We start from the raw sequence: 40,445 nt of genomic DNA on the forward strand, positions 1-40,445 counted from the left end.
GTTGCACTCAAGCGCGCCGTCAACGGCGCACCCTGGAACAGGTAGTCATCGCCCATGTATTCGCCGGCATCGCGCCAGTAACGCTTGTCGAACAGGTTGTCGACGCTCAGGCGAAACACCGTTTCATAGCCATCGAGTTTGGTGGTGTAGCGGCTGCCGACGTTGACGATGGCGTAGTCGCCCACTTCCACATCACCGGTGCGATTGGCGTACTTGTTGGCGCTGTATTGCACGCCGCCGAGCAGCGCCAGGCCGTCGACCCAGGGCAGGGCGTAGTCGGCGTACAGACTGGCCCGCAGTTTCGGCACGTTGATCGCTTGATGGCCTTCGTATTCCGGCGTGCCGCTGCACGTCACCCGTGCACGGATGGCCGCGACGCTGGCGGCGATCTGCAAGCGCTGGGTGGCCCAGCCGTTGGCGGACAATTCCAGGCCGGTGTTTTTCTGCTCGCCCTGTTGCACGTAGGTGTAGTCGCCGGCGTCATCCGGCCTGGCATATTGATAGGCCTGGCGAGTCTGGAAGATCGCGGCGGCAAAGCTGATGCGGCGCCAGTCGTATTTCACCCCGGCTTCGATCTGGCGGGAAACTGTCGGGGCGAGGGTTTCATCTTTATTCAGGGCAAACCACGGCGCGGTACCGCCCAGGGACAGGCCTTTGCTGTAGCTGGTGTAGAGCGACAGGTTTTCAATCGGTTTGTAGATCAGCGCCGCCTGGGGCAGGAACACATACTGCCGGGTGTGGCGCGACTCGTTGCCCTGATCATCGAAAGCCTTTTCGTCCAGGCGCACTTCGCGGCCGCCCACGATGGTCTGCCATTGCTCGTTGAAGCTGATGCGGTCGGTGACGAACAGGCCGTATTGGCGGCTGTCGAGGTTGCGATGGCTATCGTTCAGGGGCTTATCGGTGGGCGCGAAGTTTTCCGGGTCCTGATTGATATTGCCGGAGCCAATCATCTCGTTGACCGATTCGCGCTTGTCCACCACTCGCCGAAACGCACTGCTGCCAAACGTCAACTCATGCCCCAGGCCACCGGTATTGAACAACCCGGTCATCGCGGCCTGGATTTCATCATCGCGCCGGGTGTCATCAGGGCTGCGGAAGTCATAGATATCATAGTTGCCTTCCGGGCTGAAGTAGTTCGGTACCTTGGCCCCGGCACAGCTCGCGGACCCGTAGCAGCCCCACGCAAACGAACTGTAATCATCAATCACCACCTTGCTGCGCGCCGCGCTGACGCTGCCTTTCCACTGGTCACTGAAGCGATATTCAAACTTGCCGTTGAGGTTCAGCGAATCAATCCCTACCTGATTCGCACCGCTCTGATGCCCCAGCAGTTTTTTCGGCGACGCGTCGTGCGGCACCTCGGTCCCGCCCAGCAGCTGATAACCCGGCACCGAGCGCTGTTGCTTGTTCTGATACTCGGCATCCAGCTGCAATACCGCGTCGGGGCTGATGTTCCAGTCGAACGCCAGGGACAGGAAATCCCGGTGGCCATTGGCATGTTCGACATAGGAATGCAGGTCTTCATGGGCCACGTTGGCGCGCAGGCCGAACTGCTGCTCGCTGCCAAACCAGCCGCCCACGTCGGTGGCCAGGTAACCACTGCCGCGATCATCGGTGGACACCGTCACCGAGCGCACATCCTCCGGGCGCTTGGTCACGTAATTGATCACGCCGCTGGGCTCGGAAATCCCGCTTTGCATACCCGACAATCCCTTGAGCAGCTCCACGCGCTGCTTGTTCTCCAGGGCAACGTTCTGCTCGCCGGTGATGGTGCGGCCATTGATCTTGTAGCTGCTGGCGGCATTCAGCGAGAAACCGCGCACCACGAAGTTTTCGTAGTAGCCGATGGGCGCATAGCTGTCGCCCACCGAGGCGTCATTGCGCAGCACTTCGCTGAGCAAGCGCGCCTGCTGGTCCTTGATCAACGACTCGTTGAACACCGCGATCGAGGCCGGCGTGTCGAGCAACGGCGCCTCATTGAAAGCGCCCACCGACGCGGTGTCGGTGTTATAGCCGGATTCATCCTGGCCCTGGACCTTCACCTCCGGCAGCTCGATATCAGCCGCCTGGCTGCTTCCAATACCTGCGCTGAGCAACAGGCCGAGGGCAAAACGTGAAGGGGCAGCGGGGCGAAGACGCAAAACCATGGGGGAAGGCCTGAGAGCGCAGAGCGGAGGGCGCATAAGCTAGGCATAACGGCGGCGTTTTACAAGTTTTCGAGAATGGTTCGCTTTGAGACGTCCCGTCTCAGCCCGCAGATCAATCCTGCTGCTGCTCGACAGCGGCCCCTGGCAACTGCGATAGACAAGACTTCTCTCACCGTTGAAGGAGATCGTCATGAGTATCGCTGGAAAAGTTGCACTGGTGACCGGCGCCGGGCAAGGCATCGGCCGGGCCATCGCCCTGCGCCTGGCGCGGGATGGCGCCGACATAGCGTTGGTGGACATCAACAGCGCGAAGATTGAAGCGGTGGCGGCCGAGGTGGTTGCACTGGGGCGCAAGGCCTCGGTGTATGTCGCCGATGTCTCGAAGCTGGAGCAAGTGGTCGCGGCGGTGGACCATGCCCACCAGACCCTGGGCGGCTTCGACATCATCGTCAACAACGCCGGCATCGCACAGATTGACGCACTGCTGGACGTAACCCCGGAACAGGTCGACCGCACGCTGCGTATCAACGTGCAGGGCACGCTTTGGGGCATCCAGGCCGCAGGCAAGAAATTCAAGGCGCTGAAGCAGAAGGGCAAGATCATCAATGCCTGCTCGATTGCCGGCCATGAAGGCTTTGCGCTGCTGGGGGTGTACTCGGCCACCAAGTTTGCCGTGCGTGCGCTGACCCAGGCCGCGGCGAGGGAACTGGCCATTGACGGGATTACCGTCAACGCCTACTGCCCGGGTGTGGTGGGCACCGACATGTGGGTCGAGATCGACAAGCGCATGGCCGAGATTACCGGCGCCGAGGTGGGGGCGACGTACAAGAAGTATGTGGACGGGATTGCGTTGGGCCGGGCGGAAACGCCGGAGGATGTGGCGGGGCTGGTGTCGTACCTGGCGGGGCCGGATTCGGATTACATGACCGGGCAATCGCCGTTGATTGATGGCGGGATTCTGTACCGCTGAGCTGGCAGAATCACTCGGTCAAAAAATGTGGGAGCGGGCTTGCTCGCGAAGGCGGAGTGTCAGTCACCGGAAATGTTGACTGGTACACCGCCTTCGCGAGCAAGCCCGCTCCCACATTTTTGACCGTGTTGGGTCAGTGCTTGCCGGGCATGTCGATACCCAGCTGGTTAACCCGCCGATACAAGGTCGCCCTGGAAATCCCCAACGCCTGCGCCGCCGCCAGCGGCTTCCACCGATGCCGAATCAGTGCGTCCAGCACCAACTGCCGCTCAGGACTCACGCTTTCCGATGTTTCCACCGCAACAGCGTCACCACGAACTTCCACCGGCAAATCCGCCAGCTGAATCGTCCCGCCGTCGCACACCGCACACGCATACGCCAACACATGCCGCAGTTGCCGCACATTCCCCGGCCAGGCATAACCCAGCAGCGACTCCAGCGCCGCTGCCGCGATCCCGACCGCAACACCGCTGTGCCGCGCCTCCTGCTCCAGAAGCCGATTGATCAATGCCAGTTTGTCCATGCGCTCGCGCAATGGCGGCACACAGAACCGCGCACAGCCCAACCGGAAATACAAATCCTCGCGAAAGCTTCCAGCACTCACCAGCGCCGCCAAGTCCCGATGGCTGGCGCAGATCACCTGGATATCCACCGCCCGGGTTTTTGCCCCGCCCAGCGGCGCCACTTCACCTTCGGCCATTACCCGCAGCAGTCGCGTCTGCAACGCCAGCGGCATGTCGCCGATCTCGTCGAGAAACAACGTGCCGCCATCGGCCTGCAACAGCAGCCCGGTCATGCCCTTGCTGGAGGCACCGGTAAATGCCCCGGCCACGTAGCCGAACAGTTCGCTCTCGATCAGGTTTTCCGGGATCGCCGCGCAGTTCACCGCCACAAAGGGGCCGTCGCGACGGGCACTGCGTTCATGCAACTGGCGGGCAAACACTTCCTTGCCGGCGCCGGTTTCGCCCTGGACCAGCACCGGCAGGTTGCGGTCCTTGACCCGCACGGCCAGGCGCAGATGTTCTTCTACTCGCGGGTCTACCTGATGACTCGAAGACACCGTCGCACGTGCAGCCTTACGCCGCGGCGCGCTGACCCGTACCTGCAACGCCCCCGGCTCGCCGAGCCAATGCAACTGCTGCGTCGATTGATCGGTCACGGCGCGCAACGCGTCCAAGTCAAACACTTCGCCGATATGCTCCGGCAACTGCCCGAAGCGCAACCTCAGGGCCTGCCGCGCCTTGCTGTTCAAGGCTTGCAGCCGCCCATCCTGATCCCACGCCAGCAGCATGTCCGGCTGGCTGTCGACGTAACCGGGCGTGCTGTGGGCCTGCAACACCCAATGTTGCCGGGCGCTGTGCATGAAAAACGCGTTCTCGATGGCCAGCGCGCTTTGCGCCACCATCTGCCGCACCAGGTGTTGGCTGCGCCGGTCATCCGGCGATTTGAGGGCGGAGGCGTCCATCACGCCCAGCAGGTTGCCCTGGGGATCAAAGATGGGTGCGGCAGAGCAGGTCAGGCCGATAAACGCCGCACGAAAGTGGTCGCGCTTGTGCACGGTGACCGCGGCCTTGCTGGTCAGCACCGTGGCCACGCCGCAGGTGCCTTCCTCGGCTTCCGACCAGCAGGTGCCCAGGTACAGGCCGGCCTTGCGGCAGTCGTTACGAATGCCGGCGTCCACACGATGGTCGATGGTCTGGCCCTGGGCGTCGGTGAGCATCACGCAGTAATCGGCGTGGCGCACCCGGTTGTGAATCTGCCCGACTTCCTCACTGGCGATGCGCATGAACAGTTCGGCGCGTTCGCGGCATTCCTTGAGCAGGGTGCTGGTGAGGATGCGCGGCCCTTGCAGGGAACCGGGGTCGAGGTGGTGCTGCTCCATGGAGCGGCGCCAGGAATCAAAAATCAGCGACGGCACCGGCGCCTGGGACAGGCGGTCGGCGTTGCGTACCACGCGGCTGACACAGTCGACATGGTCCTTGGAGTTCACGGCGAGCATTGAAGCCTCCGGTTCTCGATCCTTGTTGTTATGCCCGCCATTAAGCGCCCATGGGCCGGGAGGAACAAGGCCGGCCTGACCAACTGCCCGAGGTGAGACGCAGCGTCTCATTGCGCCGCAGACGCTGCGGGCAGGTTGCAACGGCGCGTCTCATTGAACGGCCCACAGTGGCACGTCCACGCTTCCAGGCAACTGCTCTGGGTCAAGGCTTTCCCGGGTTTTCCAACGGATTGGCACAGGCCGTGCTGAGTGCCTTGCAGCTGGCCTGATCCAGCCTTTTGTGTGTCGAGACAACCTGGAGAACAACAAGATGTCCACTCACCTGTCCACCGATCAATTGCTCCATGCCTACACCGTGATGCGCACCATCCGTGATTTCGAAGAACGCCTGCACGTGGAATTCGCCACCGGCGAGATTCCCGGTTTCGTGCATTTGTATGCCGGCCAGGAGGCCAGCGCCGCCGGGGTCATGGCCCACCTCAACGATGAAGATTGCATCGCCTCCAACCACCGTGGCCACGGCCATTGCATCGCCAAGGGCGTGGATGTGTTCGGCATGATGGCCGAGATCTACGGCAAGAAGACCGGCGTCTGCGGCGGCAAGGGCGGCTCCATGCACATCGCCGACCAGGAGAAGGGCATGCTCGGCGCCAACGGCATTGTGGGTGCCGGGGCGCCGCTGGCAGCCGGTGCGGCGCTGGCGGCCAAGCTCAAGGGCAGCGCGGGTGTGGCGGTCGCGTTTTTCGGCGACGGCGGCTCCAACGAGGGCGCGGTGTTCGAAGCGATGAACCTGGCCTCGATCATGAACCTGCCGTGCCTGTTCGTGGCCGAGAACAACGGTTATGCCGAAGCCACCGGGTCCGGCTGGTCGGTGGCCTGCAAGGACATTGCCGAGCGCGCCGTGGGTTTTGGCATGCCGGGGGTGATTGTCGACGGCAACGACTTTTTTGCCGTGCACGCCGCCCTCGGCGTTGCGGTAGAGCGTGCCCGCAGCGGTAAAGGGCCGACGCTGGTGGAGGTCAAACTGAGCCGTTTCTACGGCCACTTCGAAGGCGATGCGCAAACCTATCGCGGCCCGGACGAAGTGAAAAACCTGCGGGAAACCGGCGACTGCCTGAGCCTGTTTCGCCAGCGCTGCACCGCCGAAGGCTGGCTCGACGCGGCTCAGTTCGAACGCATCGACACCGAAGTCGCGCAGCTGATCGAAGACGCCGTGCGCCTGGCCAAGTCCGATCCCAAACCCCAGGCCGCCGACCTGCTCAGCGATGTCTACGTCGCCTACCGCTAACCGCCACCCACTACAAAAACAATCCGTGGAGAAGTCATCATGGCTAGAAAAATCAGCTATCAGCAGGCAATCAACGAAGCCCTGGCCCAGGAAATGCGCCGCGACCAGAGCGTGTTCATCATCGGCCAGGACGTGTCCGGCGGCACCGGTTCGCCCGGTGAACAGGACGCCTGGGGTGGCGTGCTCGGCGTCACCAAGGGGCTGTATCCGGAGTTCCCCGACCGCGTGCTCGACGCGCCACTTTCCGAGGTCGGCTATGTGGGCATGGCCGTCGGCGCGGCCACCCGTGGCATGCGCCCGGTGTGCGAGTTGATGTTCGTCGACTTTATCGGCTGCTGCCTCGACCAGTTGCTCAACCAGGCGGCGAAGTTTCGCTATATGTTCGGCGGCAAGACCACCACGCCGCTGGTGGTGCGCGCCATGTACGGTGCCGGCCTGCGTGCGGCGGCCCAGCATTCGCAGATGCTCACCTCGATGTGGACGCATATTCCCGGGCTCAAGGTGGTGTGCCCGGCCACGCCCTATGACGCCAAGGGCATGCTGATCCAGGCGATCCGCGACAACGACCCGGTGATTTTCCTCGAACACAAAATGCTCTACAGCCTCCAGGGCGAAGTGCCGGAAGAGCTGTACACCGTGCCGTTCGGCGAAGCCAACTACGTGCGTGAAGGCAACGATGTAACCCTGGTGACCTACGGGCGCATGGTGCACATCGCCCTGGAAGCCGCAGCCAATCTGGCGCGCCAGGGTATCGACTGCGAAGTGTTGGACCTGCGCACCACCAGCCCGCTGGACGAAGACAGCATCCTTGAAAGCGTGGAGAAAACCGGGCGCCTGGTGGTGATCGACGAGTCCAACCCACGTTGCTCGATTGCCACGGACATCAGTGCATTGGTGGCGCAACGGGCGTTCGGCTTCCTGCGCGCGCCGATCGAAATGGTCACCGCGCCTCACACGCCGGTGCCGTTCTCCGATGCCCTGGAGGACCTGTACATCCCCAACGCGGCGAAGATCGAAGCTGCGGTGCTGAAGATTGCCGACAAGAGGAATGCCGCATGATCCATACACTGACCATGCCCAAGTGGGGGCTGTCGATGACCGAAGGCCGGGTTGATGTCTGGCTCAAGCAGCCGGGCGACCCGGTGGAGAAGGGTGAAGAGGTGCTGGATGTCGAGACCGACAAGATTTCCAGCAGTGTCGAGGCACCCTTCAGCGGGGTGCTGCGGCGGGTGTTGGCCCAGAGCGATGAGACCTTGCCCGTGGGGGCATTGCTGGCAATCGTGGTGGAAGGCGAGGCCAGCGAGGCCGAGATTGATGGGGTGATCGAGGCGTTCCAGGCGGGGTTCGTTTCCAGTGCCGCCGAGGCTGAAGCCAGCGGGCCATCGGCACAGAAGGTCGAGGTGGGCGGGCGCCTGCTGCGCTATCTGGACCTCGGGGAGGGCGGCACACCGCTGGTGCTGGTGCACGGCTTTGGTGGCGACCTGAATAACTGGCTGTTCAATCACCCGGTGCTCGCGGCTGAGCGGCGGGTGATCGCCCTGGATTTGCCGGGGCATGGCGAGTCGGGCAAGTACCTGCAAACGGGCGAGCTTGAGGAGCTGAGCCAGGCGGTATTGGCACTGCTGGATTATCTGAAGGTTGACCGGGTACACCTCGCCGGGCATTCCATGGGCGGGCTGGTTTCCCTGAACCTCGCGCGGGTGGCACCGCAGCGTGTGGCGTCGTTGACCCTGATCGCCAGCGCTGGGTTGGGTACGCAGATCAACAGTGACTACCTGCAAGGTTTTATCGACGCGAGCAATCGCAATGCACTCAAGCCGCAACTGGTGCAACTGTTCAGCGATCCGGCGCTGGTGACTCGGCAGATGCTGGAAGACATGCTCAAGTTCAAGCGCCTGGAGGGTGTGGAGCAGGCGTTGCGGCAGATCACCGGAGCGTTGTTCAGCGGTGGTCGGCAGTTGGTGGATTTGCGCAGTGTGGTGGGGCAGCAGCCGAGCCTGGTGATCTGGGGCAGTGAGGACGCAATCATCCCGGCGAGCCATGCCCAGGGGTTGGACGCTCAGGTGGAGATACTGCCGGGGCAGGGGCATATGGTGCAGCTGGAGGCGGCGGAGCGGGTGAATCAGTTGATGCTGGCGTTTCTTCGGACCTGATCGTTCCCACGCTCCGCGTGGGAACGATCTTCAAATGTGGGAGCGGGCTTGCTCGCGAAGGCGGTGTATCAGTGCCAGATTTATTGACTGACCCACCGCMTTCGCGAGCAAGCCCGCTCCCACACAAGCCCGCTCCTACATTTACCTCTGGCGCTTCAGGGTCTCGCTGGGCAACTCCTGAAACAACGCCCGATAACTGTTGGAAAACCGCCCCAAATGCCAGAACGACCAATTCATCGCCACCTCCGCCACGGTGGTGTCCACTGACGGCGGGTTCAACAACTCCCGCCGTGCACTGTTCAACCGGCGCAACCGCAACCACTGCGCCGGGCTCATCCCGGTATACGTCTTGAACCCGTGCTGCAACTGGCGCAACGGCACCCCGGCAATGCGCGCCAGCTGCAGCAGGTTGACGGTTTCATCCGGCACATCCGCCGCCCATTCGCCAATGCGCGCCATGATGATTCGCTCCTCGGTGCGTCGCTGCAATGAGCCCTTGTCGAGGCACACGCAGGCGTTGTCGAGGATGAACAGGCAGTCGTCCAGTAACTGCTGAGTCAGCGCATCACGACTCGGCAGGTCCAGCGTCGCCGACAGCCGTGTCAGCGTGCCGCTGAGCCAGCGGCTGAACAACGGGTTTTGCAGGGAGTTGAGCGGGGCCATGAACAACCCCTCCAGCTTCGCCACATCCAGACCATGGCGCTGGACAAACTGCGGCCCGAACACCACTGCCACTTCGCGGTAGTTTTCCGGGGTGATCCAGGTGTTGCGGCTTTCGCCATTGAGCACGTACAGCGCGTTGTCGCTGCCATCGAAACAGAACGCCAGGGAACCCGGCGGCGCGTTGAAGTTCTGTTCCACCCGGGTGTTCATCCGCTCTTCGTACACCTCGACACCTTGCAGGTCGAGGTAGCGGATCTGCCCGGCGAAATGCCCTGGGGACATCTGCTGGTACTGCTGCACCCAACCGGGTGTCGCACTGCATTGAGCGGCCACATCACCGGTGGTGAAGGCCTGTACGCGCAAAGCTGTTGCCTGTGTCATGGGTAACCTGGGCGCACTCTATTGGTGCGTTGTGGTTGGCGCAAAGTGGATAGATGCCGTTGGACGGCTGGCCCAAGATAGACCTCAATGCGCCGCGAGGGAAGCCCGCGGCGCAGCATCCAACCCATGACGAGGTCCTTATGAACGCCCCCTTCGATCAGCTGTCCGCCTGGCTGAAAGAACACAAGATTACCGAAGTCGAATGCGTGATCAGTGATTTGACTGGCATCGCACGCGGCAAGATTTCGCCCACCAACAAGTTCCTGCATGAGCGAGGCATGCGCCTGCCGGAAAGTGTGTTGCTGCAAACGGTAACCGGGGACTTTGTCGACGACGATATCTACTACGACCTGCTGGACCCGGCCGACATCGACATGATCTGCCGCCCGGTGTCCAACGCCACCTACGTGGTGCCATGGGCCATCGAGCCCACCGCCATCGTGATCCACGACACCTTCGACAAGCAGGGCAACCCCATCGAACTGTCGCCGCGCAACGTGCTGAAAAAGGTCCTGCAACTCTATACCGACCAGGGCTGGCAGCCGATTGTCGCGCCGGAGATGGAGTTCTACCTGACCCAGCGCTGCGAAGACCCGGACCTGCCGCTGAAGACCCCACTGGGCCGTTCCGGTCGCGCCGAAAGTGGCCGTCAGTCGTTCTCCATCGACGCTGCCAACGAGTTCGACCCGCTGTTCGAAGACGTCTACGACTGGTGCGAAGCCCAGGGCCTGGACCTCGACACGCTGATCCATGAAGACGGCCCGGCGCAGATGGAAATCAACTTCCGCCACGGCGATGCCCTGGACCTGGCCGACCAGATCACCGTGTTCAAACGCACCCTGCGCGAGGCTGCACTCAAGCACAACGTGGCGGCCACCTTCATGGCCAAACCGGTGGCCGACGAGCCCGGCAGCGCCATGCACCTGCACCAGAGCGTGGTGGAGATCGCCACCGGCAAACAGGTGTTTGTCGATGAACACGGCAACAAGAGCCAGCTGTTCCTCAACCACATCGGCGGCCTGCAGAAGTACATCCCCAAGCTGCTGCCGATGTTTGCGCCTAACGTCAACTCGTTCCGCCGCTTCCTGCCGGACACCTCGGCACCGGTCAACGTCGAGTGGGGCGAAGAAAACCGCACCGTTGGCCTGCGTGTACCGAGTTCCAGCCCCGACGCCATGCGCGTGGAAAACCGCCTGCCGGGCGCCGACGCCAACCCGTACCTGGCCATCGCCGCCAGCCTGCTGTGCGGCTACCTCGGCATGATCGAAAAGGTCGAGCCCAGCGCCCCGGTGGAAGGCCGCGCCTACGAGCGCCGCAACCTGAGGCTGCCGATCACCATCGAAGACGCCCTGGCGCGCATGGAAGAGTGCGACACCGTCAAGCAGTACCTGGGAGACAAGTTTGTGCGCGGCTACGTCGCGGTCAAGCGCGCCGAACACGAGAACTTCAAGCGGGTGATCAGCTCCTGGGAACGTGAGTTCCTGCTGCTGAGCGTCTGACGACTCGTCCGTAGCTTAGCGAGGCTGCCGTCGGGCCCACCGCAATTGTGTCCGATACATCGCTACGCAGCCTCGCCAAGGCTCGACAGCTGCTACGGGCAGAATGGCTGGATGAATACATAAAAATCAATCAAGCAAAGGGGTGTCGATATGCGTCTGGTGAAAAAGCTTCTCCCGCTGGCCTTGGCGGCATTGTTCAGCAGCGCGGGCCACGCCGCGCAGACGGTCAGTGTGTACAACTGGACCGACTACATCGGTGAGACCACCTTGGCCGACTTCCAGGCCAAGACCGGGATCAAGGTGATCTACGACGTGTTCGACTCCAACGAAACCCTGGAAGGCAAACTGCTCGCCGGCCGTACCGGCTACGATGTGGTGGTGCCGTCCAACCACTTCCTGGCGCGCCAGGTAAAGGCCGGCGCGTTCCTCAAGCTGGACCGTTCGCAGCTGCCCAACTTCAAGAACCTCGACCCCAAGCTGCTCAAACTGCTGGAGAAAAACGACCCGGGCAACGAGCATTCGGTGCCGTACCTGTGGGGCACCAACGGCATCGGCTATAACGTGGACAAGGTCAAGCAGGTGTTGGGCATCGACCATATCGATTCGTGGGCCGTGCTGTTTGAACCGGAGAACATCAAGAAGCTCCACGAGTGCGGCGTAGCATTCCTCGACTCGGCGGATGAACTGTTCCCGGCGATCCTCAACTACATGGGCAAGGACCCGCGCAGCGAGAATCCCGAAGACTACAAACAGGCCGAGGCCAAGCTGCTGACCCTGCGGCCGTACATCACTTATTTCCATTCCTCCAAGTACATCTCGGACCTGGCCAACGGTGATATCTGCGTCGCCTTCGGTTATTCCGGCGACGTGTTCCAGGCGGCCAACCGCGCCAAGGAAGCCAAGAACGGCGTGAACATCGCCTACTCGATCCCCAAGGAAGGCAGCAACCTGTGGTTCGACCTGCTGGCCATCCCGGCGGACGCCGCCAACCCGAAAGCCGCCCACGCCTTCATCAACTACTTGCTGGACCCTGAAGTGATCGCCAAGGTCAGCGCCAGCGTCGGCTACGCCAACCCGAACCCGGCGGCCAAGGCCTTCATGGCCCCCGAGCTGGTGAACAACCCCGAGATCTACCCGTCCCAGGAAGTGCTCGACAAACTCTACATTTCCACCACCCCGACGCCCGCCGTCATGCGCTTGATGACGCGGTCTTGGAGCAAAGTGAAGACCAACAAATGAACCGTTCCTCCTCCGACCACGCTCGTTCCTATTACCTGGCTTCGGCCAACGCCATGCCCCGGCGCCCAGCGCTGGGGGCTGACCTGACCGCCGATGTGTGTGTGATCGGCGGTGGGTTCACCGGGGTCAACACCGCCATCGAACTAGCCCAGCGCGGGCTGTCGGTGATCCTGCTGGAGGCCCGGCGGATTGGCTGGGGCGCCAGCGGGCGCAATGGCGGGCAGTTGATTCGCGGGATTGGGCATGACGTATCGGGCTTTGCCAGGTACGTGGGGGAGGAGGGCGTGCGTTACCTGCAGCAGGCCGGGATCGATTCGGTGGCGCTGGTGGGCGAGCGGATTCGCGAGCACGGGATTGACTGTGATTTGCGCTGGGGGTTTTGCGAGTTGGCGAATACGCCGGCGCAGTTTGCGGCGTTTCAGGGGGAGCTGGAGAGCCTTGCTGCCTTGGGGTATGCGCCTGAAACGCGGTTGGTGGCATCGCAGGATATGGCGCAGGTGGTTGGCTCAGGCTTGTATGCCGGTGGCCTGGTGGACATGGGCTCCGGGCATCTGCACCCGTTGAACCTGGTGCTGGGGGAGGCTGGAGTGGCCGAATCCCTTGGGGTGCGGATCTTTGAAGACAGCCCGGTGCTGGAGTTGATCCATGGCGACACGGTGCAGGTGCGTTGCGAGTTTGGCAGAGTGCGCGCCGGTAGCCTGGTGCTGGCGTGCAATGCGCATCTGGAGGAATTGGAGCCGAAGTTGAGCGGCAAGGTGTTGCCGGCGGGGAGCTACATCATTGCGACCGAGCCGCTGTCGGTTGGGGTGGCTGATCAGTTGATTCCGCAGAACCTGGCGTTGTGTGATCAGAAAGTGGGGTTGGATTATTACCGCCTTTCGGCGGATCGGCGGTTGTTGTTTGGGGGGGCTTGTCATTATTCGGGGCGTGATCCGGTGGATATCGCGGGGTATATGCGGCCGAAGATGCTCAAGGTTTTTCCGCAGTTGGCGAATACCGCGATTGAGTTTCAGTGGGGGGGGAAGATCGGCATCACCGCCAATCGCTTTCCCCAGGTGGGGCGCCTGAAGCAGCATCCGAATGTGTTCTATGCCCAGGGGTATTCGGGGCATGGCCTTAACGTGACGCATTGGTGTGCGCGGTTATTGGCTGAGGGGATTCAGGCTGGGCAGAGCCGGGGGTTGGATATTTTCAGCCAGGTGCCGCATATGACGTTTCCTGGGGGGAAGGTGTTGCGTTCGCCGCTGCTGGCGTTGGGGATGTTGTGGTATCGGGTGCGGGAGATGGTGGGGTGATTGATTGTGTACATATCCGTTTCTTCGGTAACGGCCACCTATGGTTTCGCTCTTACAGCGAGTCACTTTGCAAAAGCGGCAAAGTAACCAAAGCGCTCTGCCCCGCCTGTCGGCACCTCGCCTAGGCTCGGTGTTCCCTCACTCCGGCACCGCGAAGCGGGCYGCCGCGACGGGCCATCCATGGCCCGGCGCGGCKAAACCGGCGTCCTGCCGGTTTACCCGCTSCGCAATACCTGCGTTCGGCCTCGGGCTTATTGGGGCAGTCAGATCAAAATCAAAAGCAAGAGCACGGCGGCCTGAGAGCCGACCTGAGTGTTAAAAGCCAGATCAAAARCCAGAGCGAAAGCAGAGCTGCTTTTYTGTAGGAGCTGGCTTGCCGGCGATGCAGACACCTCGGTCTTCCAGACACACCGAGGTGATGCCATCGCAGGCAAGCCAGCTCCCACATTTGAACCGTGCCCGCTTTAGCTTTTGATTTAGCTTTTAACACTCAAGCCGGCTTTCAGGCCGCTGTGTTCTTGATCTTGCTTTTGATCTTGATCTTGGGCGCCCCGTTAAACCACGCTGGCCGAACGCAGGCTTTGGAGCGTGGGTAACCCGGCAGGACGCCGGGTTAGCCGTCCTGGGCCAAGGATGGCCCATGACGGCGGCCCACGGTCCAAAGCCGGAGTGAGGGCACTCCGAGCTACAGCGAGGAGCCGAGTGGTGGGGCAAGAGCGTTTTGCTTACTTTTGCGCTTTTCAAAAGTGAGCCGCTGTAAGAGCGGAACCAATTTAAGCCATCACCCAAATAACGGATATTCACCCCCAAAGCCTACCGCTCAATCGACCGACTCCACCGCGCATTCCACTCGGGCCGTGCCTGGTTCACCTGGTCCCAGTCAATCGAAATCGCCGTCTGCAAGTAACTGTTCATCGCCTCCACCCGCGCCCGGGTTTTGTCGGTAGTCGGCGTAGTAGGGTTCGAAGGAATCTGATCCCCCAGTTCCAAAGCCGGCGCCTGCGCCTCTGCGGTCAACAAGAACTGCGCCAGTTTCTGCGCCAACTCCGGCTGGTCATTCCGCGCAATCACACACTCCGCTACGTTCAACACCACCGCGCCTTCCTTCGGCTGCGCATACTCCATCGGCACACCCAACAACTGTTGCGTGGTCACCTGCGTCGGCGTCAGCGGAAAGATCGCCGCCTCATCCGTCTGCACCATCTCGGAAATCTTCGCCGAGCTGGCGATATATTCCAGCACGTTGGGCCCGACGGTTTTCGGCCAGGCCTTGAACCCCGGCTCCACGTTGGTCTCGCTACCCCCCTGAATCCGGTTGAACATGAGGAACCCGTGCAACCCAAATGTGGACGAGGCCAACGACTGGAACACCACCTTGTCCTTGAAGCGCGGGTCGGCCAGGTCCATCCACGACGTCGGCGGCGCCCAGCCCTTTTCCTTGAACATCTTGGCGTTGTAACCCAACCCGGTCACCCCGAGCGTCACCGCAACCGCTTCTTCCTTGATCTTCGCCTTGGCCGGAATCTGATCCAGGGTCGGATTGGGCGTGAGCTTCTCGCACAACCCCATGGAAATCGCGCGGTACATGATGCCGTCGTCGAGGAACATCACGTGCATCTGCGGGTTGTCCTTGTTGGCCTGCACCTTGGCCAGGATGTCCGACGAGGTGCCCGGCACGATCACCACCTTGACGTTGTTGGCCTTTTCGAACGCGGGCAGCACCTTGTCGGCGTAGACCCGCTCCATGGTGCCGCCGTTCATGCCCAGGTACAGCGTCGGTGCGGCGTGGGCCGCCGTGCTCAACAGGGCGAGGGACAGGCAAGACAGCGCAGTACGTTTGATCATGTGCATGAATCTTCCTCTCAGGCTTGGAAACGACGGATGGAAAATGCTTCGATGGGCTGCCGGCTGGCCCCCGTGCAGACGATCTCTGCCAGGGCTTCACCGACCGCAGGGCCGAGCTGGAACCCGGCGCCGGCAAAGCCGAAACCGTGGAGCAGGCCGGGTTGGGTGCTGCTGTCGCCGATCACCGGTTCGTGGTCGGGCAGATAACCTTCGGTGCCGCTCCAGGTACGGATCGCCTGGGCACCCTTGAGGAACGGGTACAACTCGCCGGCATTGCGCAGAATCTCCAGCACCGCCGCCTGGCCCGGGCGGGCTTGTTGCGGGCCCAGGGCAAAGCCGCGCCCGCCACCGAGGATGCAATTTCCCCGGGCGACTTGCCGCGCATAAATCCCGCCGCCTTCCACCCCGGTGCTCACGTCCATCACCACCGGCAACGGCTCGGTCACCAGCATCGCCGGGTGCGCCGAGGTCATCGGCACCGGCTCGCCAAAGTGCGCGGCCACGGTGCCGGCCCAGGCGCCGGCGCAGTTCAGCAGCCAGGGGGCTTGCAACTGCAGCCCATTGGCACAGCGCAACTGAAACCGCTGGCCGTCATGTTCAAGATGGGTGACTTCGGTTTGCTCCATCACCCTCGCACCGTGGCGTTGCGCTGCGCGGGCAAAGGCGGGGGAGACCAGGCGCGGATTGGCGTGGCCGTCTTCGGGGCATAACGACGCGCCGACTGCCACATCACCCACCCACGGGAACCGGGCGCGCAGTTGAGCGTGGTCGAGCATTTGCAGGCCCAGGCCAAAGCCACGTGTAGCGTCGGCGTAAGCCTGCAGAGCCGCCAGATCGTCATGACTGCGGGCCAGTTTCAAATGCCCGGAGCGCACGTATTCGCCGTCAATGCCAATCAGCCCCGGCAAGTCGGACCATAGCTCATGGGCACGTTGCGATAGCGGCAGTTGGTGCAATGGCCGCCCCTGGCGCCGCACGCCGCCATAGTTCACACCACTGGAGTGCGAGCCACAAAAGTCCCGCTCCAGCAGCACCACGCGCCGACCTTTTTGCGCCAGCATCAAAGCCGCCGAGGCCCCGACAATCCCGCCACCCAACACGATCACTTCACTGCCGATCATGGCTGCACCTCCACGCCAAACGGCAAGGGTTTGATCGGTGCCTGGCCACGCAGGCGGCCAACGTTTTCAATCTCGCGGCCACTGCGCTGGGCAACGATTTCCGCCGCCGCCAGCCCGCACATCCGGCCCTGGCAGCGGCCCATGCCAACCCGGCAATGGGCCTTGACCCGGTTCACTTCCCAGTGGCCTTCGTCCACCACCGCGCGCACTTCGCCGACGCTGACTTCTTCACAGCGGCACAGGATCAGTTCGTCCGGAGCTTCAGCGGCCCAGTTTTCCGGGAAGGGGAAGGCGGTTTCCAGGCCGTGGCGAAAGCGCTGGATACCTGCCAGTTGTTGTTCCAGCACGGGCCCGCGACGGTGGTCGATGGCAACACCGCTGTCTTCGAGCAAGGCCAATGCCGCTCGCTCGCCGGCCATTTGCGCCGCATCGGCGCCCATGATTCCGGCACCGTCGCCAGCCAGATACACGCCCGCGACACTGCTACGCCCGGCCGCATCTCGCTGGGGCAACCAGGCGCGGTTCAATGCATTCCAGGCAAATTCACACCCAAGTAAATCCGCCAGTTGGGTCTCGCTGCGCAGGGCATGGGCGAAGGCCACGGCATCACAGGCGATTTCCTGCTGGTCCCAGTGGATGCCCGTCACTCGTTGCTCGCCGTTGATGTGCGACAACGTTGCCCCTTGATGCACCGGGATGCCGTGGGCCGTTAGCCAGGCGCGGTAGTACAAACCCTTGGCCAGGGTCGCCGGCTGGCCGAGCAATGCCGGCAGGGCGCGGCATTGGGCGCTGAACGGCGCGCTGTCGAGCACCGCCACCACCTTGGCCCCGGCCTTGGCGTACTGATACGCCACCAGGTACAGCAACGGCCCGCTGCCGCAAAACGCGACGCGCTCACCGATGGCGCAGCCTTGATACTTCAGCGCGATTTGCGCCGCGCCCAGGCTGTACACACCGGGCAGCGTCCAGCCCGGCACGGGCAGGATGCGGTCGGTGGCGCCCGTGGCGACGATGATCTGCGCGTATTCGATGCTTTCGGCGTGGCCGTTGTTGAGCATGTCCAGGCGGCCATTTTCCGCATTCCACACCAGGGTTTCCGGCCGGTAGTCGATCCGGGTGGCCAGCTCATCCATGGTGCGATGCAGCGCTGTCGCCTTGCCCGCTTCAAACCCATACAGCTGCTTGGCCGAGCGCTGGAAGTTCGCCGGCTGGCGCCGATAGATCTGGCCGCCACCGCGCAGGCTCTCGTCCACCAACACCGGGGTTACGCCATGGTCCAGCAAGGTCCGGGCTGCGGTAATGCCCGCCGGGCCTGCGCCCACTATCACCACGCTCTTCATGCCTGGCGCCCCGGGTCACGGCGAATCGCCTGGCCGTCTTCCAGCAAGGTCGAACAGGCGCGCACTCGCCGACCATCCTCCAGCCGTACCCAGCAATCCTGGCAAGCTCCCATCAGGCAGAAACCGGCGCGGCGTTCGGCGCTGAAATCACTGCCCCGCAGGTGCTCGGCGCAGGTCAGTACGGCAGTCAGCAAGGTGTCCCCGAGCAGGCCCGTGGCAGGCTGCCCATCGAGGGTGAACGCCAGGCTGGGCCGCTCGGTCTCGGCCAGTCGTTTGAACAGTGCCATCAATGTTTCCCTACCAACACGCGATCCAGGCCGTAGACCCGGTCCAGCAGAATCATTGCCGCCGCCGTCAACCCGATCACCAGCGCCGACACGGCCGCCATCATCGGGTCGATGGATTCGGTGGCGTACACGTACATGCGCACCGGCAAGGTCTGGGTGGCCGGCGAGCTGACAAAGATCGACAGGGTCACTTCATCGAAACTGTTGATGAACGCCAGCAACCAGCCGCCGGCCACGCCGGGCAGAATCATCGGCAAGGTGATCTGGCGAAACAGGGTGAAGCGGCTGGCGCCGAGGGATTCGGCAGCCTGCTCGGCGCTGCGGTCAATGCCGATGGCGGCCGCCAATACCAGGCGCAATACGTAAGGCGTGATGATCACCACGTGGGCCAGCATCAACCAGGTGAAGCTGCCGTTGACGCCCATCATTGCGAACAGCCGCAGCATCGCCACCCCCAGCACCAGGTGCGGGATGATGATCGGCGAGAGGAACAGCGCACTGAAGAAGTTACGGCCGGGGAACTGGTAGCGACTGATTGCCAGCGCCGCCGGCACCGCGATCAACGTCGCCAGGGTGGCGGCAACGAACGCCAGGACCAGGCTGTTGTAGAACGCCTGGATAAAGTCCGCGCGCTCGAACACCGCATGAAACCAGCGCAGGGAGAAGCCCGAAGTGGGCAGGCTCAAGGTATTTTCCGGGGTGAAGGCCACCAGGCACACCACCACCAGCGGCGCCATCATGAACAGCACCACCAGGCCGTGAAAGCCCAGGGCCAAAGGACCGTTTCTGGACATCGTCTTATACTCCCAGGGACTTTTTGTAGCGGCCTTCGACCATGCGGTTCCAGCTCAGCATGATCAGCAAGTTGACCAACAGAAGCACCACCGCGATGGTCGCGCCCATGGGCCAGTTGAGTTCCGAGAGGTATTGGTCGTAGACCACCGTGGCGACCATCTTCAGGCGGCGTCCGCCCAGCAGGCCGGGGATCGCGAAGGAGCTGGCAGCCAGGCCGAACACGATCAGGGTGCCGGACAGCACGCCGGGCATCACCTGCGGCAACACGATCTTGCGCATCACCGTGGCCTGGCTGGCACCCAGGGACAGCGCCGCCTGTTCCGCCGACGGGTCGAGCTTCTGCAGGGAGGTCCACACCGGGATGATCATGAACGGCAGCATCACGTGCACCAGTGCGATGATCACGGCGAACGAGGTGTACAGCAGCTTCACCGGCTTGCCGCCCAGGGCCTGGATCACCTGGTTCACCAGGCCATCGGCACCCAGCAGCAGGCTCCAGCCGAAGGCCCGCACCACCACCGAAATCAGCAGCGGGGTGAGGATCAGGATCAGGAAGATCGAGCGCCATGGCGTGCCCATGCGGCTGAGGATGTAGGCCTCGGGCACGCCGATCACCACACACAGCAAGGTCACCAGGGCACTGATCCAGAAGGTGCGCCAGAAGATTTCGTAGAAGTACGAATCGCTGAACAGCGACAGGTAGTGGGCGAAGGTCCACTCATCGGCCTTCACCCCAACCTGATAGTCGAACACGTTGAACGACAGCACCAGTGTCAGGCCCAGGGGCAGGATCAGCAGCCCGAAAAACAACACCAGCGCCGGCAACGACAACAGGTAGCCACGGCTCATGCGCGCACCTCATCCGCGGCCAGCACCCGCAACAGGTTCGACTCCCAGTCCAGGCCCACTGCAGCGCCGCAAGCCAATGGCGCGCTGCCGTCATTGCGGCGGACCACGGTCAGCTCGCCGATCTCGGTCTTGATGCGGTACAGCCATTGGCTGCCGAAGAAGTAGCTGTCGAGGATCCTGCCTTGCAGCCGGCCGTTGCCGGCCGCCACCAGGTCGATCTTTTCCGGGCGCAGGCTCAGGGTCAGTTCGCCTTTGCCGGGCTCGAAGCGCACTTGCGGCGCGCCGAGTTGATCGAAGTCGCCCGCCAGCAGGTTGGCCTTGCCGACAAAATCCGAGATAAAGCGTGTGCGCGGGTGTTCATAGAGTTTGTACGGCGCGTCGATCTGCGTCACGCGCCCGGCCTGCATCACTACTACCCGGTCGCTGATGGACAGCGCCTCGGCCTGGTCGTGGGTGACCATCAGGGTGGTGATCCCGACTTCGCACTGGATGCGACGGATCTCGAACTGCATCTCTTCGCGCAGGTTGGCGTCGAGGTTGGAGAGGGGCTCGTCCAGCAGCAACACTGGCGGCTCGATCACCAGGGCGCGGGCCAGGGCCACGCGCTGGCGCTGGCCGCCGGACAGTTCCCGCGGGTAGCGCTCGGCGTGGGGCGCCAGGCGCACCAGTTCCAGCACGGTCTTGACTCTGCTTGCGATCTCCGTGGCAGGCACCTTGCGCATCTTCAGGCCGAAGGCGACGTTGTCGCGCACGCTCATGTGGGGGAACAGCGCGTAGCTCTGGAACACCACGCCCAGGCCGCGGCTGGCGGGTTTGGCATGGGTGATGTCGCGACCGTCGAGGACGATCTGGCCACCGGTGACGTCGACGAAGCCGGCGATCATTTGCAAGGTGGTGGTCTTGCCGCAGCCCGAGGGGCCGAGCAGGGACACGAATTCGCCTTTTTCCACCGCAAGATCAGTGGCGACCACCGCGTCGACGGCGCCGTAGCGTTTGCTCAAGGCGTTGAGTTGGAGAAAAGCCATGTCTGCGTTCCACCTTTTTGAGTCGCGTCGAAACGCGCTTTTTTGTTTTGGGCAGATGCGAAAAGGGTGTTGCGGGTGCGTTGGCGCTCGATCTTGAGTCGGCTGCCGTTAGTTGTTCATTTCGCCCCTGTGGACGCAGATTAGGGCGAAAGACTAGGATGGCGGAAGATGGAATTTCACTGGATAGAGTACTTTTTTCAGTTTCATTCACTGACCAGAATTTAGTGTGAGATATCGGCTTATGGATTCCACTGAGCGGAATGAAAGTGTCAAGGAAGTCGGCGCCGGTGGCGTCTCCCGGTTGTTTGCATTACTGCGCATCCTCGGCGCGGCGCCGGACGGTGGTGAACGGGTGACGCAACTGGCGCAGCAGGTGGGGCTGTCGCAACCCACCACCCACCGACTGCTGCGCAGCCTGATGGACGAGGGCATGGTGGAGCAGGATGCGCGCAGCAAGCGCTATCGGCTGAGCCTGGAGTTCTTCGCACTGGCGGCGAATGCGGGCAACACCGGCAACCTGCGGGACCTGGTGCGGCCGAGCATGTTGCGCCTCAGTGCGTCGTTGGGGGATTCATTGTTCCTGCTGGCGCGCAGCGGGTTTGATGCGATCTGCCTGGACCGCAGTGAAGGGCCGTATCCGATCCGTACCTTTACCGGTGATATCGGCGGCCGCGTGGCGCTGGGCGTGGGGCAGGGCAGCCTGGCGATTTTGGCGTTTTTGCCGGAGGAAGAGCGCGAGACGGTGATCCGCTACAACTTGCCGCGGCTCAAGGATTTTCACCTGTACGACGAGGTGTTTTTGCGTTCGGAGGTGGAGAGTGTGCGGCGGTTGGGGTATGCGGCGCGAAACACCGGGGTGCTGGAAGGCATGGCCGGGTTGGCGGTGCCGATCCTGGATCGCAATGGGCATGCGGTGGCGGCGTTGAGTGTGGCGACTATCAGCGACCGGCTGGGGCCGGGGCGGTTGCCGACGGTGGTGGAGTTGTTGACGCGCGAGGCGGCGGCGATCGGGCCGAAGATCAACCCGTTTGATCCGACGTTGCGCCGGCCTTCGCAGATCTTCGGTGGGTAGGTAATACCAGTAACGACACAGATCAAATGTGGGAGCGGGCTTGCTCGCGAATGCGGTGTATCAGTAAAAAATTTGGTGACTGACACACCGCATTCGCGAGCAAGCCCGCTCCCACATTTTAGACCGTGGCCATCTGTGGGATCCGGGTTGGACTCATCGCCGCCATCGCCACCGAAGTCGCCGCCGTGCGCGTCTCCACTCCCAGCTTCACATACACATGCTCCAGATGCTTGTTCACCGTCCTCGGACTCAACCCAAGAATGTCGCCAATATCCCGATTGGTCTTGCCACACGCCACCCAACGCAGCACTTCCACCTCCCGCTCCGTCAACTGAAACCGCGCCGACAATAGCTTGTGCGCCGGCTCATCCTCCAGGGTGATCACGCTCGGCTGTGTCGCCGCCCGCGCCGACAGCAAAATCCGCGACGTACGCAAATGCGCCGCCACCCGCGCCAGCACTTCATCGGTCTGGATCGGCTTGGTCACGTAATCGCTGCCGCCCACCTCGAACCCCTGCACCACATGCTTGCTGTCGGTCAGCCCGGTCATGAACACCACCGGAATATCCGCGCTGGCCGGTTGTGCCTTGAGCCGGCGGCAGGTTTCAAAGCCGTCCAGGCCGGGCATCACCGCGTCCAGCAGGATCAAATCCGGGCGTCGGCGTTGCACGCGGTTCAGCGCGCTGAGGCCGTCCAGCGCCACCAGCACCATGTAGCCGGCGTCGTCCAGGGCGTCGGAGAGCATGGCCAGGTTGTCCGGGGTGTCGTCGACAATCAGCACCACGCCGGGCTCAGCGCTGTGGGTCAAGGCATTCATCTTCGGCCTCCTTCAGGATGCGGTTGAGTTCTTCCAGGCGAAAGCTTTTCAGCAAGGCCCGGAGCTTGTTGATGAACGGTGCGGTACCTGGGCTGTCCAGCACGATGGCGTCGAGCTTTTCATGCAAACCACGCACATAGCCAATGGCGCTCAGTTCGGCGAGCACCGCGAGTTCTTCTGCGCTGGGTAGCGCGCCTTGGGTCGCGACCGGCGCGGCGAGCGGTGTGCGACGGCGCAGCCATTGCAAGTCCAGGTGCAGTTGCAGGCGTCCGAGCAGTTCAGGGGTACGCACCGGCTTGGCCAGGTAGTCGTTGCAGGCGCCGGCGATGCTGCGTTCGCGGTCGTCAGTGAAGGCGTTGGCGGAGATGATGATAATCGGCGCGGCAGACAGCGCATTACGCCGGATCATCCGGCTGGTGGCCCAGCCGTCCATGGTCGGCATCGACAGGTCCATCAGGATCAGGTCCGGCGACAGCAGCGCCACCTGGCGGATCGCCTCCTGGCCGTTGCTGGCCTGGGACACCTCGAAGCCCAGGGGCGTGAGCATGCCGCTGAGCACCTTGCGATGGTCCACGTGGTCATCCACCACCAGGATGCGCCGTCGTTCGCCGTGGTAGCCGATGATGTCGTGCTCCACATGCACCACGGCTTGCGGCACGCGGACCTGGGACAGGAACAGCCGTACCTGGAAGCAGGTGCCCTTGTCCAGCTCGCTGACCACCCGCAATTCGCCGCCCATCAGCGAGGTCAGCATGCGTGTGATGGTCAGGCCCAGACCCACGCCCTTGTCCTGGCGCATCAGGTCGCCGCGTTCAAACGGCTGGAAAATCCGCTCGATCTGTTCGGGGTCAATCCCGATGCCGGTGTCGATGATTTCGAAGTTGGCGGTCTCGCGCATGTAGCTGACCCGCAGGCGCACCTCGCCGCTGTCGGTGAAGTTGATCGCGTTGCCCAGCAGGTTGATCAGGATCTGCCGCACGCGTTTTTCATCACCACGCACCACAGCAGGGATCTTGCCCACGCAGTCCAGGCGAAAGCGCAGGCCCTTGTCTTCGGCCTGGGGGGTGAACATTTGTTCCAGGTCGTGGATCAGTTCCGGGAAGGGGATTTCGGTGAGCTCCAGGCGCAGCTTGCCGGCCTCGATCTTCGCCACGTCCAGCAGGCCGTCGATCAGCGACAGCAGGTGCGAGCCGCTGCGCAGGATGGTCGCTAGGGCGTCCTGATGCTGTTCGGGCATGGCACTGTCGCGCTGCAGAATCTGGGTGAAGCCGAGGATGCTGTTGAGCGGCGTGCGCAGCTCGTGGGACAGCCCGGTGACGTAGCGACTCTTGGCCGCGTTCGCTGCTTCCGAGGCTTCCTTGGCCTGTTGCAGGGCCTGGTCGGTGAGGCTGTGGGCGGCGATCTCCTGCATCAGCAGCGAGGTTTGCCGGTCGGATTCTTCCTGGGCCACCCGCCGGCTTTCGCGGGTGAGTACTACCCACCAGGCGAGTACGGCGGCCAGCACCGAGAGCGTGAGGAACGCCTTGAAAAACGCCTGGTACAAGGTTTGCGAATGGGGCAAACCCTGGGCCGCCTGCATGTAGATCAGCGCCAGGGCCCCGGCGAGCATCAGCACCAGCGCCATCAACAATCCGAGGTAATGCGCCAGCCGGGTATGCAGGCGCGGTACCAGCGTGGTCGGCAACAACCAGCGCAACACCCCTTCGAACTGGCTGGCCAGGCGCGCGTGGGGTTTGCAACGGTCGCCGCAACGCGCATCCAGTGAGCAACAGAGCGAGCAGATCGGCGTGCTGTAGGCCGGGCAGAACGCCATGTCGGCGGTCTCGAACGGGTTGCTGCACAGCCCGCAGATCACCAGGCCGGTGCCGGGTTGCGGGTGAATCAATTGCGCCTCGCTGCTGCGCGCAATGTAGTAGCGGCCCTTGGTCAGCCACGCCAATAGCGGCGCCATGATTAACGCGGTACCCAGCGCGACAAACGGTGGCGCAGCCTGCGCCAGGGCGCCGAACAGGCCGAAGTGGGCGAGAATCGACAGCAGCGAGGCAATCAGCATCGAGCCGACGCCCACCGGGTTGATGTCGTAGAGGTGCGCACGCTTGAATTCGATGTGTTTGGGCGACAGGCCCAGGGGCTTGTTGATTACCAGGTCCGCTACCAGCGTGCCGATCCAGGCAATCGCGATATTCGCGTAGAGCCCCAGCACCTGCTCGATCACATCGAACACGCCGAGCTCCATCAGCATCAGCGCAATGGCGACGTTGAACACCAGCCACACCACGCGGCCGGGGTGGCTGTGGGTCACGCGGGCAAAGAAGTTCGACCAGGCCAGGGAGCCGGCGTAGGCGTTGGTCAGGTTGATCTTCATCTGCGAGATGAACACGAACAGCACCATCGCCCCCAGCGCCCATTCGGGAGAGGAGAACACATAGCCGAACGCGACGAGGTACATCTGGGTTGGCTCGGCGGCGCGCTCCATGGGGATTTCATGTTGCAGGGCGAGGAACGCCAGGAACGCCCCGGCGAACATTTTCAACGCCCCCGGCACGATCCAGCCGGGCCCGGCGCATAACAGCGCGGCCCACCAGCGCTTGCGGTTGGCGCTGGTTTTTTCCGGAAGGAAGCGCAGGTAGTCCACCTGTTCGCCGATCTGCGTGACCAGCGACAGCGCCACGGTGCAGGCGGCGCAGAACGACAGCAGATTGAAGTCGCCACCGTCGCTGCTGCGGCCGACAAAGCTGGTCCAGTCGCTGAAGGCCTCGGGGTTCTTCCACAACACGAAGCCATAGGGCAGCACCAACAGCACCAGCCACAACGGTTGCGTCCACAATTGCAGGCGGCTGATCAGCGTTACGCCGTAGGCCACCAGCGGGATCACCAGCAGTGAACAGATGACATAGGCGATGGCCAGCGGGATATGGAAATACAACTCCAGGGCCAGGGCCATGATCGCCGCTTCCAGGGCGAAGAACAGGAAGGTGAAGCTGGCGTAGATCAGCGAGGTGATGGTGGAGCCGATGTAACCGAAGCCCGCGCCGCGGGTCAGCAGGTCCATGTCTACGCCATAGCGGGCGGCGTAGTAGCTGATGGGCAGGCCGGTGAGAAAGATCACCAGGCTGATGGCGAGGATCGCCCAGAAGGTGTTGGTGAAGCCGTAGCTCAAGGCCAATACGCCGCCGATGGCCTCCAGCGCCAGGAACGACACCGCGCCCAAGGCGGTGTTGGCGATGCGCAGTTCCGACCATTTGCGGAAGGACTTCGGGGTGTAGCGCAGGGCGTAGTCTTCCATGGTCTCGTCGGCGACCCAGGAGTTGTAGTCGCGGCGGATCTTGACGATGCGCTGGGTGCCGGGGAGGGGGTGCACGGTGGGGAACTCCTGCAAGGATGGGGAGATGGCAGCAATATTCGTGCCCCAGTCCTGCGGGGTGCGCTCTTCGTGGCGAGGGAGCTTGCTCCCGTTGGACTGCGAAGCAGGCCCAGCAAGACCACTTCATTTTTCCAGGCAGAACCGGGTCGCCGGTTTTGGCGCCGCTGCGCAGCCCAACGGGAGCAAGCTCCCTCGCCACAGGGGTTTCCTTTCCCAAGGCGAGCGGGATCCTGCTCGAAAATGGTGCGCAACGGCATACGTCAAATGACGTACCCCGTTACGTCAGGCTGCGTATACCCGCCGTGGCCACCTGCCGCCATGCTGAACCCCTCATTGCAGAGGAGTCGCCCCATGGAATCACGATTGATCCGCTCCAAACCGTTGTTGGCCTTATCACTGCTGGCGGCGAGTCTGTTCAGCCATGGCGTCATGGCCGACAACGAAGGCCTGGCGGTGACGCCTACCGAAGTCACCGTCGGCCAGTTGCACTCGGCCACCGGCACCATGGCGATTTCCGAAACCGGTTCGATCCAGGCCGAACGCCTGGCCATCGAGCAGATCAACGCCTCGGGCGGGATCCTCGGGCGGCAGATCAAGGTGATCCAGGAAGACGGCGCGTCCGACTGGCCGACCTTCGCCGAAAAGGCCAAGAAACTGCTGGTGAACGACAAGGTGGCTGCAGTGTTCGGCTGCTGGACCTCCGCTTCACGTAAAGCCGTATTGCCGATCCTCGAGAAAGAAAACGGCCTGCTCTACTACCCGACCTTCTATGAAGGCCTGGAACAGTCGAAAAACGTGATCTACACCGGCCAGGAAGCGACCCAGCAAATCCTTGCCAGCCTCGACTGGATCGCCAAGACCAAGGGCGCCAAAACCTTCTATCTGGTGGGCTCGGACTACATCTGGCCGCGCACCTCGATGAAGATCGCGCGCAAGCACATTGAAAACGTGCTGCACGGCACCGTGGTCGGCGAAGACTACTACCCGCTGGGCAACACCCAGTTCGGTTCGCTGATCAACAAGGTCAAGCTGAAAAAGCCTGACGTGGTGTTTGCGGCCGTGGTGGGCGGCTCCAACGTGGCCTTCTACAAACAGCTCAACGCAGCGGGCGTGAACGCGTCCAAGCAAACCCTGTTGACCCTGTCGGTGACCGAAGACGAACTGCTGGGCATCGGCGGCGAAAACATGGCTGGCTTCTATGCCTCGATGAAGTACTTCCAGAGCCTCGACAACCCGAACAACAAAGCCTTCGTGGAAGCGTTCAAGGCCAAGTACGGCAAGGATGCAGTGATCGGTGATGTGACCCAGGCGGCCTACCTCGGCCCATGGTTGTGGAAAGCGGCGGTTGAGAAGGCCGGCAGTTTCGACGTGGATAAAGTCGTCGCCGCATCGCCTGGCATCGAGCTGAAAAACGCGCCGGAAGGCTATGTGAAGATCCACGAAAACCATCACCTGTGGAGCAAGTCGCGCATTGGTGAAGTGCAGCCAAACGGGCAGTTCAAGGTGATCTACGAGTCGGATCTGATCGAGCCGAATCCGTTTCCGAAAGGCTATCAATAACCTCGGGTCTGGCGCTGATCTGAATGTGGGAACTGGTTTTGTGTGGGAGCGGGCTTGCTCGCGAAAGCGGTGAATCAGTGAGTGCATCCGGTACTGACACACCGTATTCGCGAGCAAGCCCGCTCCCACACAAGCCAGCTCCCACATAAAGCAGAAGCAGATTGCATTTCAACCTCCCGCTCAGGAGACCATCATCATGGAATGGCTATCGGAATTTGGAGCCATCGCGGCGATGCAGGGGTTCAACGGCTTGTCCGTGTTCTGCGTGCTGTTGCTGATGGCATTGGGACTGGCAATCATCTTCGGCCAGATGGGCGTGATCAACATGGCCCACGGTGAGTTCCTGACCATTGGCGCCTACACCACCTACGTCTGTTCCAGCCTTACCGCGCATTTCGCGCCAGGCTTTCAGCCGTACTACTTTTTCGTTGCCATTGCCCTCTCATTCCTCGTCGCCGGCGCCGTGGGCTGGCTGGTGGAATGGGCGATGATCAGCCGCTTGTACAAGCGGCCCCTGGACACTTTGCTCGCCACCTGGGGTTTGTCCCTGGTGATGCAGCAAACCTTCCGCTCGGTGTTCGGCGCCCGTGAAGTGAGTGCCGAACCGCCGGCCTGGCTGATGGGTTCGGTGAACCTCAGCGACGCCATCGAGATCCCGCGCAACGGCCTGTTCATGATGGGCCTGACCGTGCTGCTGACCGGGGCGATCTTCGTCATGCTCTACCGTTCGCGCTGGGGCTTGCAGGTGCGCGCCACCGTGCAGAACCGCTTGATGAGCCGGGCGGTGGGCATCAACACGCGCAAGGTCGACCGCATGACCTTCGCCCTCGGCTGCGGCGTGGCGGGCGTGGCCGGTGCGGCGTTCACCACCATCGGCTCCACCGGGCCGACCGCCGGTTCGCAGTACATCGTCGACACCTTCCTGGTGGTGGTGTTCGGCGGCGCGCAAAGCCTGTTCGGCACCATTGCCTCGGCGTTCGTGATTGCCCAGACCCAATCGCTGTCGGAGTTTTTCCTCAGTGGCTCGATGGCCAAGGTGCTGACGCTGTCGTCGGTGATCCTGATCCTGATGCTGCGCCCGCAAGGGTTGTTCTCCATCAAAGTGCGCAAGTAGAGGCGAACCGATGAAGGCTCTAGACAAACTGCTGGGCGGCCAGCAAAACCTGATCGGCATCGTGCTGTTGGCGCTGTTGATCCTCGTGGTGTTCCCGCTGACCCTGGACGCCTTCCGGCTGAACATGGTCGGCAAGTACCTGACCTACGCGTTCGTCGCGGTGGGCCTGGTGCTGTGCTGGGGCTATGGCGGGATTCTCAGCCTCGGGCAGGGGGTGTTTTTCGGCGTCGGCGGCTACTGCATGGCGATGTTCCTGAAGCTTGAGGCCTCGGACCCGATCAGCACCAAGATCCAGTCCACCCCGGGCATCCCGGACTTCATGGACTGGAACCAGATCACCGAATTGCCGTGGCTGTGGCAGCCGTTCCACAGCTTCACCTTCACCCTGTTCGCGGTGATTGCGGTGCCGGTGTTGCTGGCGTTCATCATCGGCATGGCGCTGTTCAAGCGGCGGGTGGGCGATGTGTATTTCTCCATCGTCACCCAGGCGATTGCGCTGATCCTCACGGTGCTGATCGTCGGCCAGCAAGGCCTTACCGGTGGTGTCAATGGCATTACTGACCTCAAGACCCTGCTGGGCTGGGACCTGCGCGGTGACGGCGCGAAGATGATCCTGTATTTCATCAACGCCGGGCTGTTGTTCGGCTGCATCTTCATTGGCCGTTTTATCCTCGCCTCGAAACTGGGCCGGCTGTTGATGGCCATGCGCGACAAGGAAGAGCGGGTACGGTTTTCCGGGTATGACGTGGCCAGCTTCAAGATTTTCGTGTTCTGCGTGGCGGCGGCGTTCTCGGCGATTGGCGGGGCGATGTTTGCCTTGCAGGTGGGCTTTATGTCGCCGTCGTTCGTGGGCATCGTGCCGTCCATCGAGATGGTGATCTTTGCCGCGGTGGGCGGGCGCATGTCACTGCTGGGCGCGGTGTATGGCGCGTTGCTGGTGAACTATGGCAAGACCTACTTTTCCGAATCCTTCCCTGAGCTTTGGCTGTACCTGATGGGCGGGTTGTTTATCGCCGTGGTCATGTACTTCCCCAACGGCCTGGCGGGGTTGTGGGACAGCCATGGTCGCCAGGCCCTGGCCCGAGTGTTGCGGCGCAAGCCGGTGATCAAGGCCGAACCGGCGAAGATCAAGCCCAAGGCTGAAGCCAAGATCCTGGAGACACAGCCATGACCGCCGTTGGTTTTGAAATGAAGAAACCGGTGTTGGCTATCGAAGGCCTCACCGTGTCATTCGATGGCTTCAAGGCTGTCGACAACCTCAACCTGTATATCGACCGCAATGAAGTGCGGGTGGTGATCGGGCCCAACGGCGCCGGCAAAACCACGGTGCTGGATTTGATCTGCGGCAAGACCCGCGCCACCAGTGGCAGCATCCAGTTCGACGGCCAGGAACTGACCAAAATGCGCGAATACAACATCGTGCGCGCTGGGGTAGGGCGCAAGTTCCAGAACCCATCGATCTACGAAAACCTCACGGTGTTTGAAAACCTCGAGATGTCGTATCCGGCCGGGCGCAAGGTGTGGGGCGCGCTGTTTTTCAAGCGTAATGCCCAGGTGATTGCGCGGGTCGAGGAGGTGGCGCGGGAAATCTTCCTCGGCGACTTGTTGCAGCAGCAGGCGGACCTGCTGTCTCACGGGCAAAAGCAGTGGCTGGAGATTGGCATGCTGCTGATGCAAGACCCTGAATTGCTGATGCTCGACGAGCCGGTGGCCGGGATGAGCGTCAACGAGCGGGCGCAAACGGCCGAGTTGCTCAAGCGCATCAGCCAGGGGCGCTCGGTGTTGGTGATCGAGCATGACATGGAGTTCGTCAAGAGCATTGCCCACAAGGTCACGGTGTTGCATCAGGGCAAGGTGCTGGCCGAGGGCAGCATGGAGTCGGTGCAGAGCAATCCGAAAGTCATTGAAGTGTATTTGGGCCACTGAGGAGTCGGGCATGTTCAAGATCGACAAACTGTCGTGTGGGTACGGGCAGAGCCAGATTCTTCACGACCTGGAGCTGGATGTGGCGAAGCGTGAGATCGTCGCGGTGATGGGGCGCAACGGGATGGGCAAGACCACGTTGTTCAAGAGCCTGATGGGTATTTTGCCGCAGTGGCAGGGGCAGGTCAGTGTGGATGGGCATGATGTGTCTGCGCTTGAAACCCATGAGCGGGTGGAGCGGGGGATTGCCTATGTGCCGCAGGGGCGGATGATTTTTCCCAGCATGAGTGTGTTGGAGAATATTCAGACTGGGTTGCCGGCGGCGGCCCGGGGCAGGGTGCCTGAGGATTTGTATGCGCTGTTTCCGGTGCTCTATGACATGCGTTCGCGCAAGGGTGGGAATTTGTCTGGGGGGCAGCAACAGCAGTTGGCGATTGCCCGGGCGTTGGCGACGAATCCCAAGGTGTTGTTGCTCGATGAGCCGACTGAGGGGATTCAGCCTTCGATCATCAAGGACATTGCTCGTACGCTTAAGGAGATTCGCAATTTGCGGGATTTGACGATTGTTGTTTCTGAGCAGGTGTTGTCGTTTACTTTGGAAATTGCTGATCGGTTTTTGGTGATTGAGAAGGGGAGGTTTGTGATTGAGGAAACTCGGGATCGGGTGGATGAGGCGACTATCAGTCGGTACTTGTCGGTTTGACCTGGCTGGGTACATATCCGTTATTTRGGTAACGGCGRCTTATGGTTTCGCTCTTACAGCGAGTCACTTTGCAAAAGCGGCAAAGTAACCAAAGCGCTCTGCCCCGCCTGTCGGCGCCTCGCCTAGGCTCGGCGTTCCCTCACTCCGGCATTGCTCCGCGGGCCGCCGCGATGGGCCATCCWTGGCCCAGCGCGGCTAAACCGGCGTCCTGCCGGTTTACCCGCTCCGCAATACCTGCGTTCGGCCTCGGGCTTATTGGGGCAGTCAGAGCAAGATCAAGATCAAAAGCAAGAGCACGGCGGCCTGAAAGCCGACCTGAGTGTTAAAAGCCAGATCAAAAGCCAGAGCGAAGGCAGAGCTGCTTTTCTGTAGGAGCTGGCTTGCCGGCGATGCAGACACCTCGGTACATCAGACACACCGAGGCGATGCCATCGCCGGCAAGCCAGCTCCTACAGTGCACCGTGCCCGCTTTAGCTTTTGATTTGGCTTTTAAACACTCAAGCCGGANNNGGGCACTCCTCGCCTAGGCGAGGAGCCGAGGGGTGGGGCAAGAGCGTTTTGCTTACTTTTGACTGGGCCGGCATTCCGGCTGTTCAAAAGTGAGCCGCTGTAAGAGCGGAACCGATACAAGCCATCACCCAAATAATGGATATACACACCGCCCGTCACAGCTCCAGCCGAACCTGCGCACACAACCCCCCACCGTCCCGGTTGCTCAGGGTCAACTCCCCACCAATCGCCACCGCCAGTTGCTGGGCAATCGCCAACCCCAGCCCTGTACCACCAGTGCCACGATTACGCGAACTCTCCACCCGGTAAAACGGCTGCATCACCTGCACCAGTTCATCCTCGGCAATCCCCGGCCCCCGGTCCAGCACCTTGATCGAAAGCTCACCCGCCGCCGTCGACCCCACCTCCAACTGCGCCTCCCCGGCAAATTTCAGCGCGTTGTCCACCAGGTTCACCAGCACCCGACGCAACGCATGGGGCCGCGTATCCAAAACCACCGCGCTTTTACCGGTCAAACTCACTTGCTTGTTCATATCCTGGTAATCAAACACCAGGCTGTCGAGAAACGCATCCAGGTCGATCCGGCAACTGGCCTCGGTCGACCCATGCACACTGCGAGCGTAAGCCACGCCCTCGCGCACCAGATGCTCCATTTCCCCCAGGTCACTCCAGAGCTTTTCCCGGTCCACCGAGTCCTCCATGAACTCGGCACGCAATTTCATGCGGGTGATCGGCGTCTGCAAGTCATGGGAGATCGCCGCCAGAATCTGCATGCGCTCCTTGAGGTACTCGGCAATCCGCTTCTGCATTTCGTTGAACGCCGCCGCCGCATGCGCCACCTCGGTGGGGCCGGTTTCGTCCAGCGGCGTCGGGCGGGCATTCGGGTCGAGGGTTTCCACTGCCCGTGCCAGGCGTGTCAGCGGGCGGATGGCGATGCGCACGGCGATCCAGGTGCACACCAGCAACACCACCAGTTGCAGCACCAGTACCACCGGCAGCCAGAACGCAAACGGGATCGGCTTGGGATAGACATCAATCGTGACCGGGCTGCCATCGGCCAGGGTCAGGTGCGCCTGGAAGTGTTTTTGCAGGCCCGGGATGTCGCGGAACGTCAGCGGGTAGTGCTCGCCCAACGCATCGGAAATCGACGTCGCGGCCATGGGCACGTTGTCGCTGGCCATCGGCTCGCCGGGTTCGCCGGCATTCAGCAGGTAGCGGTAGGCGTTGCGGTCGAGGCGCGGCAGCCAGCTGGCACGCTCGGCGGCGGGCAGGCGGTCGAGGATCGCGATCGACGTCGATACGTCGTTTTCCAGGTTGCCCAGCATTACGCTGCGGGCACTCATGTAGCGTTCATAGAACTGCGCACTGAACGACAGGGCGTTGGCGCACAGCAGGCTGACGATGAAAATTACCGTCAGTTGCGCCGCGAGGGTGCGCGGCCAGCGGAACGTGAGGGTCATGCCGGGTCCCCAAGGATTTCCACGGCCAGGGAGAACACATAGCCTTCGCTGCGCACGGTCTTGATGTAGGCCGGTTCGCGGGCGTCGTCCAAAAGGCGCTGGCGCAGGCGGCTGACCAGCAGGTCGATGGAGCGGTCGAACAGGTCCGCGTCCCGGCCCTGTGTCAGGTTCAGCAACTGGTCACGGTTGAGCACCCGTTGCGGATGGTCGAGGAAGACGCGCAGCAAACGGTATTCGGCACCGCTCAAGGCCACCAGGGTGTTGTCTTCGTCCAGCAGATGGCGGGCGGTGGTGTCCAGGCGCCAGCGGCCAAAGCGGATCAGCCGGCCGCTTTCGGTCACCACCAGGTTTGGCGGCAGCATCCGTGTGCGCCGCAGCACGGCGTTGATGCGGGCCAGCAGTTCACGGGCGGCGAAGGGTTTGACCAGGTAATCGTCGGCGCCCATTTCCAGGCCGATGATGCGGTCGGTTTCATCGTTGCGCGCGGTGAGCATCAGGATCGGCGTGGCCTTGTGCTTGCCCACCCGCAGTTCGCGGCACAGCTGCAAGCCGTCGTCGCCGGGCATCATGATGTCCAGCACGATCAGGTCCACGGGCGTGGTGTCGAGGAAGCTGCGCATCTGCCGGCCGTCAGCCACCACTGTGGTGCGCAGGCCGTTCTTTTTCAGGTAGTTTCCCACCAGTTCGCGGATCTCCCGATCGTCATCGACAATCAGAATGTGATCGACGTGATCCATGCTGCCTTCCTCGTTGATTAGTCATTGATGCGCAGTCTAGCCACTGGCGGCGGGCTTGCCTTGTGCCCTTTGTATTGCAGTGTATCTGGCGGTGACGAGATACACATCGACGCAAAAATCCCGGCCTGGCCGACACAATCCGGATACCTCGCAAGGTTCAAATGAGCCCATCGAGGTAATCCGCCTCGGCCCACTTGAACCCCCGGGGAACCACCCATGACCATCAAAGCTGCCTATGCCAGTTGCCTGTTTGCCTTACTCACTGGCCTGAGTGTTGCCGCCCATGCCGAAACCACCGCCAGCCAGCCGGATATCCACCAGGTGCTGTCGATCTCCGAAGAGTCCGGTGGCGCGCTGTGCGGCATCGTCAACTCGAAACTGACCTACCTCGATTCCGAGGGCCAGCGCCACGTCCTCGACTACCGCAAATTTTCCAGCAATTGCCTTGAAGGCAGCTGAGGAGACCGGCCATGACCCCACTCAACAGCTTTCTCAGCGCCCTGGCGTTTTCCCTGGCGGGTGTGGCGGCGGATGTGAATGCCGCCACCGCGAAAAAACTCACTGGCAGTGAAACCTGCTTCCAGAACACGCCGCTGGCGCAAAACGGCGCGGCTCGCAAACGCGCCGAAACACCCCCGGCCACGAGGTGACACCCATGAACTTCATCCGATACCTGCGCCGCTCAAAAGGCCTGCTGCTGTTGGCACTGGTGGTTGCCTTGGTCGGCGTGCCCAAGGCGGTGAACTACCTGATCAACAACGTCGACGCCGAAAGTTTCAGCCAGTCCGATGAGCGCATGCCGTCCCTCGACGGCGCGGTGGCCTGGCTCAACTCGCCGCCGCTGACGGCCGAGGGCCTGAAGGGCAAGGTGGTGCTGGTGGATTTCTGGACCTACGACTGCGTCAACTGCCAGCGCAGCCTGCCTTACGTCAATCAGTGGGCGAAGAAGTACGCCAGGGACGGGTTGGTGGTGATCGGTGTGCACACGCCGGAAAACGCCTATGAGAAAGTCCTGGATAACGTACGCAGCCAGGTCAAGAAGCTGGACATCCATTACCCGGTGGCCATCGACAACGACTACCGCATCTGGCGCGCCTTCGATAACCAGTACTGGCCGGCCCATTACTTCTTCGATGCCACCGGCAAAGTGCGCTACAGCCATTTCGGCGAGGGCCGCTACGACAATCAGGAGAAAGTCATCCAGGCCTTGCTGGAAGAAGCCAGGGCAGCGAACGCGCCAACCTAAGCTAATGCCAAAAAGGTATTTATTGCGGGGTTTTTAGATCGTTTAGCTTCACCACTCCACGTACCTGTTCATGGAGTGAGCACCCAATGTCGCACCCGCTGGCAATCAACACCTTGCCCCTGCTGGACCTGGCGCTGCTCGACGGCAGCCCGGCCCAGCGTGGGCAGTTTCTCGATGACCTGCGCCACGCTGCGCGGCATATCGGTTTTTTCTACCTCACCGGCCACGGCATCGACGCCGGGTTGCTCACCCAGGTGCAGCAGCAGGCGCGCCGGTTTTTCGCCTTGCCGGAGGCCGACAAGCTTGCTGTCGGCATGATCAACTCCCCGCACTTTCGCGGCTACAACCGCGCCGCGTCGGAGATCACCCGGGGGCAGCCGGATCTGCGTGAACAGTTCGACCTCGGCGCCGAGCGCGAGCCGCTGCGGCAAGGCCCGGATTCACCGGCCTGGTCGCGCCTGCAAGGCCCCAACCAGTGGCCTGCCGCGTTGCCTGAACTCAAGCCCTTGTTACTGGCCTGGCAGCAGGCGATGACGCAGATGTCCCTGCGCCTGTTGCGCGCCTTTGCCCAGGCCTTGTCGCTGCCGGAAAACGCTTTCGACCCGCTGTATGGTGACAAGCCCAACGAACACATCAAGCTGATCCGCTACCCCGGCCGCCACGCCCAGCAGAGTCGCCAGGGCGTCGGCGCCCACAAGGATTCCGGCTTTCTCAGCTTCCTCCTGCAAGACCAGCAGGCCGGCCTGCAAGTGGAAGTGGAGGAGGGCCGCTGGATCGACGCCTTGCCGCGCCCCGACACCCTGGTGGTGAACATCGGCGAGTTGCTGGAACTGGCCACCAACGGCTACCTGCGTGCCACGGTGCACCGGGTCGAATCGCCGCCCCTGGGCAGCGAGCGTTTGTCCCTGGCGTTTTTCCTCGGTGCACAACTCGACGCGGTGGTGCCGGTGTATCAGTTGCCGCCCGAGTTGCTGCGCGATGCCCACGGCCCCACCAGTGACCCGCGTAACCCGCTGCTGCGGGACGTCGGCTGGAACTACCTCAAGGGCCGCCTGCGTTCCCATCCGGATGTCGCCCAACGGTTTTACGCCGATGCCACGATTCCCCAAGCCCTGTCCGCCTGATAAGGAACATCACCATGCTCAAGAAAACAGCCCTGGCCCTGGCCGTCCTGATTGCCTCCTTCGACGCCCAGGCCGCCGAGGCCCTGCGTGTGGCGGCGGACCCGATTCCCCACGCGCAAATCCTCGAATACGTGCAGAAGCTCGACCCGCAGCTGCAGCTGAAAATCATCGAAATCCCCAACGGCGTGAACTCCAATGAACTGCTGGCCCACGGTGATGTGGACGCCAACTACTTCCAGCACTTGCCGTACCTGTACTCCCAGGAACAGGCTCTCGACCAGAAATTCACAGTGGCGGCCACCGTGCATATCGAGCCGCTGGGTATCTATTCCCATCGCCACACCAGCTTTGCCCAGGTGCCGGATAAAGGCACCGTGGCCGTGCCCAACAACGTCACCAACCTGAGCCGTGCGCTGTACCTGCTGCAAGCCAACGGCCTGATCACGCTCAAGCCCGGTTTCAACGACCCGGCCAAGGACCAGGCAACGCCCAAGGACATTGCCGAGAACCCCAGGCACCTGAAGATCCTCGAGATCGAATCACCACAGATTCCTCGTGCCCTGGATGATGTCGACCTCGCCGTGATCAATGGCAACTACGCCCTCGAGGCCGGCCTGTCACCGGCCAAGGATGCCCTTGGGCTGGAAAAAGCCCAGGGCAATCCCTACGCGAATATCCTCGTGACCACCCCGAAATTGCAGGACGACCCACGGATCAAACAGCTGGCCAAGGATCTGAATTCGCCAGAGGTGGCAAAGTTCATCACCGAGAAATATGCAGGCTCGGTGATTCCGGTAGCTGTCGAATGATCGTCGTCGAGCAGGTCAGCAAAACCTACGCCGATGGCCAGCCGCCGGCGCTGGATAACGTGTCATTGCAGATTGCCGACGGTTCGATCTTCGGGATCGTGGGGCGGAGCGGGGCGGGCAAGAGTACTTTGCTGCGCTGCCTGAACCTGCTGGAGCGCCCGACTTCCGGGCGCATCCTCATGGACGGCCAGGACCTGACGCTGCTCAGTGACAAGCAACTGCGCCAGCAACGCCAGCGTATCGGCATGATCTTCCAGGGTTTCAACCTGCTGCATTCACGCAACGTCGCCGACAATGTGGCGGTGCCCCTGGAAATCGCCGGCCAGCCCAAGGCCGAGCGCGTTGCCCGGGTCAAGGAATTGCTGGAACTGGTCGGCCTGAGTGACAAGGCGCTGGCGTTTCCGTCGCAACTGTCCGGCGGCCAGAAGCAGCGCGTCGGCATCGCCCGGGCACTGGCGCCGCGCCCGGATTATTTGCTGTCGGACGAAGCCACCAGCGCCCTCGACCCGGAAACCACCGCGTCGATCCTGGAACTGCTGCGCAGTATCAATCGGCAACTGGGGGTGACCATCGTGTTGATCACCCACGAGCTGGATGTGGTCAAGGCTATCTGCGACAGCGCGGTATCCCTGGCCAATGGGCGTGTGGTGGAAAGCGGCAGCCTGATTCAATTGCAGGCCGACCCCGCCTCAAGCCTGGGCCGCTCACTGGCCCCCAGCCTGCCAGCGGTGAGGGCAGTATGAAAACGGACTGGAACGACATCCTGCAACTGCTGCTCACGGCCACCGGCGAAACCCTGTACATGGTGCTGCTGGCGGCGGTCTTTACCTTGCTGATCGGCCTGCCCCTGGGGGTGCTGCTGTTTGTCAGTCGCCGCGGCGGGCTGTTCCCCTTGCCACGGGTGAACCGTGTGCTGGGTGCGGTGATCAACCTGGGCCGCTCATTGCCCTTTGTGGTGATGCTAATTGCCTTGATTCCACTGACCCGGTTGATCGTTGGCACCACATTGGGCAGCACCGCCGCCGTGGTGCCGATCACCATTGGCGCCTTTCCGTTCTTTGCGCGGATTGTCGAGAACGCGCTGGACGAAGTGGACAAGGGGCGCATCGAAGCCATCGTTGCCATGGGTGGAGATATTCGGCATGTGATCTTCAAGGTGCTGCTGCCGGAGGCGCTCCCTGCGTTGCTTGCGGGGTTGACCCTGACCCTGGTGATGCTGATCGGCTTTTCGTCCATGGCCGGGGTGATTGGCGGTGGCGGCCTGGGGGACCTGGCGATTCGTTATGGGTACCAGCGTTTCAATAACCAGATCATGGTGGTGACGGTGATTGTGTTGGTGGTGCTGGTCCAGGGCGTGCAAAGCCTGGGGGATCGTTGCGTGAGGTCGCTGGCGCATCGTCGATAAACGGTTATGTACTAATGAATTTTTAATATTTCTAGTTATATGCGTGACTGAGTAAAGTTCCCTTACGTACCTTCACCTCGTCGCCGGGAAATACTCTTCATGAACCGTCCCCACGGGCATCCCACGCCGATCCTGACTTTGCCCCAGGGCGAAAAAGACCCGTTGTCGATTCGCGCCAAGGCACTGGTTTTTGCCGACCCGCGTTCCCTGCAACTGCTCGAATATTTGCAACGTGTTGGCCCCAGTGAAGCGCCGGTGTTGATCAATGGCGAGACCGGCACCGGCAAGGAGCTGGTGGCGCGCTATATCCACAGCGCCAGCGGCCGCACCGGTGCGTTTGTGCCGGTGAACTGTGGGGCCATCAGCGAGAACCTTGCGGAAAGCGAATTTTTTGGGCATGAGGCCGGCTCGTTTTCCGGGGCCTCGGGGCGGCGGATCGGCTGGTTTGAAGAAGCCGATGGCGGCACCCTGTTCCTCGATGAGATCGGTGACTTGCCGCTGCCGTTGCAGGTGAAGCTGCTGCGGGTATTGCAGGAGCAGGAAGTGGTGCGAGTGGGGTCGCGCAAGCCGATCAAGATCAATATCCGGCTGGTGACGGCCACCAACATCGACCTGGAGCAGGCGGTGGAGGCGGGCAACTTTCGTCTTGACCTGTTCTATCGCATCAACGTGGCGCAGGTGCAGGTGTTGCCGTTGCGTGAGCGGCCGCTGGATATCCTGCCGTTGGTTGAGCATTTTCGGCGGCTCTACAGTGCCAGGCTGAAAATCGCTGAGCCGATGTTGTCGGAGTCGGCGACCCAGGCGTTGCTGGATTATCCGTGGCCGGGGAATATTCGTGAGCTGGAGAATGTGGTGCACCTGGCGCTTTTGGTGGCTGGGGACAGGCCGATCATGCCGTCGCACTTGAAGTTTTCTGCGGGGCTGAGTGCGATGCATGCCAGCGTTAACAGCGGGGCGCCGAGGATTCCGCAGGAGGTGGTGCGGGAGCAGTTGCTGCGGTTGTTCGAGGTGCCGGGGGATTCGTTGTTGCACGATATCGAGGATTTGATCGTGCGGGAGGCGTTTGCGTTTTGTGGGTTTAATCAGTTGCGTACGGCGGAGTTGTTGGGGGTGACGCGCAATGCCATGCGGACGCTTTTGGTGAATCATGGGATGCTCAAGGGGCGGGTGAAACCCTGATTTTTTGGTGTACATATCCGTTNTTTRGGTAACGGCNGCTTATGGTTTCGCTCTTACAGCGAGTCACTTTGCAAAAGCGGCAAAGTAACCAAAGCGCTCTGCCCCGYCTGTCGGCGCCTCGCTGTGGCTCGGCGTTCCCTCACTCCGGCASCRCGAAGCGGGCCGCCGCGACGGGCCATCCATGGCCCGGMGCGGSTAAACCGGCGTCCTGCCGGTTTACCCGCTSCGCAATACCTGCGTTCGGCCTCGGGCTTATTGGGGCAGTCAGATCAAAAGCAAAAGCAAAAGCACAGCGGCCTCCCGGCCGGCTTGAGTGTTAAAAGCATAAGCAAAGACCAGAGCGAAAACAGATCTGCTTTTCTGTGGGAGCGGGCTTGCTCGCGAAAAACCTGAGGTCGCCGCGTTCATCCAGAATGCCCGCGTCATCGTTAACGACCTTCGCGAGCAAGCCCGCTCCCACATTTTGGACCGTGCCCGCTTTAGCTTTTGATTTTGCTTTTAACACTCAAGCCGGCCGGTAGCC

General features: G+C 62.2%; 34 protein-coding genes and 1 pseudogene. 21 read left to right on the plus strand and 14 right to left on the minus strand.

The genetic code is table 11. The features are described from left to right. Positions 1-2,150, minus strand: a 2,150-nt coding sequence (locus JV201_RS10745; protein WP_219407154.1) for a TonB-dependent siderophore receptor, incomplete at its 3' end; no start/stop codon positions are given. A 190-nt stretch (positions 2,151-2,340) separates the two neighbouring features. On the opposite strand from JV201_RS10745, the gene JV201_RS10750 reads away from it, so the two are divergent. Next, positions 2,341-3,120, plus strand: coding sequence for an acetoin reductase (locus tag JV201_RS10750; RefSeq protein ID WP_177022918.1), 780 nt, complete (start codon positions 2,341-2,343; stop codon positions 3,118-3,120). A gap of 133 nt (positions 3,121-3,253) precedes the next feature. Here the strand turns inward: JV201_RS10750 and JV201_RS10755 are convergent, their stop codons facing one another. After that, positions 3,254-5,119: a sigma-54-dependent Fis family transcriptional regulator gene (locus tag JV201_RS10755; RefSeq protein WP_219406879.1), complete on the minus strand. Its 1,866-nt coding sequence runs from the start codon at positions 5,117-5,119 to the stop codon at positions 3,254-3,256. A gap of 310 nt (positions 5,120-5,429) precedes the next feature. On the opposite strand from JV201_RS10755, the gene JV201_RS10760 reads away from it, so the two are divergent. Genes JV201_RS10760 through JV201_RS10770 form a run of 3 tightly spaced genes read left to right on the plus strand, consistent with a single transcriptional unit; the run spans position 5,430 to position 8,560 of the window. After that, positions 5,430-6,407 carry a thiamine pyrophosphate-dependent dehydrogenase E1 component subunit alpha gene (locus JV201_RS10760; RefSeq protein WP_003219159.1) on the plus strand — a complete coding sequence of 326 codons (978 nt, stop codon included), beginning with the start codon at positions 5,430-5,432 and terminating at the stop codon, positions 6,405-6,407. Between the two features lie 39 nt (positions 6,408-6,446). Next, positions 6,447-7,466: an alpha-ketoacid dehydrogenase subunit beta gene (locus JV201_RS10765; protein ID WP_003219158.1), complete on the plus strand. Its 1,020-nt coding sequence runs from the start codon at positions 6,447-6,449 to the stop codon at positions 7,464-7,466. Continuing rightward, entirely contained in the window at positions 7,463-8,560 is a 1,098-nt protein-coding gene (locus JV201_RS10770) for an acetoin dehydrogenase dihydrolipoyllysine-residue acetyltransferase subunit (protein WP_219406880.1), read from the plus strand. Before JV201_RS10765 ends, JV201_RS10770 begins: the two co-directional genes overlap by 4 nt. A gap of 141 nt (positions 8,561-8,701) precedes the next feature. On the opposite strand, the gene JV201_RS10775 is transcribed toward JV201_RS10770, so the two are convergent. Then, the gene (locus JV201_RS10775; RefSeq protein ID WP_102606368.1) at positions 8,702-9,604 is read right to left on the minus strand and encodes a helix-turn-helix domain-containing protein; all 903 of its coding nucleotides are present in this window, start codon (positions 9,602-9,604) and stop codon (positions 8,702-8,704) included. Positions 9,605-9,744: 140 nt separating this feature from the next. Here JV201_RS10775 and JV201_RS10780 point away from each other — a divergent pair, with 140 nt between their 5' ends. The 3 genes from JV201_RS10780 to JV201_RS10790 all read left to right on the plus strand — a co-directional run bounded on the left by JV201_RS10780 (position 9,745) and on the right by JV201_RS10790 (position 13,637). Further along, positions 9,745-11,103, plus strand: a complete 1,359-nt coding sequence (locus JV201_RS10780; protein ID WP_003219154.1) for a glutamine synthetase family protein — start codon at positions 9,745-9,747, stop codon at positions 11,101-11,103. Between the two features lie 150 nt (positions 11,104-11,253). Continuing rightward, positions 11,254-12,342, plus strand: a complete 1,089-nt coding sequence (locus JV201_RS10785) for a polyamine ABC transporter substrate-binding protein (RefSeq protein ID WP_003219153.1) — start codon at positions 11,254-11,256, stop codon at positions 12,340-12,342. After that, positions 12,339-13,637, plus strand: a complete 1,299-nt coding sequence (locus JV201_RS10790) for an FAD-binding oxidoreductase (protein WP_134326207.1) — start codon at positions 12,339-12,341, stop codon at positions 13,635-13,637. The genes JV201_RS10785 and JV201_RS10790 overlap by 4 nt, the downstream gene beginning before the upstream one ends. Before the next feature lie 813 nt (positions 13,638-14,450). On the opposite strand, the gene JV201_RS10795 is transcribed toward JV201_RS10790, so the two are convergent. The 7 genes from JV201_RS10795 to JV201_RS10825 are packed head-to-tail and all read right to left on the minus strand — an operon-like array spanning position 14,451 to position 20,899. Beyond that, positions 14,451-15,482: an ABC transporter substrate-binding protein gene (locus tag JV201_RS10795; protein ID WP_003218283.1), complete on the minus strand. Its 1,032-nt coding sequence runs from the start codon at positions 15,480-15,482 to the stop codon at positions 14,451-14,453. A gap of 17 nt (positions 15,483-15,499) precedes the next feature. Further along, a complete protein-coding gene (locus tag JV201_RS10800) occupies positions 15,500-16,603 on the minus strand; it encodes an FAD-binding oxidoreductase (RefSeq protein ID WP_177010122.1) in 1,104 nt (367 codons plus the stop codon). Beyond that, positions 16,600-17,943, minus strand: coding sequence for an NAD(P)/FAD-dependent oxidoreductase (locus JV201_RS10805; protein ID WP_177010123.1), 1,344 nt, complete (start codon positions 17,941-17,943; stop codon positions 16,600-16,602). The genes JV201_RS10800 and JV201_RS10805 overlap by 4 nt, the downstream gene beginning before the upstream one ends. Further along, positions 17,940-18,230, minus strand: a complete 291-nt coding sequence (locus JV201_RS10810) for a (2Fe-2S)-binding protein (RefSeq protein WP_003218277.1) — start codon at positions 18,228-18,230, stop codon at positions 17,940-17,942. Before JV201_RS10810 ends, JV201_RS10805 begins: the two co-directional genes overlap by 4 nt. Next, on the minus strand, positions 18,230-19,024 hold the full coding sequence (locus tag JV201_RS10815) for an ABC transporter permease (protein ID WP_003218275.1): 795 nt from the start codon (positions 19,022-19,024) through the stop codon (positions 18,230-18,232). The genes JV201_RS10810 and JV201_RS10815 overlap by 1 nt, the downstream gene beginning before the upstream one ends. Positions 19,025-19,028: 4 nt before the next feature. After that, positions 19,029-19,874: an ABC transporter permease gene (locus JV201_RS10820; RefSeq protein WP_003218273.1), complete on the minus strand. Its 846-nt coding sequence runs from the start codon at positions 19,872-19,874 to the stop codon at positions 19,029-19,031. Further along, a complete protein-coding gene (locus tag JV201_RS10825) occupies positions 19,871-20,899 on the minus strand; it encodes an ABC transporter ATP-binding protein (RefSeq protein WP_219406881.1) in 1,029 nt (342 codons plus the stop codon). Before JV201_RS10825 ends, JV201_RS10820 begins: the two co-directional genes overlap by 4 nt. A gap of 241 nt (positions 20,900-21,140) precedes the next feature. On the opposite strand from JV201_RS10825, the gene JV201_RS10830 reads away from it, so the two are divergent. Beyond that, complete coding sequence (locus JV201_RS10830) at positions 21,141-21,971, plus strand: IclR family transcriptional regulator (RefSeq protein WP_219406882.1); 831 nt, start codon at positions 21,141-21,143, stop codon at positions 21,969-21,971. 118 nt (positions 21,972-22,089) lie between these two features. Here JV201_RS10830 and JV201_RS10835 read toward each other — a convergent pair whose 3' ends face one another. Together JV201_RS10835 and JV201_RS10840 are read right to left on the minus strand one after the other, a co-directional pair. Next, positions 22,090-22,788: a response regulator gene (locus tag JV201_RS10835; protein WP_008430557.1), complete on the minus strand. Its 699-nt coding sequence runs from the start codon at positions 22,786-22,788 to the stop codon at positions 22,090-22,092. Beyond that, on the minus strand, positions 22,763-26,149 hold the full coding sequence (locus tag JV201_RS10840) for an ATP-binding protein (protein WP_087695378.1): 3,387 nt from the start codon (positions 26,147-26,149) through the stop codon (positions 22,763-22,765). Before JV201_RS10840 ends, JV201_RS10835 begins: the two co-directional genes overlap by 26 nt. Positions 26,150-26,503: 354 nt before the next feature. Here JV201_RS10840 and urtA point away from each other — a divergent pair, with 354 nt between their 5' ends. From urtA to urtE, 5 genes are all read left to right on the plus strand, one after another. Continuing rightward, positions 26,504-27,712 (plus strand): urea ABC transporter substrate-binding protein, encoded by a 1,209-nt coding sequence (urtA, locus tag JV201_RS10845; protein WP_219406883.1) that lies wholly within the window; start codon positions 26,504-26,506, stop codon positions 27,710-27,712. Between the two features lie 196 nt (positions 27,713-27,908). Beyond that, the gene (urtB, locus tag JV201_RS10850) at positions 27,909-28,826 is read left to right on the plus strand and encodes an urea ABC transporter permease subunit UrtB (RefSeq protein ID WP_003218261.1); all 918 of its coding nucleotides are present in this window, start codon (positions 27,909-27,911) and stop codon (positions 28,824-28,826) included. 10 nt (positions 28,827-28,836) lie between these two features. After that, on the plus strand, positions 28,837-29,997 hold the full coding sequence (urtC, locus tag JV201_RS10855) for an urea ABC transporter permease subunit UrtC (RefSeq protein WP_102606298.1): 1,161 nt from the start codon (positions 28,837-28,839) through the stop codon (positions 29,995-29,997). Then, positions 29,994-30,752, plus strand: coding sequence for an urea ABC transporter ATP-binding protein UrtD (urtD, locus tag JV201_RS10860; RefSeq protein WP_003218258.1), 759 nt, complete (start codon positions 29,994-29,996; stop codon positions 30,750-30,752). The genes urtC and urtD overlap by 4 nt, the downstream gene beginning before the upstream one ends. A gap of 10 nt (positions 30,753-30,762) precedes the next feature. Further along, positions 30,763-31,452, plus strand: a complete 690-nt coding sequence (gene urtE, locus JV201_RS10865; RefSeq protein WP_008430563.1) for an urea ABC transporter ATP-binding subunit UrtE — start codon at positions 30,763-30,765, stop codon at positions 31,450-31,452. Positions 31,453-32,117: 665 nt separating this feature from the next. Here urtE and JV201_RS10870 read toward each other — a convergent pair. Together JV201_RS10870 and JV201_RS10875 are read right to left on the minus strand one after the other, a co-directional pair. Further along, positions 32,118-33,422: an ATP-binding protein gene (locus JV201_RS10870; RefSeq protein WP_003212508.1), complete on the minus strand. Its 1,305-nt coding sequence runs from the start codon at positions 33,420-33,422 to the stop codon at positions 32,118-32,120. Beyond that, entirely contained in the window at positions 33,419-34,159 is a 741-nt protein-coding gene (locus tag JV201_RS10875) for a response regulator (protein WP_003212510.1), read from the minus strand. Before JV201_RS10875 ends, JV201_RS10870 begins: the two co-directional genes overlap by 4 nt. 216 nt (positions 34,160-34,375) lie before the next feature. Here JV201_RS10875 and JV201_RS10880 point away from each other — a divergent pair, with 216 nt between their 5' ends. The 8 genes and pseudogenes from JV201_RS10880 (at position 34,376) to JV201_RS10915 (ending at position 39,922) form a co-directional block, all read left to right on the plus strand. Beyond that, positions 34,376-34,618: a DUF2790 domain-containing protein gene (locus tag JV201_RS10880; protein WP_003212513.1), complete on the plus strand. Its 243-nt coding sequence runs from the start codon at positions 34,376-34,378 to the stop codon at positions 34,616-34,618. A gap of 11 nt (positions 34,619-34,629) precedes the next feature. Continuing rightward, positions 34,630-34,809, plus strand: coding sequence for a hypothetical protein (locus tag JV201_RS10885; protein ID WP_087695230.1), 180 nt, complete (start codon positions 34,630-34,632; stop codon positions 34,807-34,809). 77 nt (positions 34,810-34,886) lie between these two features. Continuing rightward, positions 34,887-35,405: pseudogene (locus tag JV201_RS10890) on the plus strand (thioredoxin family protein); the annotation flags it as partial. An 86-nt stretch (positions 35,406-35,491) separates the two neighbouring features. After that, a complete protein-coding gene (locus JV201_RS10895; RefSeq protein WP_219406884.1) occupies positions 35,492-36,529 on the plus strand; it encodes an isopenicillin N synthase family oxygenase in 1,038 nt (345 codons plus the stop codon). 14 nt (positions 36,530-36,543) lie between these two features. Further along, positions 36,544-37,338, plus strand: a complete 795-nt coding sequence (locus tag JV201_RS10900; protein WP_219406885.1) for a MetQ/NlpA family ABC transporter substrate-binding protein — start codon at positions 36,544-36,546, stop codon at positions 37,336-37,338. Continuing rightward, positions 37,335-38,081 (plus strand): methionine ABC transporter ATP-binding protein, encoded by a 747-nt coding sequence (locus JV201_RS10905; protein ID WP_219406886.1) that lies wholly within the window; start codon positions 37,335-37,337, stop codon positions 38,079-38,081. The genes JV201_RS10900 and JV201_RS10905 overlap by 4 nt, the downstream gene beginning before the upstream one ends. After that, the gene (locus JV201_RS10910) at positions 38,078-38,743 is read left to right on the plus strand and encodes a methionine ABC transporter permease (RefSeq protein WP_003212526.1); all 666 of its coding nucleotides are present in this window, start codon (positions 38,078-38,080) and stop codon (positions 38,741-38,743) included. Before JV201_RS10905 ends, JV201_RS10910 begins: the two co-directional genes overlap by 4 nt. A 99-nt stretch (positions 38,744-38,842) precedes the next feature. Next, positions 38,843-39,922, plus strand: a complete 1,080-nt coding sequence (locus JV201_RS10915) for a sigma-54-dependent Fis family transcriptional regulator (protein ID WP_003212528.1) — start codon at positions 38,843-38,845, stop codon at positions 39,920-39,922. Positions 39,923-40,445: the final 523 nt, after the last annotated feature.

Origin of the sequence: Pseudomonas sp. Colony2 (assembly GCF_019382755.1) — a bacterium.
GTDB lineage: Bacteria > Pseudomonadota > Gammaproteobacteria > Pseudomonadales > Pseudomonadaceae > Aquipseudomonas.

Bases quoted from the DNA above. Each gene is read 5' to 3' on its own strand.
- urtB (WP_003218261.1), top strand. From the start codon at position 27,909: ATGGAATGGCTATCGGAATTTGGAGCCATCGCGGCGATGCAGGGGTTC.
- JV201_RS10775 (WP_102606368.1), bottom strand. From the start codon at position 9,604: ATGACACAGGCAACAGCTTTGCGCGTACAGGCCTTCACCACCGGTGAT.
- JV201_RS10760 (WP_003219159.1), top strand. From the start codon at position 5,430: ATGTCCACTCACCTGTCCACCGATCAATTGCTCCATGCCTACACCGTG.
- JV201_RS10885 (WP_087695230.1), top strand. From the start codon at position 34,630: ATGACCCCACTCAACAGCTTTCTCAGCGCCCTGGCGTTTTCCCTGGCG.
- JV201_RS10880 (WP_003212513.1), top strand. From the start codon at position 34,376: ATGACCATCAAAGCTGCCTATGCCAGTTGCCTGTTTGCCTTACTCACT.
- JV201_RS10875 (WP_003212510.1), bottom strand. From the start codon at position 34,159: ATGGATCACGTCGATCACATTCTGATTGTCGATGACGATCGGGAGATC.
- JV201_RS10900 (WP_219406885.1), top strand. From the start codon at position 36,544: ATGCTCAAGAAAACAGCCCTGGCCCTGGCCGTCCTGATTGCCTCCTTC.
- JV201_RS10910 (WP_003212526.1), top strand. From the start codon at position 38,078: ATGAAAACGGACTGGAACGACATCCTGCAACTGCTGCTCACGGCCACC.
- JV201_RS10770 (WP_219406880.1), top strand. From the start codon at position 7,463: ATGATCCATACACTGACCATGCCCAAGTGGGGGCTGTCGATGACCGAA.
- JV201_RS10895 (WP_219406884.1), top strand. From the start codon at position 35,492: ATGTCGCACCCGCTGGCAATCAACACCTTGCCCCTGCTGGACCTGGCG.
- JV201_RS10750 (WP_177022918.1), top strand. From the start codon at position 2,341: ATGAGTATCGCTGGAAAAGTTGCACTGGTGACCGGCGCCGGGCAAGGC.
- JV201_RS10915 (WP_003212528.1), top strand. From the start codon at position 38,843: ATGAACCGTCCCCACGGGCATCCCACGCCGATCCTGACTTTGCCCCAG.
- JV201_RS10785 (WP_003219153.1), top strand. From the start codon at position 11,254: ATGCGTCTGGTGAAAAAGCTTCTCCCGCTGGCCTTGGCGGCATTGTTC.
- JV201_RS10755 (WP_219406879.1), bottom strand. From the start codon at position 5,119: ATGCTCGCCGTGAACTCCAAGGACCATGTCGACTGTGTCAGCCGCGTG.
- JV201_RS10820 (WP_003218273.1), bottom strand. From the start codon at position 19,874: ATGAGCCGTGGCTACCTGTTGTCGTTGCCGGCGCTGGTGTTGTTTTTC.
- urtA (WP_219406883.1), top strand. From the start codon at position 26,504: ATGGAATCACGATTGATCCGCTCCAAACCGTTGTTGGCCTTATCACTG.
- JV201_RS10790 (WP_134326207.1), top strand. From the start codon at position 12,339: ATGAACCGTTCCTCCTCCGACCACGCTCGTTCCTATTACCTGGCTTCG.
- JV201_RS10795 (WP_003218283.1), bottom strand. From the start codon at position 15,482: ATGATCAAACGTACTGCGCTGTCTTGCCTGTCCCTCGCCCTGTTGAGC.
- JV201_RS10800 (WP_177010122.1), bottom strand. From the start codon at position 16,603: ATGATCGGCAGTGAAGTGATCGTGTTGGGTGGCGGGATTGTCGGGGCC.
- JV201_RS10870 (WP_003212508.1), bottom strand. From the start codon at position 33,422: ATGACCCTCACGTTCCGCTGGCCGCGCACCCTCGCGGCGCAACTGACG.
- JV201_RS10830 (WP_219406882.1), top strand. From the start codon at position 21,141: ATGGATTCCACTGAGCGGAATGAAAGTGTCAAGGAAGTCGGCGCCGGT.
- JV201_RS10765 (WP_003219158.1), top strand. From the start codon at position 6,447: ATGGCTAGAAAAATCAGCTATCAGCAGGCAATCAACGAAGCCCTGGCC.
- urtC (WP_102606298.1), top strand. From the start codon at position 28,837: ATGAAGGCTCTAGACAAACTGCTGGGCGGCCAGCAAAACCTGATCGGC.
- urtE (WP_008430563.1), top strand. From the start codon at position 30,763: ATGTTCAAGATCGACAAACTGTCGTGTGGGTACGGGCAGAGCCAGATT.
- JV201_RS10905 (WP_219406886.1), top strand. From the start codon at position 37,335: ATGATCGTCGTCGAGCAGGTCAGCAAAACCTACGCCGATGGCCAGCCG.
- JV201_RS10835 (WP_008430557.1), bottom strand. From the start codon at position 22,788: ATGAATGCCTTGACCCACAGCGCTGAGCCCGGCGTGGTGCTGATTGTC.
- JV201_RS10780 (WP_003219154.1), top strand. From the start codon at position 9,745: ATGAACGCCCCCTTCGATCAGCTGTCCGCCTGGCTGAAAGAACACAAG.
- JV201_RS10805 (WP_177010123.1), bottom strand. From the start codon at position 17,943: ATGAAGAGCGTGGTGATAGTGGGCGCAGGCCCGGCGGGCATTACCGCA.
- JV201_RS10825 (WP_219406881.1), bottom strand. From the start codon at position 20,899: ATGGCTTTTCTCCAACTCAACGCCTTGAGCAAACGCTACGGCGCCGTC.
- JV201_RS10810 (WP_003218277.1), bottom strand. From the start codon at position 18,230: ATGGCACTGTTCAAACGACTGGCCGAGACCGAGCGGCCCAGCCTGGCG.
- JV201_RS10815 (WP_003218275.1), bottom strand. From the start codon at position 19,024: ATGTCCAGAAACGGTCCTTTGGCCCTGGGCTTTCACGGCCTGGTGGTG.
- urtD (WP_003218258.1), top strand. From the start codon at position 29,994: ATGACCGCCGTTGGTTTTGAAATGAAGAAACCGGTGTTGGCTATCGAA.